Source organism: Clostridium sp. LS, from assembly GCF_002760435.1.
GTDB lineage: Bacteria > Bacillota > Clostridia > Clostridiales > Clostridiaceae > Clostridium.
On sequence record NZ_AUUU01000195.1, the window covers coordinates 1 to 49,853 of the forward strand.

46 protein-coding genes are annotated in these 49,853 nt (G+C 28.9%); 4 read left to right on the forward strand and 42 right to left on the reverse strand.

The window, feature by feature from the left end; genetic code table 11:
- Positions 1-193: 193 nt before the first annotated feature.
- The 17 genes from lonB to hisZ form a co-directional block, all read right to left on the reverse strand.
- Positions 194-1,864: an ATP-dependent protease LonB gene (lonB, locus tag COL3_RS25940; protein WP_008425582.1), complete on the reverse strand. Its 1,671-nt coding sequence runs from the start codon at positions 1,862-1,864 to the stop codon at positions 194-196.
- Between the two features lie 312 nt (positions 1,865-2,176).
- The gene (gene clpX / locus COL3_RS25945; RefSeq protein WP_008425580.1) at positions 2,177-3,466 is read right to left on the reverse strand and encodes an ATP-dependent Clp protease ATP-binding subunit ClpX; all 1,290 of its coding nucleotides are present in this window, start codon (positions 3,464-3,466) and stop codon (positions 2,177-2,179) included.
- 39 nt (positions 3,467-3,505) lie between these two features.
- Complete coding sequence (gene clpP / locus COL3_RS25950) at positions 3,506-4,105, reverse strand: ATP-dependent Clp endopeptidase proteolytic subunit ClpP (protein ID WP_008425578.1); 600 nt, start codon at positions 4,103-4,105, stop codon at positions 3,506-3,508.
- A gap of 153 nt (positions 4,106-4,258) precedes the next feature.
- Positions 4,259-5,542 carry a trigger factor gene (gene tig, locus COL3_RS25955; protein WP_008425576.1) on the reverse strand — a complete coding sequence of 428 codons (1,284 nt, stop codon included), beginning with the start codon at positions 5,540-5,542 and terminating at the stop codon, positions 4,259-4,261.
- Positions 5,543-5,637: 95 nt separating this feature from the next.
- A complete protein-coding gene (locus tag COL3_RS25960) occupies positions 5,638-6,459 on the reverse strand; it encodes a hypothetical protein (protein WP_008425574.1) in 822 nt (273 codons plus the stop codon).
- Between the two features lie 128 nt (positions 6,460-6,587).
- Complete coding sequence (locus tag COL3_RS25965) at positions 6,588-6,782, reverse strand: hypothetical protein (RefSeq protein WP_008425571.1); 195 nt, start codon at positions 6,780-6,782, stop codon at positions 6,588-6,590.
- 440 nt (positions 6,783-7,222) lie between these two features.
- Complete coding sequence (locus COL3_RS25970) at positions 7,223-10,426, reverse strand: tetratricopeptide repeat-containing diguanylate cyclase (protein WP_008425568.1); 3,204 nt, start codon at positions 10,424-10,426, stop codon at positions 7,223-7,225.
- 314 nt (positions 10,427-10,740) lie between these two features.
- Positions 10,741-11,067, reverse strand: a complete 327-nt coding sequence (gene hisE, locus COL3_RS25975; protein ID WP_008425565.1) for a phosphoribosyl-ATP diphosphatase — start codon at positions 11,065-11,067, stop codon at positions 10,741-10,743.
- A gap of 56 nt (positions 11,068-11,123) precedes the next feature.
- Positions 11,124-11,453, reverse strand: coding sequence for a phosphoribosyl-AMP cyclohydrolase (gene hisI, locus COL3_RS25980; protein ID WP_008425563.1), 330 nt, complete (start codon positions 11,451-11,453; stop codon positions 11,124-11,126).
- 139 nt (positions 11,454-11,592) lie between these two features.
- The gene (hisF, locus tag COL3_RS25985; protein WP_008425560.1) at positions 11,593-12,354 is read right to left on the reverse strand and encodes an imidazole glycerol phosphate synthase subunit HisF; all 762 of its coding nucleotides are present in this window, start codon (positions 12,352-12,354) and stop codon (positions 11,593-11,595) included.
- Between the two features lie 4 nt (positions 12,355-12,358).
- Positions 12,359-13,081, reverse strand: a complete 723-nt coding sequence (gene hisA, locus COL3_RS25990) for a 1-(5-phosphoribosyl)-5-[(5-phosphoribosylamino)methylideneamino]imidazole-4-carboxamide isomerase (RefSeq protein WP_008425558.1) — start codon at positions 13,079-13,081, stop codon at positions 12,359-12,361.
- Positions 13,078-13,698 (reverse strand): imidazole glycerol phosphate synthase subunit HisH, encoded by a 621-nt coding sequence (gene hisH / locus COL3_RS25995; RefSeq protein ID WP_008425555.1) that lies wholly within the window; start codon positions 13,696-13,698, stop codon positions 13,078-13,080. The genes hisA and hisH overlap by 4 nt, the downstream gene beginning before the upstream one ends.
- A 238-nt stretch (positions 13,699-13,936) precedes the next feature.
- Complete coding sequence (gene hisB, locus COL3_RS26000; protein ID WP_008425552.1) at positions 13,937-14,524, reverse strand: imidazoleglycerol-phosphate dehydratase HisB; 588 nt, start codon at positions 14,522-14,524, stop codon at positions 13,937-13,939.
- A gap of 76 nt (positions 14,525-14,600) precedes the next feature.
- Entirely contained in the window at positions 14,601-15,638 is a 1,038-nt protein-coding gene (locus COL3_RS26005) for an aminotransferase class I/II-fold pyridoxal phosphate-dependent enzyme (RefSeq protein ID WP_008425550.1), read from the reverse strand.
- Entirely contained in the window at positions 15,625-16,923 is a 1,299-nt protein-coding gene (gene hisD / locus COL3_RS26010; protein WP_008425548.1) for a histidinol dehydrogenase, read from the reverse strand. Before hisD ends, COL3_RS26005 begins: the two co-directional genes overlap by 14 nt.
- A 121-nt stretch (positions 16,924-17,044) precedes the next feature.
- A complete protein-coding gene (gene hisG, locus COL3_RS26015; RefSeq protein ID WP_008425546.1) occupies positions 17,045-17,674 on the reverse strand; it encodes an ATP phosphoribosyltransferase in 630 nt (209 codons plus the stop codon).
- A 1-nt stretch (position 17,675) separates the two neighbouring features.
- Positions 17,676-18,815 (reverse strand): ATP phosphoribosyltransferase regulatory subunit, encoded by a 1,140-nt coding sequence (gene hisZ / locus COL3_RS26020; RefSeq protein ID WP_008425543.1) that lies wholly within the window; start codon positions 18,813-18,815, stop codon positions 17,676-17,678.
- A gap of 428 nt (positions 18,816-19,243) precedes the next feature.
- On the opposite strand from hisZ, the gene COL3_RS26025 reads away from it, so the two are divergent.
- A complete protein-coding gene (locus tag COL3_RS26025) occupies positions 19,244-19,936 on the forward strand; it encodes a YoaK family protein (protein WP_099716767.1) in 693 nt (230 codons plus the stop codon).
- A gap of 156 nt (positions 19,937-20,092) precedes the next feature.
- On the opposite strand, the gene COL3_RS26030 is transcribed toward COL3_RS26025, so the two are convergent.
- The 11 genes from COL3_RS26030 to COL3_RS29030 all read right to left on the reverse strand — a co-directional run bounded on the left by COL3_RS26030 (position 20,093) and on the right by COL3_RS29030 (position 31,555).
- The gene (locus COL3_RS26030) at positions 20,093-20,317 is read right to left on the reverse strand and encodes a hypothetical protein (protein ID WP_008425539.1); all 225 of its coding nucleotides are present in this window, start codon (positions 20,315-20,317) and stop codon (positions 20,093-20,095) included.
- 243 nt (positions 20,318-20,560) lie between these two features.
- Positions 20,561-21,718: a tRNA uracil 4-sulfurtransferase ThiI gene (thiI, locus tag COL3_RS26035; protein WP_008425537.1), complete on the reverse strand. Its 1,158-nt coding sequence runs from the start codon at positions 21,716-21,718 to the stop codon at positions 20,561-20,563.
- Complete coding sequence (locus COL3_RS26040; RefSeq protein WP_008425534.1) at positions 21,718-22,866, reverse strand: cysteine desulfurase family protein; 1,149 nt, start codon at positions 22,864-22,866, stop codon at positions 21,718-21,720. The genes thiI and COL3_RS26040 overlap by 1 nt, the downstream gene beginning before the upstream one ends.
- Positions 22,867-23,263: 397 nt before the next feature.
- Positions 23,264-24,355: an HD-GYP domain-containing protein gene (locus COL3_RS26045; RefSeq protein ID WP_008425531.1), complete on the reverse strand. Its 1,092-nt coding sequence runs from the start codon at positions 24,353-24,355 to the stop codon at positions 23,264-23,266.
- An 83-nt stretch (positions 24,356-24,438) separates the two neighbouring features.
- A complete protein-coding gene (locus COL3_RS26050; protein WP_008425529.1) occupies positions 24,439-25,239 on the reverse strand; it encodes a RelA/SpoT domain-containing protein in 801 nt (266 codons plus the stop codon).
- 121 nt (positions 25,240-25,360) lie between these two features.
- Positions 25,361-25,834, reverse strand: a complete 474-nt coding sequence (gene msrA, locus COL3_RS26055) for a peptide-methionine (S)-S-oxide reductase MsrA (RefSeq protein WP_008425527.1) — start codon at positions 25,832-25,834, stop codon at positions 25,361-25,363.
- Positions 25,835-26,126: 292 nt separating this feature from the next.
- On the reverse strand, positions 26,127-27,152 hold the full coding sequence (locus tag COL3_RS26060; RefSeq protein ID WP_008425524.1) for a hypothetical protein: 1,026 nt from the start codon (positions 27,150-27,152) through the stop codon (positions 26,127-26,129).
- Positions 27,153-27,877: 725 nt separating this feature from the next.
- Complete coding sequence (locus COL3_RS26065; RefSeq protein ID WP_008425522.1) at positions 27,878-29,092, reverse strand: hypothetical protein; 1,215 nt, start codon at positions 29,090-29,092, stop codon at positions 27,878-27,880.
- Positions 29,093-29,647 carry a sigma-70 family RNA polymerase sigma factor gene (locus tag COL3_RS26070; protein ID WP_008425520.1) on the reverse strand — a complete coding sequence of 185 codons (555 nt, stop codon included), beginning with the start codon at positions 29,645-29,647 and terminating at the stop codon, positions 29,093-29,095.
- A gap of 376 nt (positions 29,648-30,023) precedes the next feature.
- Positions 30,024-31,142, reverse strand: coding sequence for a hypothetical protein (locus COL3_RS26075; RefSeq protein WP_008425517.1), 1,119 nt, complete (start codon positions 31,140-31,142; stop codon positions 30,024-30,026).
- Positions 31,143-31,414: 272 nt separating this feature from the next.
- Entirely contained in the window at positions 31,415-31,555 is a 141-nt protein-coding gene (locus tag COL3_RS29030; RefSeq protein ID WP_008425516.1) for a hypothetical protein, read from the reverse strand.
- Between the two features lie 284 nt (positions 31,556-31,839).
- Between COL3_RS29030 and COL3_RS26085 the strand changes: the two genes are divergently transcribed.
- Positions 31,840-32,451 carry a zinc dependent phospholipase C family protein gene (locus COL3_RS26085; protein ID WP_008425515.1) on the forward strand — a complete coding sequence of 204 codons (612 nt, stop codon included), beginning with the start codon at positions 31,840-31,842 and terminating at the stop codon, positions 32,449-32,451.
- A gap of 44 nt (positions 32,452-32,495) precedes the next feature.
- On the forward strand, positions 32,496-33,707 hold the full coding sequence (locus tag COL3_RS26090) for a glycosyltransferase family 4 protein (RefSeq protein ID WP_008425512.1): 1,212 nt from the start codon (positions 32,496-32,498) through the stop codon (positions 33,705-33,707).
- Between the two features lie 190 nt (positions 33,708-33,897).
- Here the strand turns inward: COL3_RS26090 and COL3_RS26095 are convergent, their stop codons facing one another.
- The 11 genes from COL3_RS26095 to COL3_RS26145 form a co-directional block, all read right to left on the reverse strand.
- On the reverse strand, positions 33,898-34,596 hold the full coding sequence (locus COL3_RS26095; RefSeq protein WP_008425510.1) for a response regulator transcription factor: 699 nt from the start codon (positions 34,594-34,596) through the stop codon (positions 33,898-33,900).
- Between the two features lie 42 nt (positions 34,597-34,638).
- Positions 34,639-36,099, reverse strand: coding sequence for a HAMP domain-containing sensor histidine kinase (locus COL3_RS26100; RefSeq protein ID WP_008425508.1), 1,461 nt, complete (start codon positions 36,097-36,099; stop codon positions 34,639-34,641).
- A gap of 131 nt (positions 36,100-36,230) precedes the next feature.
- A complete protein-coding gene (locus COL3_RS26105) occupies positions 36,231-36,968 on the reverse strand; it encodes an ABC transporter permease (RefSeq protein ID WP_008425507.1) in 738 nt (245 codons plus the stop codon).
- A complete protein-coding gene (locus COL3_RS26110) occupies positions 36,965-37,681 on the reverse strand; it encodes an ATP-binding cassette domain-containing protein (protein ID WP_008425505.1) in 717 nt (238 codons plus the stop codon). The genes COL3_RS26105 and COL3_RS26110 overlap by 4 nt, the downstream gene beginning before the upstream one ends.
- A 138-nt stretch (positions 37,682-37,819) precedes the next feature.
- Complete coding sequence (locus COL3_RS26115) at positions 37,820-38,689, reverse strand: hypothetical protein (RefSeq protein ID WP_008425503.1); 870 nt, start codon at positions 38,687-38,689, stop codon at positions 37,820-37,822.
- Between the two features lie 666 nt (positions 38,690-39,355).
- On the reverse strand, positions 39,356-39,649 hold the full coding sequence (locus COL3_RS26120) for a hypothetical protein (RefSeq protein WP_008425501.1): 294 nt from the start codon (positions 39,647-39,649) through the stop codon (positions 39,356-39,358).
- 1,011 nt (positions 39,650-40,660) lie between these two features.
- Entirely contained in the window at positions 40,661-41,488 is an 828-nt protein-coding gene (locus COL3_RS28470; RefSeq protein WP_008425500.1) for a hypothetical protein, read from the reverse strand.
- Between the two features lie 289 nt (positions 41,489-41,777).
- Complete coding sequence (locus COL3_RS26130; protein WP_008425498.1) at positions 41,778-42,215, reverse strand: ACT domain-containing protein; 438 nt, start codon at positions 42,213-42,215, stop codon at positions 41,778-41,780.
- Positions 42,215-43,111 (reverse strand): homoserine kinase, encoded by an 897-nt coding sequence (gene thrB / locus COL3_RS26135; RefSeq protein ID WP_008425496.1) that lies wholly within the window; start codon positions 43,109-43,111, stop codon positions 42,215-42,217. Before thrB ends, COL3_RS26130 begins: the two co-directional genes overlap by 1 nt.
- 11 nt (positions 43,112-43,122) lie before the next feature.
- On the reverse strand, positions 43,123-44,580 hold the full coding sequence (gene thrC, locus COL3_RS26140) for a threonine synthase (RefSeq protein WP_008425494.1): 1,458 nt from the start codon (positions 44,578-44,580) through the stop codon (positions 43,123-43,125).
- Between the two features lie 163 nt (positions 44,581-44,743).
- Entirely contained in the window at positions 44,744-45,682 is a 939-nt protein-coding gene (locus tag COL3_RS26145; RefSeq protein ID WP_008425493.1) for a hypothetical protein, read from the reverse strand.
- Between the two features lie 355 nt (positions 45,683-46,037).
- Here COL3_RS26145 and COL3_RS26150 point away from each other — a divergent pair, with 355 nt between their 5' ends.
- The gene (locus COL3_RS26150) at positions 46,038-47,012 is read left to right on the forward strand and encodes an alpha/beta hydrolase (RefSeq protein ID WP_008425491.1); all 975 of its coding nucleotides are present in this window, start codon (positions 46,038-46,040) and stop codon (positions 47,010-47,012) included.
- A 71-nt stretch (positions 47,013-47,083) separates the two neighbouring features.
- Here the strand turns inward: COL3_RS26150 and COL3_RS26155 are convergent, their stop codons facing one another.
- The 3 genes from COL3_RS26155 to hemL form a co-directional block, all read right to left on the reverse strand.
- The gene (locus tag COL3_RS26155; protein ID WP_008425489.1) at positions 47,084-47,641 is read right to left on the reverse strand and encodes a DUF3867 domain-containing protein; all 558 of its coding nucleotides are present in this window, start codon (positions 47,639-47,641) and stop codon (positions 47,084-47,086) included.
- Between the two features lie 104 nt (positions 47,642-47,745).
- The gene (locus tag COL3_RS26160) at positions 47,746-48,393 is read right to left on the reverse strand and encodes an epoxyqueuosine reductase QueH (protein ID WP_008425487.1); all 648 of its coding nucleotides are present in this window, start codon (positions 48,391-48,393) and stop codon (positions 47,746-47,748) included.
- 87 nt (positions 48,394-48,480) lie between these two features.
- Entirely contained in the window at positions 48,481-49,776 is a 1,296-nt protein-coding gene (hemL, locus tag COL3_RS26165; protein WP_008425486.1) for a glutamate-1-semialdehyde 2,1-aminomutase, read from the reverse strand.
- Positions 49,777-49,853 lie beyond the last annotated feature (77 nt).

Below are 49,853 nucleotides of genomic sequence, written 5' to 3' on the forward strand. Positions count from 1 at the left end.
ATGAGCAGAGAACCCAAATCTATGATTTGGTGTGAATCGCTTACTCAGCGAGCGTAGCGAGTCGAGCTTCCCATGATGGAAAATAGGCTGGCAAATGGACTTGTTACTTATTTGATTGTGCCTTAATATATAATATACGCTATAGTATATTATATATTAATTTTAGAATACCTTTAAATTACGTGAATGAACTTTATAATTTTATATTACCTTCGGCTGATAATATTTCTCTATCATTTTCGCAAGTAATTTCCTTGTCCTCGAGAGCAATTTTTATTACCTCTCTAAAATTTGATACTGGAATTATGTTTATTTCACATAATTCATTTAAGCTTTCATCATAATTATCTTGCGGAATAATTACTTTTTGTGCACCTGCTTTAAAAGCTGCAGTTATCTTTGCTTTTACGCCTCCTATAGCTTTAACAGCTCCTAATATGCTTATCTCACCAGTCATTGCAACAAATTTATTCACTTTCTGCTTTGTTATTGCACTGTATATTGCAGTTGCAATACTTATCCCTGCTGATGGGCCATCAACTGGCATACCTCCAGGTATATTAACATGTATATCATATTTATCACTGCATAAATCAAATAGATTATCTAAAACGGTAAGTACATTTTGTACTGATGCATAAGCTGTACTTTTCATCTTTATCTTCTTATTATTAGTAGTAATTTCTTCTTCCTCAACTATTCCTGTTACCTTAAGCTCTCCTCTTCTTTCCGTAACTCTCTTACAACTAACTTCAAGTGGCATTAACATACCAATATTGGCACCATATACCGCTAATCCATTTACAACTCCCACCTTTGATTTAACTGGGATTTTATTATCAACGATCTTATTATACTGGCCATTTTCTAATACCCATTTAATATCTTCTAATATTATTTCTTTTCTTTTTTCATTTATTGCAATACCAGAAGCCAATTGAATTAAATTTAATACTTCTCTACCGTTAGTACAATATTTACTCACTTCTTTAATTCCATCATCTGTAATTTCAAGCCCGACCTTATTAACACAATTTTCTGCAATTTTCTCTATTTCCTCAGGCGACAATGCCCTAAAAAATATTTCTACACACCTAGATCTTATTGCTGGTATTATCTCTTCAGGTGACCTTGTTGTTGCTCCAATTAATCTAAAATCTGCAGGAAGGCCATTCTCAAATACTTCCTTTATGTACTTAGGCATATTTGCATCCTCAGAACTATAATACGAACTATCTAAAAATACTTTTCTATCTTCTAATACTTTTAAGAGTTTATTTAATTCAATTGGATGAAGTTCTCCAATTTCATCTAAAAATAGTATTCCACCATGAGCCTTAGTTACTGCACCAGGTTTTGGTTGAGGAATTCCAGCAATACCCAACGAACCAGCTCCTTGATATATTGGATCATGAACTGATCCGATAAGTGGATCAGCTATTCCTCTTTCATCAAATCTCAAAGTAGTTGCATCTATTTCAACAAACTTTGATTTTTCTGTAAATGGTGATAGAGTTGATTTGCACGCTTCTTCTAATACTAATCGTGCAGCTGCAGTTTTGCCCACTCCTGGAGGACCATAAATTATGACATGTTGAGGATTAGGTCCACATAGAGCTGCCTTCAAAGCTTTTATCCCCTTTTCTTGACCTATTATTTCATCAAATGTTGAAGGTCTGCTCTTTTCTGTTAAAGGCTTAGATAAGCTTATCTGTCTTAGTTTATTCAAATTATTCAACTCTTTAGTACTCTCTCTATCAATTACAATCTCTCTATTTCTTTGGGGTTTGTTTATTGCATTACACATAACATAAACCATAAGTATAAGAACTATTATTTGAAAAATCATTAATATATTTGCCATATCTTTATAATATATTTACATTTAATAATAAACCAACTATATTTTATGATTTATTACACTAATCGTAAATATATTTTTCCTCCTTTTATTATTGCTAATAGTATTATTTGCTTAATATTGCAAATATATTCTTGATTTATAAATATATTTAAGAATAACCATATTATTTTGTAAATTCTAGAATTCAATTCTAGAATTTTATTCATTTGGGCTATCAAGTTGATAATATATTTGTTCTTGTAATTTTATTAGTAAACACATAAAATAAACCAGCATGAAATCATATGCTGGTTTATTTTGAATTTATAAAAATTATGCTGATTCAATATCTTTTTTAGTTCTAGCTTTAACTAAAGTAGGTCGAATTTTACCTTCTTCTACTCTTTCAATCTTAGGCGCTTTTTTATCTTTAATAGCATCTTCAGTTATAGTAACCTTTGTTATTCTATTATCAGAAGGTATTTCATACATAACTTCATTCATAATATCTTCTATAATGGCTCTTAGTCCTCTAGCACCTGTTTCTCTGCTTATAGCCTCTTCTGCAATTGCATTTAAAGAATTATCATCAAATTCTAATTTAACATCATCAAGCTCAAATAATTTCTTATATTGCTTTACAAGAGCGTTTTTAGGTTTAGTTAAAATTTGAATTAATGCATCTTTATCTAAAGATTCTAATGTAACAAGTATTGGAAGCCTCCCAACAAATTCTGGAATCAAACCAAATTTCAATAGATCTGCAGGCATAATTTCTTTAAGCAAGCTTCCAACATCTTTTTCGTTTTTAGCTTGGATTTTTGCGCCAAATCCCATTGAACTTTTTCTTGTTCTATTCTCAATTATTTTATCTACTCCATCAAAAGCTCCACCACAAATAAATAATATATTAGAAGTATTTATTTGTATGAATTCTTGATGAGGATGCTTTCTTCCGCCTTGAGGAGGAACTGAGGCAACTGTTCCTTCTAATATTTTTAATAGTGCTTGCTGAACACCTTCTCCTGATACATCACGAGTAATAGATGGATTTTCTGATTTTCTTGCAATCTTATCTATTTCATCAATATATATTATTCCTCTTTCAGCTTTCTCTACATCATAATCAGCATTTTGTATTAATTTAAGAAGAATATTTTCTACATCTTCTCCAACATACCCTGCTTCAGTTAATGTTGTAGCATCAGCTATTGCAAAAGGTACATTTAAAAATCTTGCTAAAGTTTGAGCAAGTAATGTTTTACCTGAACCTGTTGGACCTAGTAATAAAATATTGCTCTTAGATAATTCAACATCTATATCTTCTTTATTAGTATTAATTCTTTTATAATGATTATAAACTGCAACTGCTAAAGATTTTTTTGCTCTTTCTTGCCCAATAACATAAGAATCTAAATATTCTTTAATTTCATTTGGTTTTGGGACACTTTTAGGATCAAAATCAACAGTTTCTTGGAATTCATCTGCAATAATTTCAGAACATAAATCAATACATTCATCACAAATATATACTCCTGGCCCTGCAATCAATCTTTTTACTTGCTCTTGGGTCTTACCACAAAAAGAACACTTTAACTGTTTCTTTTCATCATACTTAGCCATATACTCACCTCACTTAATCAATAAATCAAAACTTTAATCTTATTTATCTTTTCCTATTTTATGATTAGTTATTACGTCATCTATTAATCCATAAGCTTTAGCTTCTTCAGCAGTCATGAAATTATCTCTTTCAACATCTGCTTTAATTGTTTCTAAAGGCTTACCTGTATTCTCACTTAAAATTCTATTTAAAGTATCTTTCATTTTTAATATTCTCTTTGCATGAATTTCAAAATCTGTTGCTTGACCTTGGAACCCGCCTAATGGTTGGTGTATCATAACTTCAGCATTTGGAAGTGCAAATCTCTTTCCTTTTGCTCCAGATGAAAGTAAAAACGCTCCCATAGAAGCTGCCATACCAATGCATATTGTTGAAACATCACATTTTATATATTGCATAGTATCATAAATTGCATTCCCAGCCGTTATTGATCCTCCTGGACTATTTATATATAAATAGATATCCTTATCAGGATCTTCACTTTCTAAAAAGATTAATTGTGCCACTATTAAATTAGCACTATCATCATTAACTTCACCACTTAACATAATTATTCTTTCTTTTAACAATCTAGAAAATATATCATAGGAGCGTTCTCCTCTACTTGTTTGCTCTACGACCATTGGAATTAATCCCATGTAAATCCTCCTTTAACTCTTATACTTTTCCCTAATTTTAATTATATCGTTATTTTATTAGTTTGTTAATTAGTATTTGAATAAATTGCCAGAAATTTTTATCCTGGCAATTATTAATTCATATACTTATTTTATATTATATCTCAAAATAAATTATTTGCAATTTTCTTTTATAAATTTAAGAGTATTCTCTAAAACTATATCTTTTTCAATCATATTCTTTTGAGATTTAGCTAAAATTTTAGCCATTTTTTCTGGATCTTTAGGTCCATATATTTTTCCAAGTTCTAAAGCTCTTGCGTTTATTTCTTCTTCAGTAGCCTTAATATCTTCTGCTTTAGCTATTGCTTCAAGAACTAAATCTGCTTTAACTTTTCTTTCAGCGTTTTCTTTCATGAATTCTCTCATTTTTTCAGTTGTATTACCAGTAAATTCCATGTATTGTTCTAAACTTAATCCTTGATATTTTAATCTTTGTTCAAGATCTTGCATCATAGAATCAATTTCTTTATCTACCATAACTTCAGGAATATCCATCTTAGAGTTTTCAATTGCAGCAGTAATAACAGCCTCTTCAAATTCTCTTTCAGCTTTTTCATCATTATTTTTTTCTAATGTCTTTTTAAGATTTTCTTTTAACTCTTCAAAAGAATCAACTGCAGAAACATCTTTAGCAAATTCATCATCTAATTCTGGTAATTCTTTAACTTTGATAGCCTTGATTTCAACTTCAAACATTGCAGGCTTTCCGTTTAATTCTTCTTTTCCATAAGCTTCTGGGAAAGTAACATTTACTTCTTTTTTATCCCCTACAGCTAAACCAATTAACTGATCTTCAAAGTTATCAATGAAAGTACCTGAACCGATTTCTAAAGAATAATCGCTTCCTTCTCCGCCTTCAAAAGCAACACCTTCTATGTATCCTTTAAAGTCAATAACAGCTATATCACCTTTTTCAATATTTCCTTCTTTTTTAGTTTCTATTCTAGCATTTTTTTCTTGCATATCTTTTATTTGCTTATCTATTTCACTAGCTTCAACTTCATAAACAGGTTTCTTTATATCTAAACCTTTATATTCACCTAATTCTATTTCAGGATAAGTAGTAACTGTTGCAGTATAAACTAATTCTTTACCTTCTCCTAATTCTACTACATCGATTTGTGGGTAGTCTACTGGTCTGATATTTTCAGTATTTAATGCTTCTGGATATGATTCTTCAATTGCAATGTTAACAGCATCATCATAGAAAACTTCTACTCCATAGAATTTTTTAACCATTGCCATCGGAACTTTTCCTTTTCTGAATCCTGGTATATTATATCTGCTCTTATTCTTATTATAAGCTTTTGATAATGCCGCATCAAATTTTTCAGCTTCAACCCTTATCTCTAATTTAATAACATTCGTTTCTATTTTTTCCACTTTAGCTTTCATTTTATTCTTTCCTCCTAAATAGTGTGCATCTAATTTAACTAAGTCATTATACCATAAACCTTTAAATCTTATCAAATAATTTATTATTATTATCTTTATTGAATATAATTTCCATTTACATCTATATAATATATCTTACCATCAACAGTAACTTTTATTCCTTTTTCTTCTTTGGTTCCGATTTGTATATTTGCGCCTGATAATTCCCAAAATATTTTATCTTCATTAGTTTTAACATTAGTCATCCACAAATATTGTTTTGTAGACGAACTTCCAAAATACGGCCTATTACTTACAAAAATCATATTGTCTTCATTTATAAATTTAGGATTTGCATTCCATAAATATTGTGGTTGAGTTTGCATAGTAGCTTCTTTTGTAAAAACACTCCCGCTAGTAGAAACGTATTGATCCTTTGATACTATTTTATTAGTACCATCATCTACATTATATAATGTAATTACTGAGTTTTTATCTGCTATAATCATTTGTTTTCCTGATGTACTAATATCAAAGCTTATGTCTTTATCAGAACTATCTAAAGTTTTAAATATCTTTCCACTATTAGTATCATTTATATAAATCGCTTTTGCAGCATTTCCACTTGCTAATGTAATATTTAGATATTCTTCTGCAGGCTTTTGCGGCTCTTCTTTTGCTTCTTCTTTATTTATAGTTCTGTCATTAACAGATTCCTTTTTTTCAACTTCACTTTTCTCTGAAACAGCAGTATTATCACTATCAATCCAGGCTTGTATATTCTTCTTAATATTCGAAAAATCGATAGGATAGTATACAACCTTAATTGCTAGTGCTGATATTACTAAAATTATAACAATTGAAGTCACTAAAATGTTTCTTCTTCTTCTCCTCATTTTCTTTTGATATTCTCTACTAAAAATACTTGGTTTTCCCAAAGATGGCCCCTCCAACTCTTTTTAATTTACTGCAAAATAATAAACATATTTATTATATATTATTCCTTTTCATAAATCTACAATATATTTCTTATATTTATATTAATAAAAACATAAATATAAAGCTATTACTTTTTGCAGCTATTTTTGTTCTTACATTTATCGCATTTACTTTTTTTTGTATCTCCTTTTAAGCAGCATCCTCCACACTGCAATAGTCCTTCTTTTCTTAATTCCTCTGGCGTAAGTTTATAAACATTTTCTGAGTATTCTTCATATTCTATTGTATTTTTTAATAAATCTTCTTTATAAATTTTAATCATATTTTTTCTCCTGTACATACTTCTTATTTTTTATGCTAATTATAATATATAATTCTTGTCTACTGTTAGAAGTTAATTTTAACATACCTATAAGATTCAGACTTTAAAGCCTATATTTAACTTTACCAATATATGATTTTATCATAACAAAATATATTATATAGTTTTTATTTTATGAATTTATTTTATAAAATAAAATTTTTGTTTGTTTTTACAAAATTTCTCAATCACCTTTTAGTTTTTAATGTCGTAATATAAAAAATCATTTGTTTTTTCATTAGTTTATTATATAATAAATTTAGTAATAAAATTTATGCCCATATACTTTACAGTATATTGCTGTAAAGTTTTATAAACCCACATTATTATATGTTCATTTACTCCCTTTCTCAAATGAACATACGAAAACCTGTACTATATCATACAGGTTTTCTTTTTACTTATCTAATATACTCATATCTGTTTTTGCCTAGCCTTTTAGCTTTATATAAACATTTATCTGCATTGTCTATAAATTCACTTATATTTAACTTTTCATTGAGATAACTATGTGAAATTCCAATAGAGCACGAAAGTAAATTTTTTGTAGGAATATCTATCTTACTTCCTAAAACTTTGTTAATTTTCTTTTTAAAACCATCTTCTGCCTCAAGTTTATCATAAATTTTTTTAACTACCTTTATTGCTTTTTTTTCATCGCATTCTTCAAGAAGTAATAAAAATTCGTCGCCACCATATCTAATGGCTGAACTTTTCTTAATTAATACGGTTTTTAAAATCTCCCCAAACCATATTAATACATAATCCCCTACTGTATGTCCAAAATTGTCATTGTAATATTTAAAATTATCTAAGTCTATATAGAATAAATACAGACTTGCATTATAGCTTTTAATATCATCTTTACTCGCCTCAATTAAATTAGACATTCTATTATAAAAATATTGTCTATTAAATAAGCCAGTAAGCATATCAGTTGATACACTTGCTATTAATTTTTCTTGAGTTTGTATTTTTTGAATTGTTTCGCTTAATTGTCTAATAACAATGTTAATTATTCTTAAATTTGAGGAATTTAAAATTATGTTATTATTTACCAAATCATTATCTATCTGAGTGGCGCATAAATACACTACTTTTAATTTATCATTCTTTATAATCGGAATATATATTAATGATTTTATCTTTTCACTAGTTATATCTTCTATATAGCTATTTAACTGCACATTTTCATTTGATACAAATGGTAATTTATAGTTACAAATAATTGATTCTAAATATTTAAGCCTATGGTTTAATATCTTCCTCTTATCGCTTGAATACATTATCTGTGGCGCATTATTATCATATAATATTAATAAAGAATAATGTAATGAAAATTTATTCTCCAATAAAGTTAAACAACTACTTATCATGTCCTCATTATTATCTGAAGATGCTAGTATTTCTTGAAAATTGTTAATAAAATTAATTTCTTCCACCTTATCATTTAATAGTCTAATAGAAGCTTCCTGCTTAGCGGCTTCACTTATCCATGTAAGCTCTGACAAATAACTTCCAAAATTATAGTTTTCACTTTCTTTACCCTGAAGTAAATTTAGATAATATTCCAAACAATTCTCTCTACAGTAATTGTACCCTCTACGTATAATGCTATCTGAATCAAGAAACTTTCCACATTTTATTAATAGCTGCTGATATTCCAAAGTAAATTTTGGATATAAACATTTTAACGACCCCTTAATTTTACAGAGGTGGAACCAAGCTTCTTGGAAAAATTCTTCTGCCTTATCTAACTTCCCTTCTTTTCTGAGCAGCAACCCTTGTGTAAAATTATTCAAAAAGTATTCATCATCATCCTCATAAAATTTATTTGGACTAATAACAGTCTGCATCTTAGATAAAAAAGAATAGCTTTTATATGAATTTCCTAAAAAAAAGTGGTTCAGTGCAATAATTCCGTATATTCTTGATAATGTTGTTAATCTTAGTCGTGATAATTTTAGTTCTTTGATTACTGATAATAAAATTTCTAATTGCTTTTCAGCCGAAATATAATCTGAGACCAATATTGCATTTATGCTTTTATTAACTAATGTAATACATATCTCATCAAAATTCCATTCAGTTTTTAAATGTTGAAGAGCTTTATCATAATATTTATTAGCATCTTTATATTTTCCAGCTGTTAAATAGTAATATCCAATGCCATTATAAGTTTGAGCCAATCTGAAATCATCCTTCATTTCTATTAATAGCTTCTCAACTTTTTCATAATATTGATTACTAACGTTATGAAAGCCATTAACAGCGTAGACAAGTGCAGTTTTTAAATGAGCAGATAAGATACAATTCTCATTTTTTAATTCTTCAGCCAAAGCATGGCCTTGATTATAATAATCTTCTCTCTGATCACTTGGCCCTCTAAAAGATAGTGAGTTAAAACTATGAGTCAGAAAATATGCCAATGAATTTTTCTTATTATACATCTTTGCCAAAGTAATGAATTCTTCTTCAAAACCCAAATTTTCTATGGTTGTCCTATATTTGCCCAACTCATTAATCCAAAAAAGTAATTCATATGCTTTAAGTTTTAAATAATTATTTTTAATTTTTATAGAAATTTTATAACTCTTTTTTGCAAATTCTTCTGCCGAACTGAATTCCCGTTTTAAAATATCTAACATTGATAATCTTTGATATGCTTTAATTTTCAAACGTTCATTATTTAATTCAACCGCTTTATTAAGTAGCAAATCATAATATATATATGCATTATGATAATCATCTTTCAATAAATATATATCACCCAATCTACTAAATATGGACTCCAATTCTTTATCTTCTATTAATCTTTCATTCTTTTTTATGACTTCATACCTTTTATTAAAACAGTAGAGTGCTTCATCTAGTGCTAAAAATTGATAATAATTTTCTCCGGCATTTAAAAAGTTAATCTCAGAGTCATTCTGACTACTTAGTACATTCTCTAATTCCTCATTCTTTTGATTGCTATCTACCTGTAATAATGAATATCCAGCTTCAACGGTCTCAATAAAGTTTTCAAACTCATCTTGCATTTCGCTCTTATAATATGTATAAGTACTAATAGTTAAAATAAATCGAAAATTATATGTTTTCTCATTCTCAACCAGCCATTTTAACCACTGCAACGAAGAGTATGGCATATAATTTATGTTCTCAAACAATACAAAAACTTTGCTCTCATCACTATATTTATTAAAGATATTGAAAAACGATTGGTACAGTTTATTTTTTTCATATTGATAATCGAAAGGAATCATTTCTTCCTCTCTAGATGCTAAGCCATTACTTATAAAACTGTAAAATACATTTCTTTGACTTGGATATATACTATTTGAATCTAGAAAATCCGATGCCGTTCCTCCTGATTTTATTAGTTCCTCTTTTATAAAGGATAAAAAGGGGTAAAAAGGTTCAAAAGAATAGTTTTTCTTTAAATTCATATAAAAGCACTTATCACTGAGATTTTTTTCTACTACATACTTATGAAATTCACTTAAAGATAAGTCGCTGCTCCCTTTTAATAGTATTATCTTATTATTTGATTCAACAATTGCATTCGATAAAAATGAAATCATATTTTCACTATTAATAAACATATGTTATCGTTTCCAAAAATATGTAATCTCTAGGACTTGCTAACATTTTTCAAGTTCTATTTAATCATAATTTCGGTAAACGCTCCCCCCTTTACTCATATACTGTATATCATTTGTGCAAAAAATAATATTAACCTGCTATTGTCTACCATTATAATGCTTAAAATATAATTTAACAATAATCAGTTGAATTTTACAGAAAATAAGTCTCAATATTATAAATATAAGAAAAAAGGATCGCTTTTAAAGCAATCCTTTATAATAATATTTTCAGTGAACATTTATAATCAAAAATCTACCGTTTTTAATACTAATTAAACCTCTGTAATAGGCTTTCTTTCACCTTTAAAATTATTAATTTTATTTCTTCTCTTTTCAAGCTCTGCAGATACTTCTTCAACAGAAATATTCATTTGAGCCATTAATACTAGTAAGTGATAGGTAAGATCACAAATTTCATTAATTTGTTCTTCTTTATTATCTTCCTTACAACTTATAATAACTTCTGTACATTCTTCCCCAACTTTTTTTAATATTTTATTGGTCCCTTTTTCAAAAAGATAATTTGTGTAAGACCCTTCTCCGCCTTCAATTTTCCTCTTAATAATTATATCATATAAAGCGCTTATATTCCCATCCATGTATTAATCCCTCCAACTTACTCAGTTAACAGTTAACTGTGAATATATATTTTATACTATAAATCTCTATAGAAGCAGCTAATGTTTCCTGTATGGCATGCTGCACCTACTTGTTCTACAAGCATTAAAATTGTATCATTATCGCAATCTATTTTTATTTCTTTCACATATTGAAAGTGTCCAGATGTTGCCCCTTTATTCCAAAGTTCATCTCTACTCCTACTATAAAACCATGTAGTTTTTTCTTCCAATGTCTTTTTCAGGCTTTCTTTTGACATATAAGCAAGCATTAATACTTCTTTAGTTTTATAATCTTGAACAATAGCAGGGATTAGTCCATTCCCCTTTTCAAAATCAACTTGCTCTACCCTTTTGCAATTTTCCATATTGAGCCCTCCTCATAGCCTTTAATTATTACATTACTGCTTTCTAAATCTTATATTTCATAAATAATTCATTTAATATAGTCTATCATAAATATTTATTCCAAACTATATTAATGAAGTATATTCTTAATATTAGCTATTAAAGACGTACTGCAATATTTCTATCTTTCAGATATTTTTTAACTTCATCGACAGTTAATTCCCCATAGTGGAAAAGCGAAGCCGCAAGAGCAGCATCTGCTATATTATTTTCAAAGACATCATAAAAGTCTTCTAGACATCCGCAGCCTCCCGATGCTATTACTGGAACGTTAGTTATATCACTTACTGCCTTCGTCAGCTCTAGATCAAACCCTTTTTTTGTCCCATCTGCATCCATTGATGTTAAAAGAATTTCCCCAGCTCCAAGTGATGTTGCCTCCTCAACCCATTTTAGCAAATCTATCCCAGTATCAATTCTTCCTCCATTTATTACAACATTCCAACCAGTATTGTCGGCTCTCCTTTTTGCATCAGCTGCTAGCACTATACATTGATTCCCGAAATAAAAAGCACCTTCTTTTATAAGGTTCTTATTTCTAACAGCAGCTGAATTTAAGCTTACCTTATCAGCACCAGCTCTAAGTATTGATTTTATATCCTCTAAGTTTTGAAGGCCCCCACCTACTGTAAAAGGAATAAATATTTTTTCAGCAACACTTTGAACGACCTTCTCCATTATACCTCTTTTTTCATGAGTAGCTGTAATATCTAAAAATACTAATTCATCTGCACCTTGCTTATTATAATACTCTGCAAGAGCAACAGGATCACCTACATCAACTAATCCTTCAAAGTTAATTCCCTTAACAACTCTACCTTCTTTCACATCTAGGCATGGAATAATTCTCTTTGTATGCATAATCCTATCTCCCTTCTTTAGAAACCTTTATTGCTTCTTCTAAAGATAATGTTTTAGCATATATTGCTTTGCCAGTAATTGCACCATATAAATCTATATCAATTAAATCTTTAATATTTTCAATATCTTTAATTCCACCTGAAGCTGTAATATCAATATTCACAGTTTCTTTTAATTTTTTAAGCATTTCCACATTAGGCCCTTCTAAAGTTCCATCCTTACTTATATCCGTAACAATTATATTCTTTACTCCCAAACTTTCCATTTTCTTAGCAAAATCTATATAATCCAAGTCACTTCCAGCAAGCCATCCTCTTCCATAAACTTTGCCATCTTTGCAATCTATACCAACTGCTATTTTATCACCGTATGTTTCTATAGCTTTCTTCAATAGCTCTTCATCTTCCATAGCTATAGTTCCTAGAATTACTCTTGCTACGCCATTATCCAATAAATATTTAATAGTCTCAAAGGATCTGATTCCTCCGCCAAGTTCTACTGGAATTTTAAGTTCTTTTGCAACTTTTATTACTAATTCATGATTTTGATTGCTGCCACTCTTTGCTCCATCTAAATCAACTAAATGTACGTATTCTGCACCCATATCTTCAAAGGATTTAGCTGTTTCAAATACATCTTCTGCTACTACTTCTTTTTTATTGTAATCACCCTGATATAATCTTACTGGCTTCCCATCAATTATATCAATTGCTGGTAAAATTATCATTTAATCAACTCCCCAAAATTTTTTAAGATGGTTAACCCTACAGATCCACTTTTTTCAGGATGAAATTGAGCTCCCATTACATTATTTTTTCTAACCACACCTGGAATCTTATTTTCCCCATATTCACTATAAGCAACTAAATCTTCATCATTATAATCTTGTGCAAAATATGAATGTACATAATAAACAAACTTGCCTTCTTCTATAGAATTAAACAGTTCATCTTTTTTGTTGTATATTAAGTTATTCCAGCCGATGTGAGGAATTTTTATATTTTTTTCCTTATCATCTTTCATTTTAACAATGTTACCTTTTAGCAAACTGAGCCCTTTTCTCTCCACGCCTTCATATCCGTTTTCAAATAATAATTGCATTCCAAGACATATTCCAAGAAGAGGTTTGTTTTTACCAACCTCTTCTTTAATTATCTTATCTAAAGATAATTTTTCAATAGTCTCCATAGCATCCGGAAAAGCTCCAACACCTGGTAATATTAGCGCTTTTGAGTTTCTTATATCTTCTATATCTGATGATATCTTATTTTCAAGACCGAGAAAATCAAGAGCATTCTTAACGCTCTTTAAATTTCCCATTCCATAATCTATTATAACTATCATTTAAACACCCCTTTATTCAGTTAACAGTTATAAATTAACAGTTAACAGTTGATGATGAAATGCTAAAGCATTTCTTTAATTTATTTTACGACTACTCCTACCCCAATTTACATTTATATAACATTTCTTATTTACAGCTGACAGTTAACATTCATTAAAATATTGAAATACATTTCTCAAATCCCCCAAGAGATTTGTTCCCCAACAGTTAACTGTGCACTGTTAACTGTAAACTGCATTAAAGGCTTCCTTTTGTAGATGGCACCCCATTTTCAGAACTTCTAAATTTAGCCTCTTTAATAGCTCTTCCAAAAGCTTTAAATAAAGCTTCTATTTTATGATGATCATTTTCACCATATAATACTTTTAAATGAAGTGTTATTCCCGCATTAAAAGCAAAGGCTCTAAAAAACTCAACTACCATTTCAGTAGCCATTTCTCCAACTTTTTCTCTTTTAAGGTCACAATCAAAAACTAAGAAAGGTCTATTACTAATATCTAATGATGCTAATGCTAAGGTTTCGTCCATTGGCACATAGAAAGTTCCATATCTATTTATTCCTGACTTATCTCCTATAGCTTCTTTAAAAGCTTCACCAAGAGTTATTCCAATATCTTCAATTGTATGATGATCACATATTTCTAAGTCACCTTTTGCAAATACCTTTAGATCAACTTTGCTGTTAAATGCAAATAAGTCGAGCATGTGATCAAAAAATCCAACTCCTGTATTTATTTCACTATTTCCGCTTCCATCTAAATTAATTTCTAACTTAATGCTTGTTTCTTTTGTTATTCTCTCTTTTTTTGAGCATCTATTTATCATATTAATCCCCCTTAAAGCTATAATTGCAACCTAATTATGTATAAATTTACTTTGTAAAATAATCAAAATCCTTACATTAATATACGAAAATTTTTCTTATTCCATCTACAACTTTTTTGTTTTGCATTGGTGAACCTACAGTAATTCTAAATGTGTCATCACTTAAATTCCTAATTACAATACCAATGTTTTCAAGTCCTCTTATAAGAGCTTCTTTATGTGGTGTCCTTCCATAAATATAATTCCCATTTGAAGGATAAAATTGTATCTTCATTGCTGCATTTTTTTCAACCTCTTTAAGATTTTTATATAACTCTTCTCTTTGCTCTATTATTTGTTTTGCATTTTTCACAACATTTTCTGGATACCTCAATGCAATAGACGCTAAATTTTGTGAAAAAGAACTAATGGAATATGGCACCTTATAATTTAATAATTCTGGTATATTTTCTTCATGAGTTATTAAAAATCCTACCCTTAGGGATGCAAGTCCCCATGCCTTCGAAAGAGTTCTTGTAACAATTAAGTTTTTGTACTTATTAATATATGGAATCATTGATTTACCATAAAACTCATAATAAGCTTCATCTACCAGAACCGTTTTATCCTTAAATGCTTCTAATATGCTAATTATACTTTCAGTATCTATAGCAATTCCAGTGGGATTATTAGGATTTGAAAAAAGAATTAAATCAACATTTTCCTTTTTACCAAGTTCTATAAATTCTTTCACATTAAAATTCATAGTCTTATCTATATTATAAGTTATAAGTTCTCCGCTAGATCTTGAAACAAAAAAGTCAAACATTACAAAATCCGGCCCTAAACTTAATACTTTTTTCCCATGACTAATTTCTTTACTTACCACAAGCTCCAGCATTTCATCTGACCCATTTCCTACAATGATATTTTTACTTTCAGTACATGAATATTTTGCATATAGTTCTTTGATTGTCTTCATTTCATTAGTAGGATATCTATGAAGCTCTACGCCATTTAAGCAAGATTTCATCTTCATTAATATATTTTCATCCATTTCTAGATATATTTCATTGCTATCTAGGTGTATTATATATTCATCATACGCATTGATATATTCATTAAAGATTCCCATTGTTCAACCTCACCTTTACTGAATTCGCATGCGCAGTCAAACCTTCTTTATTAGCTAATGTTATAATTTTTTCTCCATTTTCCAAAATAGCCTCTTGAGAATAATATATAAAGGATGATTTTTTTATAAAACTATCAACTGACAATGGTGAGAAGAATCTTGCAGTTCCACTTGTAGGAAGAACGTGGTTTGTTCCACCAAAATAATCTCCTATTGGTTCTGGACAATATCTGCCTAAGAATACAGAACCTGCATTTCGAACCATACCTAAATATTTCATCGGATCATCTACCATTATCTCTAAATGCTCTGGCGCAATGACATTAGAAATATCAATACATTCTTCAATACTCTCACAGATTATCGCACTTCCAAAATCTTTAAGAGAAGTTCTTATTATTTCTTCTCTTTCAAGAGTTTTAACTTGTCTTTCTAATTCAACCTCAACCTTTTCATACAATTCTTTAGACGTTGTAACTAATATAGATGAAGCTAATTTATCATGTTCTGCTTGAGACATCAAATCGGCTGCCACAAAACTCGGATCAGATTTTTCATCAGCTATCACCAGTATTTCACTAGGACCAGCAATCATATCTATATCAACTTCTCCAAAAACCAGCTTTTTAGCTGTTGCCACGAAAATATTTCCTGGCCCTACAATTTTATCAACCTTCTTTATACTTTCAGTCCCATAAGCTAAAGCTGCAACTGCTTGCGCTCCTCCAACTTTATATATTTTATCTATTCCAGCAATTCTTGCCGCCACCCCTATATATGGATTAATTCCACCATTTTTATCCGGAGGAGTTACCATTACAATTTCGTCTACTCCTGCAACTTTAGCTGGAATTACATTCATAAGCACTGATGATGGGTATGCTGCTGTTCCTCCTGGAACATATACTCCTACTCTTTCTAAAGGAAGAACTCTTTGTCCTAGATAAACTCCTTGATCTTTTGTCATCAAAAATCCATTTGATCTTTGCTTTTTATGATAATCTTCTATGTTAATCTTGGCTTCTTCTAATGCTTTAATAAAATCTCCCTCTACTTTATTAAAACATTCATCAATTTCTTCAGTTGACACTTCTAAAGTTTTAAGCTCTACCTTATCAAATGATTTAGTAAATTCAAATAAAGCTCTATCTCCATCTTTTTTAACTTTTGATAAGATTTTATTAACACTTAATAGTACTTCTTGTTCTGTTTCAGTAACTCTACTTTTAAGCTCATCAATTAAGACTTTCTTATTGCTTTCAGTGATTTCCATCAAATTTAACATATAACAATGGCCCCCCTTTAATTTGATATCGAAACAATAATATTTTTTTAATTTTCTTATTTATATATTATCATTTTTTCAATATATATTACTTATAATTATCAACATTTCACGATTTTTGTCAATTATTGATCACTTTTTTAATTCTATCTATGAATTCCCATATTTCATTTTGCTTCATTTTAAAACTTGCTTTATTTACTATTAATCTTGCACTAATTTCGCAAATTCTATCCAATACTACTAAACCATTTTCCTTTAATGTTGTCCCAGTTTCCATAATATCCACAATACCATCACATAGCCCGAGTATTGGTGCCAATTCTACTGATCCTTCTATTTTTATAACTTCAACATCCATACCCTTGTTTTTAAAATATTCCTTGGCAACCTTTGGGTATTTGCTTCCAATTTTAATGTGACCAACTTTTTTAAAAATATCATTTTCAGGTAACGATGCGACTATAAAACCACATTTTCCAAAGCCTAAGTCTAGAACTTCGTAACAATTATTATCACTTTCTAAAATTGTATCTTTACCAACAACTCCAAGATCGGCTACTCCATGTTCCACATAAGTTATAGAATCAGCGGCTTTTACTAAAAAATATTTTATATCTTGTGTTTTATCTTGAAACACAAGTTTTCTTCCTTTATTTTTCAATTCTGATGGGTCAAAATTGGCTTTATCCAAAATTTTTATTGTTTCTTGTTCTAATCTTCCTTTTGTTAATGCTATACTAATGCTCATTTTACAATTCCCCACCCTTAATAATTTTAATTTCTAAAATATCATCTTTTGGTAATAAATCAACAATAAATCCTTGATTTCTAAGCTCTTCACTTTGCTTTATAGCTTCAATTCTATTTTTTTCATTATAATATATTTTATATACATCATCATTTAAATTCTTATTTAGTTTCACATTTGGTATTACTGAATTAATATCTATTGAGAAACCTATAGCCGGAACATACGTATCCGAAAGATAAATTAATTTATCATATCGGCCTCCTCTTAAAAGGGTATTACCTACTCCCTCACCATATCCTCTAAAAATTATTCCTGTGTAATAGTTAAGACTTGGAACCATTCCTAAATCGAAAGTTACATTTTCTCCATAACCCAATTCCTCTAGTTGAGAATATAATTGTTCTAAGTATTCAAGATTTTCCCTTAGATCTTCATTAAAGGCTAACCTTTTTGCATCTTCTAAAATCTTTTTATCACCGAAGAGCCAAGGTAATTTATTGAAAAACTCCTTATATTCCTCTTTAATATCTATGCCAGTCAAGTAATCTTCAAGGTTCTTTAAGTTTTTATCTTCAATAAATTGTGCAATAACTTCTTTATATTCTTGATCTATTTCTAAATTTTTAAATGCTCCATTAAAAAAGCCAATATTACCTATTTCAAGCTTAAAATCATTTAATCCTAATTTTTTTAAAGCTTCTAAGGCCAATACTAAAACTTCCAAATCAGATTTTTTGTCTTTAAGACCTATAAATTCAACACCACAATCCGTATATTCATTTCTTTTTCCGCCAAGACTTTCATGAACCCTAAATACATTAGATGTATACCTAAGTTTAATAGGTAATTCTACATCCTTTAATTTAGTTTCAACTACTCTTGCAATGGGAATTGTCATATCTGGTCTTAAAGTTAAGATACGCCCTCTATTATCAAAGAACTTGTACATATCTTCTTCTCTCAAAGTTTGAGAGTTGTTATTAAATGTTTCATAAAATTCTAGTGTTGGTGTTATTACTTCTTTATATCCCCACTTTTCAAAAAGTTTATCTATATCTCTTTCTAAATTTCTCTTAATTATACATTCATCTAGTATTAAATCCCTTGTTCCTTCCGGAAGCATATTTTTCTTACTCATACTACACCTTCCAATCATTTATCGCTATACCATTGTGTTGTTTTATCATTTTATCAATTTAGCACAGTAAATCGTTGTTAAATTTATAATATATTATTTCCCCCCTTGTGTCAACGATTCTAAAAAACTTTTCCAAATATCTTTTGGTTTTGGAAAAATAATCTTAAAATTATATAATATTAATTATACTCTAAATATATAAACAACTTACAATACATTAATATATATCCGTAGTTATCTTTCTCAATTATATTGATTTTTATTATTTATTTAACTATTATGATATAAGGATTGAAAAATAATATCTTAAGTCAATTTATCAAATAATATATCTTATGAATATATATTTATTGAAAGGAGATACATGAATCTTGATTACAAAAGATATACTTAACAAAGATATTCAAAGTGAGACTTCAAACCTTAAGATGAAGATCTATGCTAAAACATCTGAATCTGTAAAACTCGGATTTCTTCTTGCAATAGTTGGGGGATTTTTAGACGCTTATACATTTATTTGCAGAGGAGAAGTATTTGCCAACGCTCAGACAGGTAATATTGTTTTACTTGGAATAGAACTTACCAAAGGAGATTTTGTACAAGCATTAATGGCTTTTTTACCTATTTTAGCTTTTATAGTTGGCGTATTTGTAGCTGAAATAATAAGAGATTTTAAATCTCCATCTATTACTTTTGTTTCAGGGGCTGAACGAATAATTTTAATTATAGAAACCATAGTACTCATCATTATAGGATTTATACCAACTACGGTACCTCATATATTTGTAACAGTACCAATATCATTTGTGTCCTCTGTACAAATAGCTTCGTTTAGAACCTTAATTGATTCTCCTTATTGCACAACTATGTGCACTGGTAATCTAAGATCAGCGTGCCATTCAGCTTACATTGCTTTAACATGTAAGGATAAAAAATCAGCTACAAATACTACTAGGTATGCAATAATAATACTTTCTTTTTTACTCGGAGCTTGTATTGGTGGAATTCTCACTTTGCGCATAGGCGTTAAATCTATATGGTTTGCTGCATTAGTGCTAATATGTTCCTTATGTTTGTATAGTATAGATGAATATAGATTTACAAAAAGTAATTTAAAATAGATAATAGATATGTAGAGCCAATAATCCTATTTGAATTAATGAATTCATCAATTTATTAAAAATATAAATAAAATTAGATACATATTTGTAATGAGTAACTACAAATATGTATCTAATTTTTTTAGAGTTAAAATATAGTTTAAGTACTAAGGATTCTTATTGAGCTGTAACATTAAAGAATAGTGCTTTTCCAATAGGAGTATCTTTTATTGCTTGTTTAACTATAGGAGCTGCTTTTTGATCATCATCATAGCTAGAATCAAAAATAATCTTAAGACCTTCTTTTTTCACATATTTAAAAACCTTTTGATTTTCAATTTCAATGTTTTCAACAATTTGAATTATGTCGTCTTGTCTTAATGCACAATTAACTATTATCATTTTCTTTACCTCATTTCTACTATTCTTTTACTAAAATAACATAAGTTATATAGTAATTAACTTCTCTTTATTTTGTTATATTAATATTATAAATTTAATATAACATATAGTTGTTGTTTTTTCAATTTTTTCAGTTAATAAAATATATAAATTAATAAATAAATGCATGTTTTTTACTCATTATTCAACAAAAAGAGGCTATTACAAAACAATTCAAAGTTATGTAATAGCCTCTTTTCTTTATTAAAATGTTACAACTTCTATATTTTCCATTGATTTTTCAACCAATTCATCTATATTTAATTTTTCTTCTTCTTTTCTTATAGCATCAAGCTTGGGATTAGTTTTTGGATGCTTTGGAACAAAAATTGTACAACAATCTTCATAAGGAAGAATTGAAGTTTCATATGTTCCTATTTGTCTAGCAATTTCCATTATATCTGTTTTATCCATAGCTATTAATGGTCTGAATGCTGGTCTATCAGCACAATCATCACTAACAACAAGTCCATCCATGGTTTGGCTTGCAACTTGCCCTATGCTCTCTCCAGTACTTACTGAATTTATTCCATATTTTTCTGCAAGAACACAAGCTATTCTCATCATAAATCTTCTCATTATAATAGTAAGCTCATCCTCTCTACAATTTTTTATAATTTCCATTTGAATGTCCGTAAATGGAACTATGTATAAATTTATTTTTTCTGTGTATTGAGCTAATATTTTCGCTAGTTCTTTAACCTTATCTTTAGCTCTTTCTGAGGTGTAAGGATGACTATGATAATATACACAGCTAACTTCAACACCTCTTTTAGCCATTAGGTATCCTGCTACAGGAGAATCTATACCTCCAGAAAGCATAAGCATTGTGCTCCCATTCATTCCATAAGGAAGACCAGCTGCGCCCTTAGTTACATCTGAATTTGACCAAACATAAGCATAGTTATTTCTTATTTCAATATTTATTAGAATTTCTGGATTTTTAACATCAACACTTATTTCTCCATCATAATTAGTAAGAACATATGCGCCAACTTTTCTTGATACTTCCATAGAGTTTAACTCAAATTTTTTATTAGCTCTATTAGTTGTAATTTTGAAAGTACTTCCCTTAGCCCCGTTAACCTTCTCTAAAGCAACTTTTTGTATGCTGTCAAAATCTATTTCTACCTCTCTAACTAAACATACTTCTAATATTCCAAATACTTTACTAATCCTCTTAATGCTTTCCTCTATTTCATCTGTTTTAATAAAATATCTTCCACTATCATGTATAAACTCTACTTTTATTCCCTCAAGTTTTTTACCTATATTGTCTCTTAATTTTCTTTCGAATTTACCTCTATTCAATCCCTTTAAAAATATCTCTGGGGCATACTTTACCAAAATAAGTTCTTTCATTACTTTTTTATCCTCCTTAAAAATTTAAGTCCTTCATTTAAAGTTTCTATTACATAATCTACTTCTTCTATATTATTATCATCAGAAAAAGAAAATCTAATTCCTCCTGATATCTCATCTGAACTTAATCCTAAAGCTTTGAGCACATAACTTCCACCAATTTTTTCTCTTTCTTTTGAAGAACATGCTGAACCTGTTGAAACATATATTTCAGATTCCTCTAAAAAATGAAGAAGTACTTCACCTTTTACGCCTTTAAATGAGACATTCAATATGTATGGTGAAAAATCTTCACTTAAATTACTGTTTATTCTTATACTATCTATACATTTAAGTCTTTCGATAAATTTCTTCTTTATTTCAAAAACTTTTTCATAATTTGCTTTTAAATTATTATTAGCAATTTTAGCTGCCAAGCTCATTCCCATAATGCCTGGTATATTTTGCGTTCCAGCTCTTACTCCAAATTCTTGAGATCCACCTTCTATTAATGGCGCTATAGTATTGGGTTTCTTTATGTATATAAATCCTACACCCTTTGGACCATGAAATTTATGTGCACTTACAGTTAAAAAATCTATATTTGTTTTTTTCACATCAATAATAAATTTTCCATAACTTTGAACAGCATCAACATGAAATTTTGCTCTATTACTACTTTCCTTTATTATGTTACTTATTTCATTTAAATCCTGAATTACTCCAACTTCATTATTTACATGCATTATCGAAACAAGTACAGTCTCTTTAGTTATAGATTCTCTTAGATGATTTAAATCAACTTTCCCGTCCTCATTTATTTTTAAAAATGTAATTTTAACATTTTTATCTTCCAGCTTTTTTATGGTATTTAAAATAGAAGCGTGTTCAAAAGGGGTTGTAATTAAATGAGAACCACTTTTCAAAATCCCCTTAAGCACCAAATTATTTCCTTCACTTCCACCTGAATTAAAATATATTTCACTTTCATCAGCATTTATAGTTTTTGCTAACACTTCTCTACATTCCTTCAGTTTTCTTTCGCTTTTAAGTCCTAAATTATGTAGAGAAGACGGATTTCCATAAAATTCTTTCATACCAAAAGCCACTTCATCTATTACTTCTTCAAAAGGCTTTGTTGTTGAACTATTATCAAAATAAACCTCCATTATAACACCTCTTCCTTTCGAGTTTATATCTTAAAGTAATATTACTCTTTATTTTATCACTTTTCTTATAAACTTACTCCACAAATACATGTCTTATTATAACAAAAAAATGACATCTGCATAGTCTTTTTTAATATACATATAAATAAAGCAGTAAACAAGTGTTTCTTATTTACTGCTTCAGAGAGAGAGAGAAAATTGTTAAGGGGTAATTATTTAGTATTTATTTAGTATTTATTAGGGTTAATTGTATTATATCATATTTTGACAAAATAAAACATATTTTATATAAAATTTATTTACTTTTATTTTACTTTTCTTGTTTTTCTCTATTATTAAAATAGGATAATATTTAAAATAAAATTTATTATTTAAAACATTATCCTAATGTGTTTAGTTAATTGGAATTTGTTACTCCCATATTTTTTATTAAATAACTATAATCTATACCCAATATTACTATGTTTTTTAAATCAAAATTATTGTTAAGATCTAAAACTTCTCCACCAGTAACTTTAATTACAGGCCTTAATGGATTATCTGTATTTCTTTTAATAATATTTCCAGCTCTTCCGTCACTTAACCTTACTCGTGAACCAATAGGATATGGTTCAATCTTTCTCAAAAAAGCTTTCACTACATTATAATCGAAACTTGTCCCTGCACCACCCATTATATACTCTATGGCCTCAAAGGGTTTTATTGGTCTCCTATAAGGTCTATTAGCCGTTAATGCATCGTAAACATCTGCAACTGCAATTATTCTTCCAAAAAGAGGAATGCTGTCCTTTTTTAAACCATTTGGGTATCCTGTTCCATCAAATTTTTCATGGTGGCTAATTATTCCAAAATATATATCATCTTTTACTTCTTTATTTCCACTAATGAAATTTCCTCCTAAACTAGCATGTGTTTTAACAATCTCAAATTCATCTTCTGTAAGTCGTGCTGGCTTTGATATTAATTCAATTGGTATTTCTACCTTTCCTATATCGTGTAACATTGCACATACCCCTAGGTCGCATAATTGTTTTCTATCCAAGCCTAGTTCTGCTCCGATAGCAATAGATATTACTGTTACACTTAATGAATGTAAATATGTATTTTCATCATATGATTGCAAATCAGAAATTCCTATTGTAATGCCCTTATTTTTGTTTATATTTCTAACAAGTTTGTCTGATATCTTTTCTACTTCTTTTATAGTATCATCACTTAGGATTTGGTGAGAATTCTCACAAACCTCAAAGATTTTTTTAATTGCTGATACAGATTCCTTTCTAAGCCTATAATCAAGGATTTCATTTGTTCTGCCATCTTCAATATATACTCCTGATATATCAAAAGTAACCAATTTATCAATTTTTTCCCGTGTTAATATTGTTCCATTTTTAAACAAAAACGCCTCCGACCTTCTATTATGAGCAATTTCTACATCAGAGGCCAATATCATACCACTTTTTAATTTATACTGAGGCACAAAAATCATTTAAATACCTCCTAAAATTTTATTATTTGTATAAATTATATAAAAAATGGTTAATTATAGTCAAGTAAATATGATAATTCAATTTATTGTATTTTATCTTTTAGTCTACTTATCTCAGCCTCTTGTTCCTGAATTATTCTTTTGTAGCTTACTTCTTTTTCTCCCCATTCCTTGCTTAAATTGTTTATTAATGATGCCATTTCATCTGCACTTCCTACAATTCTATTAAACAATAACAAATTAGATTGAAGAATCTCAGGAATTTCACTATGTGAATATCTTAGCCTATGATCTATTTCTCCATAACCTTCTTCAAAAATTGTTCTGACTTGTATTTCTGCAATAACCTTTTCATTCGTTGGGTAAAATTCTACTAGGTAGTGAACCGAACGATAACCAGATGCCTTTGACCTCACCTCTATATTGGGATCATCAAAAACATCAATATTATCTCCATCTCTAACATTTGCAGTTATTTCAATCACCTTCCAGGTCTTTACAATGAAATCATGTATTTCCTGCCATTGATCTTTAAATATATGGATAACTCTTATTCCTATTAAATCATTTATCTCATTTTTATAATTACTTACTGTAAACTCAAAATCATTTCCATACTTATTTTTTCTATCTTCAGTTTTTCTTATAATTTTTTCTATCAATCGATTTGGTTCCTTAATTCTTGATTTAACGGAGTGCACCATTTTTTGTGACCTTAATATATTGGCTATAAATTCTGCTTGGGTTTCATATGTAATTTTATAATCTATATAGTCTTCATAAATCTCCTTAAGACAATCAATATTAATATTATTTCTTAAAATTGTTTCTTTTGCATGTGGATATCTTTGCAAAAATTCATCTTTGTTAAAACTTCTTTTCATAGGATATACTCCTTAAACTTAATTATAATAATTTTTAAAAGAAAAAACTTATCATACTAATTCTAAGCTAACTTAACTAAAAACTTCAACCAATTCACAGGTTGAAGTTTAATATTAATTTTTAATTAAATTTAATATGACAATATCCATTTGGATTTTTCTCCAAATAATCCTGATGATATTCTTCTGCTCTATAATATTTTTCCAACGGTTTAATTTCTGTAACAATTGGATTTTTATATTGCTCTTGTACCTTCATTTTGCTATTATTAATTACATTAACATCACTTTCATCAATATAATAAATCCCACTCCTATATTGCGTGCCAACATCTGCAGCTTGTTTATTAAGTGTTGTCGGATCAATAATACTCCAAAATTTATCTAATAATACCTCTAATGAAACTAGTTTTTCATCGTATGTTATGTAACATACTTCAACAAAACCTGTATCATTTCTGCATACTTGTTCATAAATTGGATTTTCTGTTTTTCCATTTGCATATCCTACTTCAGTTACTAACACTCCTGGTATCATAGAAAAAAACTTTTCCACTCCCCAAAAGCATCCACCACCTAAAACTATCTTTTTCATTTCAAGAGCCTCCTTAATACTAGTAATTTAAGTTATGCTTTTAATATAATTTCTCCCACGATACTTTTTAAAGATTAAAATTAATTATATAATATCTTTCCCAACTTTCCAACTTTTAAAAATTTAATTCCATAATTAAATATAAATTTGTAAAAGAATTTAATTCTATTATTTATTCAAAATAAAATGCCTCAAAAGTTATTAATTTGAACTTTTGAGACATTTCGTTCTATCCTTATCTTTAATTTCTTTTGAACAATGTTTCTAGCTTAGAATTCCTTATAAATTTCAATTAATTTTTAGCAGCAGTAACTATTTTACTCACACCTTTAATACTAACATCTATATCCGAAAAAATTCTTGATAAGATATTCTTATCCTTTCCATGAACTAAAACTTCCTCTAATTGCTGATTTAACATTTGTATTTCATTATTTAAATTATTGATTTCTTTTTCTTTTTCATTAATTCTACTATCTTTGAGCATTAACTGTTCCCTTAGTATCGTTAGCTCTTTATTAATCGTTTCTATATTATTATAATAAATCGTTTGCAATTGATCACTCGTAATTCCTAACTCCGTATCCCTATATGTTTTTTGCTTTATACAATCAAGTAACTTATTTACATTATCATATTCCATACGACATATATATTTCCTTTCAACATCATTGCAACTGCTTGAAACTCTATAAATAATATCATTTATTATGTTGGACAATTCAATACATGATCCATATGTTTTACTTTTTTTCTCACATACCATAAATGTATTAATCTTTTCTTTAATATCTCCTAAGATGCTTAAATTCACATTTCTTTCATTATATATATTAAAGAAATTCTGTTGCATTACATAGCTGTCTCGATTATTTCTGGCTTCCAAAATTATCCCACCAGCTTCTCCATTATTGCTTATAATAAATGAATAGAATTTTTTTAACAACTTCTTAGCTGCAATGGAATATGAATCATTTGATTTAGTAGTATCTTGTTTTATTGTACTTGCTATTATTGTAAATTTTAAGCTGTTAATTAGTGATGGTAATCCATCAATAAATTTCTTTATTTCCACCATATTAATACTTTTGTAAACTTTTTCATCGAGAAGGATATCATCAAACGGTACATGGAAACTGCTATGACTAAAGATTTTTTCTTTGTATTCACTTAACTTTGTCCTCAATACACAATTTTCACTTTTAGAATCGATGCAATAATCATATTCAAATATTATTCCAATCAGTGTATTATTCCCATTATCATATGAATTCAAAAAACCTCTCTCATCAACAAACATTACATACCTTTTTTTCATATTATTCTCCCCTTTAACAATTATTACGTAACCTTACATATCTAAATATTTTTCAATTTAGTATATTAGTACTTATGAGAATACAAATATACTTATCTATTTAGCTCTTTTCTGTTATTAATGTTAACGTCATTATGCAAAGGAAATTTGTTTGAAGCTCTTAATACCTTTGAATTATTACTTGACTAAACCATTGTTTTCATCCCCTATCCATATGCTTCTATAATTATTATTATTCTACATCAAATCAAATTTTCCTTTATTTTCTTAACATTAACTCCAACAAATAAATACAATTGTAAAATAAAAACATTTTACCTTACAATTGCATTTAACAATTACAAATTAATATATGCAGCATAATAATGATATTATAACCTATTTTAGAAATATTTTCTATATATTTCCATAAATAAAATTTGCTCATGGTTATCCATATATAGAACATTTACCAGGCCTAATCATATATCCAAACAAAGAAATTATATAAATGTTTGCGAAGTGGACATTTGAAAATAAGCTGTAAAAGTACTTAATATAGGGTTGTTCCGCTTTAGCTTGCCCAATGAATAATTGGAGCAAGCTAAAGTGGACGCAACCCTGTATTTAGTACTTTCAGCGAAATTTTCATAGTTCCACGGAGTAAACATTTATATAATTTTGGTTTGCATATATATTAAGTCTAGTTACATGTTGTATATATGTTCACTTTCGTGTTTGGTGGATTATTTATTTTTGCCTTTACCTTGGTTATTACCTTTTGAATTTCCATTATTACTTTTTTCTGACTTTGAAGAATTACCATTATCTGCTCCATTATTTTTCTCTTTTTCATCTGAATCAGAAATTCTCTCTTCTTTTCTTTCAGCATTTTCTTCTTTTTTTATTCTTCCATTATTAACTTTATCCTTATCTGAATTATCATCTTTTTCTGAATCACTTGAAAGCTGTAATACTTTTTCATCCTTTTGGATGTCATCTCCACTTGCTCCTGTATTAGTTACAGTAGTTGTGTTAGAACCAGCCGAAGTATTAGTATCATTGCTAGTATTGGTATCTGTATTAGTATTAGTTGTTGTATTTTCACCAGTATTTGTATCGCTATCATTCTTCATTTTTCTCAATTCCTTAGCTTTCTTTTGAATATCCTTTACAGAACTAGACTTATAATCTTCTACTTTTATAGTTGGATCCAATGCTTGAAGCTTTTGAATAAGATTTAATTTTCCTGGAGTTATTCCAAGTTGCCTTGCTTCATCTCTTCTTGCAAGAGCTACCTTATCAGTTTCAACTGCCGCCTCTAACTCATTATTCTCTAGAGTCTTATCGGCAACTTCTTTTAAAGATTCTTCTAATTTAATTGCTACCTTTTCTTTATCTGTAGATACTGTAATTTCAACTGCTGCAGACGTAGTTGCAGTTGTACTTGCGGTATTGTCTGCCAATGTATCATCTTCTTTTACGTATCCATCAGAAACCGCATTGGATATTACAATTTTTACAGCTTCGTTAACATTACTGTTTACTAAATTAGTTCCTTCTAAAACCTTTTGACCATCTTCATTATACGCTTCAACTGATATTACCTGGTCAAATGTGTTTACACCTAACTCAACGCTTGGATTAATATCTAAACTGACATATGCAACAGGAGTGGTTTTAGCATACGCATATCCTCCTCCCCCTAAACCTAAAGCAACAACTGTCGACAATGCTAATGCTATTTTTCTCTTCATAAGTATTCCTCCTAAAATATTATTTATTTTATCTGATAGTGTAATTGTATTGGCTGACTTATAATATCCTGTTTTTTTCATTACAGATTCCTCTATTCGTTTTCTTGTAGAAGAATTCAGTAATAAATTTATTTCTTCATTTAATAAAAAATCAGTACTGCTAATATCTAAATCCTCTAATTTTTCAAATAACTCATCCTTCAATTATAATATCCCTCCCAACACATTTTTTAATTTCTGCATACATCTAGATACTTTTTTATCAATAGTGTTAACTTTAATACCTAAATCACTAGAAATATCTTTTGAACTCTGATATAAGAAGTATTTTCTTATGATTATTTCACTATCAGGTTCTCCCAATGACTTTATGGCATTAATTAGAACCGAATTGTCTTCTTTTAATAAGAGCGAATGCGCTGCATCATCTGCTATACTGCATAAATCTTGAGCTACATCGTCTATTGGTATATGATTATTATTCTTATTTTTTCTATACATATCTATTGCTTTTCTTTTTGCTATAACTGCTAAAAATGCTTTAATAGATCCCTTTTCTAAATCAATTCTATCTTTATAATTAAACACCTCAAAAATTACATCACTTACACATTCTTCTATGTCTTCTCTTGAATATATTCCAGAAAGTTTGTTATGTATTATTGTATAAATAAGAGCCATATAGTTATCCATCATCATTTTCAGGCCTGCTTCAGGTTTATTATGCAAAAGCTTAAGTAATTCAATATCCGAAATCAAAGCGCACCTTCTTCCCCTAAAATTCACTTTCACTATATAATTCGTAATATAATTAAATAATCTGACAAATAATTTATAAAAAATAATAATATATCTTATTAAGATAATTATTGCTAAAAAATTATACTTTTTCTCACATTATTTAACAGAAATATATAACACATTGAAGTTTATGATTTATTATTGTTATAACCTTTAAAATTACTATAAAAAATTTTGCTTGTATAGTAAACTAGCAATTAATATCAAATTTGACATTAGCTTCTGATTTAATCTTACTAATTTTTATACAAGCACTGACTTTCATACCAGTACACATAAGAAATAAAATAAGTAGCTAATATTGAATTCAACACTAGCTACTCACTTAATTTAATTAATTGTTCTTATTTTTCCCAGCACTATTGCCCTTATTTTGCGAATTTGAGTTGCTGTTATTATTTTGTTTTTCAGATTTATCTGCAGTGTCCTTTTCTTTATCGCCTGCAGTAACATTATCTTCTTTTTTACTATTTGAATTACTATGTTCTTCTTTTTTAACAGTTCCGTTGCCATTAGAAGAATTATTAGTACTTTCTTTAGCAATTACATCTGTATTAACGTTAGTGTCTGTATTTGCGCTGCTATTTGTGTCTGTATTTGTGTCTGTATTTACAGCATCATTACTCTTATTTTCTTTTTTTAATTCCTGAAATTTCTTTTGAATATCTTTTACAGAACTATCTTTATAATCTTCTACATTTATACTTGTATCTAATGCTTGAAGTTTTTGTATAAGATTTAACTTTCCTGGTGTAATTCCAAGTTGTCTTGCTTCATCTCTTCTTGCAAGAGCCACATTGTCAGTTTCTACTGTTGCTTCAATGCTATTATCTTCTAATGCCTTATCAGCAGCTTCTTTTAAAGATTCATTTAACTTATCCGCTAAACCGTCCTTATCTGTGGCTGTTGTAATCTCAACTGCTGCAGATGTGGTTGCAGTTGGATCAGCTACCCCCTTTGAAATTGTATCATCATCTTTTAAATATCCATCAGAAACTGCATTTGAAATTACAATATCAACTGCATCCTTAACCTTAATATTTACTAAGTTAGTTCCTTCTAAAACTTTTTTACCATCTTCATTGTACGCCTCAGCAGAAACTACTTCATTAAAGGTATTCACACCTAATTCAATACTCGGATTAATATCCATACTAACATATGCAACCGGTGTTGTTTTGGCATGGGCATATACTCCTCCACCTAAACTTGAAACTGCAACAACTGCTAATGCTATAGCTATTTTTCTCTTCATAATAATTCCTCCTAAAATATTATTTATCGTTTCTGCAAACAAGTTGTTTGAATTATAATAACCTGCTTTTTTCATAACGGATTTTTCAAGCCGCTTTATGGTAAGGTGATCTAATTCTAGATTTATATCTTTCTCTAACAAAAAATTAGTGTCGCTAATATTTAAGTCATCTAATTTTTCATATAATTTGTTGTCCAAATTATCAAATCCCTCCAAATAATTATTTAATTTTTCTTATATCTAGATACTATCTATCGATTTTATTAATTTTTAATCCATGGTGTTAAGAAAGACTTTTTCAAAATCTATAAGGACTTTGTGACTTACATAATACAGTTCGCAGTTCAAATTTAAAATCTGACATCAGAACAGATAATTTATATATTTTTTTAGTTTCATATTATTATTCCGAGAAAATTTCTGTGGGTTTTAAGTTTATTATTGTTCTAAAATAAAGAAAGAAAAGAGCCTTATTTAGACTCTTTTCTTACGGGTTTATATTTAGAATTTGTTTTATCATCTGGATTTATATAATCATAATCGCCATTTTCAGTTTTTTTCAATCCCAACGAGGCCATTTGTTTTTTAGTAACTTTTCGTTTATTACTCATAAATATTTCCTCCTGTAATCTAGGATTTATTAATTTTCTAATATGTATTTAGATAAATTTATTATATACCTTCTCTATAAGTTTATACCTAATATAATTTTTCATAAATTTGATTCTAATCAACTTTATTTTATTAACAAATTTTATTAAAAAATTTATCTTTTATTTATATTTGATTTAGGGCAAATTTATATAATTGTTCTATTCTTTAATCAAACCTTAATATTCATATATTATAATTTACTTGTATGAAGAATTTATTAATCAATAAGGAATGATTATCCATGAAAATAAAAACTCATCTCAAATTAGCAGAACTGTCACTTATTAAAAATGTACCAATAATCCCAGAAGGATTTTCTATGTTTATGTTCAATTTTGGTTTGGTAATGGTAGATCAAAGCTGGCTGGTTAAAACTCATCCACATTATATGCAAAAATCTCTTGAATATATTAATAAAAAGATAGAAGATCTTTTCTCAATAAAAAAATTTAATTCCTATTCCTCTATGCAGCTTGGAGTAATTGTTCATTACCTTTGTGATTTCTGCTGTCATTCTCATACTTCCGGCTCAGTTGGTAATATTTCATTTCATTTAAAATATGAACGTGAATTGCAAAAATATCTCATTAGAAACTTTGATGTTCTTAAAAATGAGCTTAGCTTTAATTCTGATTTTCACTTACCTACAAACAATATTACCACGCTAAAAAGCGCAGTAAACGACAGATTAGTTAGATATTTCAAAGGAGATGCATCTTATTTTTGGGATATTATACATTGCATAGAAATCAGTTCCTTAGTTTGTTCCTCAATTTTTAATTTCAATTTGAACTTCTCTAATAAAACTGAATATATCAAAAGGCAATTGCAATTATCCAATGCAAAAATATAATTTTTTATAAATATCTACAAATTAAAAATGGAGATGATATAGATATGAAAATTCTAATTACAACAGACGTATTTACTCCTACTGTTAATGGTGTAGTGACATCCGTGATAAATTTATACACTCAGCTTAATGCCAAAGGACATGATGTTAAAATCTTAACTTTATCAAATAGTAAACATTCATTTAAAAAAGAGAATGTTTATTATATAAAATCCTTCGGAATTAAAGTATATGATAATGCCAGAGCAACCCTGCACTTTAATGATGAACTTATAGAAGAAATCCTTGATTGGTCTCCAGATATTATACATTCTCAATGTGAGTTTTTTACTTTTGTGTTTGCAAAAAGAATTTCTAAAGAGCTTAATATTCCTATAGTTCACACTTATCATACTCTATATGAGCATTATACCCACTACTTTACAAGATATAGAAAATTAGGCATAAAGCTAGTATCTACAGCTTCAAAAATACTTTTAAGTAATGTAAGTACAGTTATTGCACCTACTGAAAAAGTCAATGATGTGCTAAAAAATTATGGCATGAAAAATAAGATAGCTATTATTCCAACAGGTATAGATTTAAATAAATTTAAAATCGAATATTCAACTGCTGAAATACAAGAGTTAAGGAAAACTCTTAGAATAAATAGGCATGATAAAGTTTTGATTATAGTAGGAAGACTTGCAAAAGAAAAAAACATTGATGAGTTGTTAAACAATATGCCTAAACTAATATTAACAGATTCAAGAATCAAATTATTAATCGTTGGCGATGGTCCTTATAAAGCACATTTAGAAAACAAGGTGAATGAAATGCATCTCAATAACAATGTTATTTTTACCGGAATGATAAATCCAAAGCATATATATAAATATTATAAATTAGGCCATTTATTCGTAAGCGCTTCAAAAAGTGAAACCCAAGGGCTAACATACTTAGAAGCCTTGGCAAGCAACTTACCACTAGTCTGTAAAAAAGATTCATGTTTAAATAATGTACTAATTAATAATTACAATGGCTTTTCTTATGAAACTTCAAAAGAGTATATTGAAAAAATAGAAATAATATTAAATGACGATAAATTATACTCTGAAATGTCTAAAAATGCATATACTACAGCCGAAAAATATTCAACTGAAAACTTTGGTAAGCAGGTTGAAAATGTTTATTTTAATGAACTATTACAAAGTAATTTATATTCATCAACTACCTCTGACTATTATGTAAAAGAGAATCTAATGGTTAAAAATTAATCCTTATATATTTTTAAAGAACTTATTATTAATTTTTTTAGTTCAAAATATTATAGATATTCAATAAATAAATTTAGTTTATATCTTAAAGAGAAATAAGTCACATACTTCTGTGTAATGTTTCACTAAGAATTTTGTTTGTTCTGATTCTTAGAAACTTGAACAAAAGTGTGTGACTTATTTGGGTAATTTATATTTTAAATCTATAGCCCGCTCCCCATACAGTTTCAATAAATTTAGGATTACTGCTGTCTTCTTCAATCTTTTCTCTTACTCTATTAATATGTACTGTCACAGTTGCAACATCAGCGTAAGAATCCAGTCCCCAAATTCTATCCAAAAGAGTAGTTTTTGAAAATACTATATTAGGATTAGTTGCTAAGAATAATAACAATTCAAATTCCTTATTTGCAAGTTTAACTTCTTTACCATCAACATAAACTCTCCAGGCCTTTGTCAATATCTGTAGCCTACCATAATTGATAGCTCCAAGTTCTAATTCATTATTTTTTTCTATTGATGATAATCTCTCATAACGGGAAAGGTGTGCCTTTACTCTAGCAACAAGCTCACTAGGATCAAAAGGCTTAACAATATAATCATCTGCTCCAAGTCCGAGGCCTCTAATTTTATCTATAGATTCTTTTTTTGCTGTCACCATTAAGATAGGTATTTCCTTATTGCTTCTTATCTCTCTACAAAGCTGAAATCCATCTTTACTTGGAAGCATTAAATCTAACAGAATTAAATCAAAATCCTTGTTTAAGGCTAGCTCTAATCCCATATCCCCATTCCTTGCAATTTCAGTTTCAAAACCATTAATTTCAAGATAATCTTTTTCTAATTCTGCAATAAGTTCATCATCTTCAATAATTAGAATTTTTTTCATTTTCTTCTCTCCTATTATACCTATTTTAGTTATAACAAAACGCTACCAATTTTCAACTTGCTTATCAAATGGTATAGTCATAATAATTGCAAGTCCATCCATATTTTCAGCCTTAATTGTACCGCCATGAGCTTTTACTATATATTCAGAAATAGAAAGACCAAGGCCACTGCCTTCACTAGGGTTAGTCCTCGCTGCATCTTCTCTATAAAAACTAACAAATAGACGCTCAAGGTTCTCTTCACAAACTCCGGGGCCGTCATCTTTTATTATTAAAACAATATTCTCTTCATTTTCATTCACTGTTATGTTTACATTACCATATTCTTTAATTTTATATTTTGCACTATTCTCAAGAATATTAATTAAAACTCTGTTCATTTCTTCTATATCTATATTAATGAAAATATTTTCACCGCAATTATTTTCATAAGACAAATTAAGACCTTTACCTTTGAATTCCTCTGCAGCACTCCTAAAAAAGCTCTCAAAAAAATCATTACTATTAACTCTTTCGAAATGAAATGGAAATTTCCCAGTATCTAATTTAGAAAATAAGAACAACTTATCAACCAGCATATCCATATCACAGGCTTTACCATATATAATATCATGATATTTCTCACGTTTTTCAGGCGTATTAGCGACACCATCCTTTAATCCCTTTACATAACCTTTAATTGTTGTTAAAGGAGTACGTAAATCATGTGATATTCCCGCAACTAATTCCTTTCTATTTTCTTCATACTTTAACTGCATTTCAACAGATTCCTTTAACCTAGTTCTCATTTTATCAAAATCAGCACAAACTTTTGCGAATTCATCATTTCCATTATAATTCATTTTAAAATCAAGATTACCTTCTTCAATTTGACCTGCACCATAACTTAATAACTCCAAAGGTTCTATTAAACTTTTTGCTACCTTAGATGATAATATACCATTAGTGAGTATTATAATAAGCAGAGCTACTATTAGTACAATTCCCATATAGCTGACAAAAAAGGTTCTTACCTCAGTTCTCAAATGATCCTTATTTGTTACATTGTCTGACTTTATGGCAATTATGCTAATGTTCTTATTGTTCTTTATAAAAGTACTTTTAACTAAGCTAACAGAATTAACTTCAAGTGCTATTGAATCTGATGAGGAAAGAATATCACTTTGAAGCTTAGAAATAGCATCTTTATCTTCATCAGTTAAATTTGAAAAGATAGTATCTGAATCCCTTGTTATTAATAAATTATATCCTGTATCTTTAAGGGGCTCTTCAATATGTTTATATTCTTCCTCTTTTATATCATAATTCTTTAGGTTTTTACTATAGGAATTTATTATTTTTTGTACAAAATAAGTCCCATTATCTTCATCAATAACTTTAACCTTTTTTCCATATACCTCTGTAAAACCTTCAAGTACCCCCCCAGCTATAACTACAATTAGTATAGCTGGAACAACCAACATTAAGATATTAGAAATGGCAAGACGTTTTTTTATCATCATATTAAGATACCCCCTAATCTATCTTATAACCGTTCACTTCATATTTTCCCCTATAGAAAATCTATTGGTAAAATCAACTTACCGAAATTAAGAATCTGTGTATCTATATCAAAAACTATTTTCCAGAAAAATTAATATTCCCTTTTTTCAAATAATGCATATGCTCCTGAAAAGAAAAGCAAAGAATATCCTGCAAATAGTCCTATAATTGTTAAAATTGATTTTAATGGCATTTTTGCACCAATAAAAAGTTTATACCAATTCATATATGAGACAAATATTACTGACGATAGCGATGGAAAAATCACTCCAATTAACATAATTATAATATAAATTAGCACTGAAAGCATTAATGAAGAGGTACTGCTTTTTGATAATTGGGATATTAGTATAGATAAAAAAATTGTTGGTATTATTGGCAGTATTGAGGCAGCATATGCTGTAAAAATCTCTGGAATGTCTATTATTTGCGTGCGCCCAAACACTATTCCCATAATGGAACCTATTATAAATGTTATTACCAAAATGCTAACCATGTAGATTAATATAGATATCATTTTTGAAATTAGAATTTCATTTCTGCTTATAGGCCTTGTTATTATAGCTTTAATCGTTCCATTTTCCTGCTCTGCTGCAAACAAATCTGCAACTGCCATAAAAACAATTAACGGAATTAAAACCATAGTTAATATTGATAATATATTTAACGGAAGATTTGATAAGGAAATATTAATGTACCCTTGTGTGTAATTACTTATTAGACCCAAGGCAATAGTCAATACTGCAATAAAAACCAAGAAGCCTCTATACTTACTTCTTTTAAATAATTTTGTACTTTCATTAATTACTCCAACTTTAATTGTATTCATACTTCCTCCCTCCTTACACCAACCTGCTTTAGAAAATATTTTTCTAAGGTTTCACATTCCTGTAGTGCATTTTCCATAGATGATATATTTAATAATTTACCTTCTTTCATTATTCCAACTTTATTACACATTAATTCTATTTCATGGGCAATATGGCTCGAAACAAGAAATGTTACACCAAGCTTTGCCTGCTTAATTATGATTTCCCTAATCTCCACAGTTCCTTCAATATCTAATCCATTAGTGGGTTCATCTAAAATTACTAATTTAGGATTAGATACTAATGCTAGTGCAAGACCTAAGCGTTGTTTCATTCCGAGTGAAAAGTTTTTAACCTTCTCATTTGCATATTTTATTAATCCAGTTTGTGTAAGAATATCATCTATTCTTGGCCATTTTATTTCCGGATAATAATTTACAGCTAATTTTAAATTTTCCCTAGCTGTTAAGTACTCATATATTGCTGGAGCTTCAATAAGACATCCAATTTCTTTCGGGATCTTTTCTAATATATCATTTCCTAATATTTTAACACTGCCTTTATCTGCATAAGATAATCCAGTGATTATTTTCATTGTAGTAGTTTTTCCAGAACCATTTGGACCAAGTAAACCAAAAATATCTCCCTCTTCAATTTCAAAGGATATATTTTCAATTCCACGTCCATTTTTATATTTTTTTGTAAGTTCATTAACTTTAAGTATAGACTCCATGCTAATCCCCCTCTATTTTTAAATTAACTGCCTCAAAAACAAATGAAAGATATGATATAATCATCCGATTTTATATCTTTCTTTTGATTTGCTTTTGAGACAGTTTTAGGCTAGCTACTCTTGTTATGCTTTGTAACTCTATTTATTACGTTGTACCTTATTATCCATAGTTTGTACTTGCTTACCTGTTGTGTCAATAGTATCTGCTTTTGTTGTATTTATATTACTAATTGCTGTATTTACAGATACTTCGAATTCATGTGAAGTACCATTTTCATCTTCTCCAGTAATTACAACTTTTAAATCATTCTCAGATAGTACATTTCCATCAACTTTTGCATTCAAGCTTAGTGATTTAATATCTACATTCTTTAATGTTGGCATACTGGTTAATGCTTGTTTTAATTCATCATTTCCAGCTCCACCTTTGTTACTATTATCCTTTTTACTATTTTGTTCTTCTACAGCAGCTGAAATTGCTAATTTTGCAAGTTCAGGAATTTGTGCGCCTTCAAGATTTACACTAATTGTATCTCCATCTACAACAAATTGTTTTTTAACATCTCCAACTAAAGTATCTACAACCATTTCTCCTAATTTTGCTTTACTTGATGAAGTATCAAATTTTCTATTGTCCTTTGCAAAATTACCTTTACCATTAGTGTCTCTAGAATAATAATTATCCCCATCTTTAATTATAGTCTTACCATCTATTCTGCTTGTTTCGTTATCTTTTGTAACATCGCCAATTTTAACCTCAGTGCTTGAAGAAACATTGCTGCCTTCAAGTTTTTCTACATTAGTTCCAGAAATATCAGTATTTCCATTATCTTTTACTACAAAAGAAGTTGAAATTGTAGCATTTCCAGTAGTAGCCAATTCTTTTACTGCACTTTTGTATGTTTCATATCCTGTTGCACCACTTGCAGATGCTGATACAGTAACTGCAAGTAACATACAACCAGTTAAAGCAGTTATCATTATCGTTTTAATTTTCTTACTTTTCATAGTTTACATCTCCTTTTATTTCTTGCTATCAACTAGTAGAATGTCATTATAATTAATAGCTTACTTGAATTATAAAAGGCATGTGTAATTATTTTATAAATGATATATAAACAATATATAAACACTGGTATATATTGTTTTTCAAATCAATAACTATGTTTAAGTGGTAACTCACTGAAATCATAAATATTTTTGTTCCGAATGGCTATGAAAATATCGCTGAATGTTCTAAGTCGCAGGCTGCATCCACTTTAGCATGCTCCCGCTTTCAGCGTGACAAGCTAAAATGGAACAGCCTACAACTAAGAGCCATTAACAGCTCATTTTCAAATGCATTCTTCACAAAAATATTTATAATTCCTAGTTAAGGTGCCCACTTAAAATTTTATAAATATGCAAATAAATTAATAAAATTATGTTTTTTTGATATATACATTAAATTTATAACCCGACTTATAGATATAATAAACTAAAAGAAAAGCTGGATATGCTGACTAATTATTATTAGATAACAGGGTTTAGAAAGATATGTGTCTATAAATAACAAAAAGTACTAGAGTTTAATTATAAAATTTCTTTTTAAATCTAGTACTTTTTTCTTTATATATTTTAGTGCTATTTAAGCATGTGTTCATAATTATGTTATCCTTTGCTTTCGTTTATATTTTAACAACAACCTCTGCGGCGACGTCTTCTGCAACAGATTCCGAATAGGATTTGTTGTTTTGCTAAGCGAAGTCCAGCCCTTACTCCTAATTGATATCCCTCAGTAGCCCCCAACTGCCTGCCATCTCTACATCCATCATTATAGCCATCATTGTAGCCTTGATTATAACTATCTGCTAATGTATCTTCATAAGCGCTATTTCTTCTGCAACTACGGTTAGGCCTAACATTGGCACCTGCCGTACCTCTATGCCTATCTCTACAAGCTCTTCTTATATCATCTCTATTTGGCATTTGTTTCTCTCCTTTAAATTAATCATAATATATTCCTGATACTATATTATGATAATTTTCTCCATTTGCTATCAATTAAATAAAACATAGTTCGAACTTAAGCGTATACTAACCGAAATCAGATACATATTTGGTTCCGCAGGGCTAGTGAAAATACTCTGGAAGTTTCTAAATGGAGGGTTGTACCCATTTCTGCATGTTCCTAATTTCATTATGACAAGCAAAAATGGAACAACCTTTCATTAAGTGCTTTCAACAGCTCATTTTCACATGCCTGCTCCATATTATCACCCTTGTGGTTACAAATATGTATCTCATTTCTGGTGTAGATGTACGCTTAAGTTCAGTGGATATTTTATAGATTAATATGATCCTTTAATTATTTCCTTACATATTAATTTATTAAGTAAAAGAAAAAGATGCAGTCAACCGCAGACTACATCTTTTTTCTATTTACAAAGGATACTTATGAAGAAAAACTTTTTTACAAGATTTATTATAATTGACCATCCTTAATAGTAGCTGAATAAATATAAAAAAATAAATATAGAATATATTTAAACAAGTCTATTCTAAAATAATACAAATGCAAATTAGCTTTAGTAACCGTTGTTGTTATATATGTTAATTTTGAAATATACTAAAAACTCAACTATAAATCATTTTAGCTTATCATAAGTTTCACCTCAGGAATATGCTAAAATGGTGCAACTTTTAATGTTAGAAGTCCATAACCATTTTCTCTAGTAACCGAAACAACAGAGTAGCCTTTTTGTCGGTAGGTTATATTCAAACCATAGTATTCATGTTATTTTTATATATACAGAAATAGCGAGGGTTTCCTTCGCTATTTCATTCCAATTAAAAAATAAAAGCAAGGGTTAATTAATGGCATTTGTCCTTGCTTTTATTATACACATTATATTGTATTTTTTATGATTTCAAAAAATTTAAGCACGTTTCTAGTACATTTTACTTCAAACTACTTGGTCTTTTATCTCTAATATATAATTATTTTTGAATTTGAACTTCTGAAATTTTTAAATATTGGCCATTTTCAACTGTTAAGTAACCATCTGCTTGAACATTTTCATTTGAAACAATACTATCTAGTTGATGTCTGCTATTTTGAGATACCTCTGTATATCCAATACTACCAGTTAATTTTACTTTGTATTCTCCTGCTGGTATATCTTGCCCAACCTTGTACATTCCATCTTTATATATTCCATCCTTAGGTACTATTGAAGGAGCTTCTGCTACTGGATACATTTCAGCACCAGTCATTTTGAAGTATTCCCCTTCATTTACAGTTACATAGCTGTTACTGCCTGATTTTAAATTATCATTAAATACAATACTGTCTAGTTGTCCTTTGCTATCTTTTGCACATTCAATATAACCCATACTCTTTGCAATAACTAAATATTCACCTGCTGGTATATCTGAACCAACTTTATATGTTCCTGATTTTATTTTCTTGGCGTCCTTTTCTGCTGCTGCCTTAGCTTCTGCATCAGCTTTTGCCTTTGCTTCTTCATCTGCTTTTTGTTTAGCAGCTTCTGCATTTTTTTCTTCTTCTGTTTTTTCTTTTGGTTGTTCTTTTACTGTATTATCTGCCTGAGCTGTTGTCGACTTATCGGTTGTGTTTGATGTTTTAGGCGCAAATATGCCGACTAAAATAAATGCAACAATTAGTCCAATTCCATAATATTTCAATACGCTTTTTCTATTTCTTTTTTCTACTATCCCCCATCTAACAACAATACTTGGTTTTATTAGTCCTATTATTAGACAAACAAAACATACTAAAAATAAAATTATCATTACGTTTTCCATTATTATTCCCCCCTAGTATTTATAATATTATTGTATATTATTTTACATTTTTGTCAAATCAGATAATTACATGATAATATTATAAATAATGTATAAAAATAGCCATTTATAAGTAAATATGATTACTATCTTAATGATGTTAAGTTTTCGTTAATTGCATATTTTCATTATTAAACTGTCTATAATTCCACTAATGACATGATAACCAAATAGAAAAGAGATAGTATATTTAAGTCACCCAACCTAAATACTATCTCTTTTTTATCAATAATTTATATAATCATTAGTGTTATTCCATGCCTATAAATTCAACCTTCTCTACGTTTTTAAGATGCAGTAAGCCCCCTGTTAATGTTTTTATATCCCCATCTACTGTAGAAAGATCTATTGTTATACTTAAGTTTGCATAGCCGTTTAGTGGAATTCCTTGATTTATTGTTAGGATATCTCCACCTTTTTCGGCTATATAATTGCTTATATTTGATAAAACGCCCTTTTCATTTTTTAATATTATATTATAAGTGACTTTGCGTCCTTCTGACGTTTCAGAAAACTCAAATACAAAATCCTTATATTTATAATACACGCTTCTGCTTATTCCTGCTATTTTCACAGCTTCAGTTATTTCTTTTACTTTTCCATCTTTTAATAATTTTTTTGCAAAAAGAACTTTTTCATAAACATCGGGTAAAACCCGCTTATCTATAACCAAGTAATCTCCACTCATTATTTTGTACCTTCTATAATGGTTGCCCCCGCATTATCTAAAGATAACTCTAATATGTCCCATTCCAATCCTTTTATTCTCAAGAATTCTTTAAGCTTATTGCTAAAGCGCTCATCATTTTCGTCGATAATCGCCATAATAGTTGGACCTGCTCCACTTAGGTAACAAGCCAATGCACCTAATTCATAGCTCTTATTATACACCTCTTCAAAACCAGGAATTAATGCACTCCTGTAATTTTGGTGAAAGGCATCTTTACATGCATATTTTATTAATTCATATTTTCCACTACTAAAACAAGCTACCATTAAAGCTGCCCTTGAAACGTTATAAACTCCGTCTTTTAGGCTTATTTCTTTTGGTAAAACACTTCTTGCTTTTTCAGTAGATAATCTAAAATTAGGAATTATGGAAACAAACTTGATTCCACCTTTTACATTTACTTTATCATAGTAAGTCTTGTTTTCATCAACTATTGCAACAACCATGCCCCCAAGTAAGGCTGGTGCAACATTATCTGGATGGCCTTCAATTTCCACAGCCATTTCCAATAACTCATCGTCTGAAAACTTCTTCCCCAAGATTTCGTTAGCTCCTACTAGTCCCCCAACTATACATGTAGAGCTACTTCCAAGACCTCTAGATACTGGTACATCTTGTTTGATTTCACTTATTTCTAATCCTTTTATAGTATAGCCCGCTTTATCAAAACAATGCTTCATTGCCTGATAAATTATATTATTTTCATTACAAAACTCTTCTGGCATTCCATTAAATTTCAAACCATCTTCTATTTCCCTGAATTCAAAATCATTATATAAATTTAATGCTATTCCTAACGAATCAAATCCAGGCCCCATATTTGCCGAGGTAGCCGGTACTCTAACCTTAACCATATTCATTTCCCCTATGAATTTAAGTAAGATAATAGAGCATCTCTCATCTCGCTCTTATCCCAAACTTCATCATGTAGTACTTTAGCAGTTTCCAAAGTACTTAAGCTTGCTGGTATTTTATTATTTGTATTAGTTGATAACTTTTCTAATACTTTAAAATCATCTATTCCTGCCACATCAATATCAAGTGCATTACAAATACTTCTTGGGAATTTGAATGGACTTGCTGTTGAAAGAATTAAAGCTGGTTTGTTATCTTTGGTTTCTGCCACATATTTCTTTTTAACTACATATGCTACAGCTGTATGTGTATCCATTAAATAGTTATCTTTTTCATATATTTCTTTAATAGCATCATATACTTCTTCTGTAGTTGCAAAGTTTCCATAAAATTCTTTTATAAAGTTTTTGATTTTTTCATTAACTTCATAAACACCTTTAGTATTTAGATCTTTCATTAATTCGCTAACTACTGCAGCATCTCTTCCACTTGCTTCAAATAATAATCTTTCAAGATTAGATGAAACAAGTATATCCATTGATGGTGATTCTGTTAAAACAAGTTCTCTCTTCTTATCATATACCCCAGTTTCAAAGAAATCAGTTAAAACTTTATTTTCATTTGATGCACAAATAAATTTATCTATTGGTAATCCCATTTGTTTTGCATAATATCCTGCTAGAATATTACCAAAATTACCTGTTGGAACTACTACATTTATAGCGTCATCTATTTTTATTACTCCTTGATTTACCAAATTGAAATATCCATAAAAATAATACACTATTTGAGGTACAAGTCTTCCAATGTTAATTGAGTTAGCTGATGATAAAATAAAACCTTTTTCAGTTAAATCTGCTCTGAAGTTATCATCCCCAAAGATTTCTTTTACTCCTGTTTGAGCATCATCGAAATTCCCCTTAATTCCAATTACCTTAACATTGTTGCCTTCTTGACTTGACATTTGTCTTTCTTGAATTGCACTAACTCCATTTTTAGGATAATAAACTACAACTTTAAAGCCTTCAACATTTTTAAATCCTTCAAGTGCAGCTTTTCCTGTATCTCCCGACGTTGCTGTAAGAATTGTTATATCTTCTTTAACATCACAGATTTTCTTAGCTCTTTTCATAATTTGTGGTAAAAATAATAGCGCTGCATCTTTAAATGCACATGTTGGCCCATGATATAATTCCAAGAAATTATTTTTAACTTCTACACTAAATCTATTATTGTATGCATCATTAATTGCCCCCATTAATTCTGCATCATCAATATCTGTGAAATACTCATTAATAATTTTGAATGCTAGATTTTCATAGCCGATATTTGTATCTTTCTTTAATTCATCATATACCTTAGGGAATTCATCTGGAACATATAGTCCACCATCTTTTGAAATTCCATTAATTATTGCTTTAGCAGATGCTATATCTTTTTCTAAGCCCCTAGTACTTCTAAATTTCATTTAATCTCACCTCAAAATTGTATTAAATATGAACAACATATTCTTTTGTTATTTACAAAAATAAATATAATTAAACATATTTCATCTGTTATCTATATTATCATGTATTCTCTAGATATACAAGTGTTTTTCTATTAAATACATTATAATTATAATAATTTTTTTACATGTAAATGTTTAAAGGCATAATTTGTATTGCACATTCATTTATCCTTAAATCTGGGCACTCTGGTACAAGAATATCATTACTTCTTAAACACTCTAAAAGAGGAATGCATTTTTCAAAAAACTTTTCAAAAAATTCTTCCTGGCCTGTTTTTCTAAGCAAACTTATTGTATCGCATTCTTCAGTACAAGTTTTAATTACCTTTCCAACTACTTTACAATGACAATTTATATTGTCAAACACACTGTATTGATTATTCATAAAATTATCCTTATTTACAGTTAAGACAACTGTTCCATTACCACTTTTCATTATTAGATCCACAGTATTGTTGTGGGATAAAATACTTTTTATATATGTTAACATTTTTAAAAGTATCGAAAAGTTGATTTTACCTATACAATCCTTAGCTAATGCATCTAAGTATTCAGCTCCAAATATAGTAATTAAGTTTATTAATGTATCAATATATGATATTATCCCTTTGTTAGTTATTGTACCCTCAATTTCAATTAAATCACCTGGGTATATATTATTATTTTCTATATCATCTTCATTTTTACGATGTAAATGGTTATTTTCATTAAAATAGTTCATTAAGTTTCCGTTGAGAACAAATGTAGTATAAGTAGTTTTAACCTGTCTTTCTTCTCTTATACATTGCCGAGCATCAATATCATTATCAACATGATGGTTGAAGAAGTTATTACTGGCATCTAATCTATTTTTATCCCTGAAGCCCTTTCTTTCAATTCTTGAAATGCTTCCTTGATTAGAACTTTCAATCTTATCTCCTTGGTGATATCCTGCTGATATTGTTCTATCAAAGGCTTGGGTCTTCGTTATTGTTTCGATAAAACCAGTTAATACAAGTGAAGATAAATTTCTTACTAAATTTTCATCTAAATAGACAAGTACATCAAAAGACTTATTCATAAATCCTCCTTTCAAAAGGATTAAAAGCAAATTAGCTTATTCTTATATATTATTCATATTCATTTGAATATAAAATATTATTTGAATTATATTTTTACTTTAGAAACCATCATAATATGCTAATATACTAGGATTTTCCCGCACAAATCTTTTTATGGTATAATTTATTGTATAAATTATTGCTAATAAACAAACTCTAGTAGAGTGTTTAGCATAAAGTTAAGATAAAATTTGTAATTATAGAATATTCAATGTATACCTTAGTTCATATATTGATTGTATAATATTCTATTGATTCTATAAGAAAGGAGATAAGCCTAATTAATACAATTTTTATCATTAGGCACATATTTTAATGAAGAAATTTTTTAAAATGTTTTTTCTGATTTTATTCATTGCAATTATTATTTTAACTGTAGTATTCCGTAAAAGGATTATGCTCTCCTATAGAATAGCTGAAAAATATATTTCTTTAAAAAGTCGCGCTTGGCCAACACAAGAATTGGATGTAGAAAAATCGTCAAGTTCTATGAATTATAAAGATGTAATTTATAAAAATACTAATGGAGTTCCTCTAACATTAGATATTTATGGTCCTAAAAATAAGGTTTATAAGTCCTCACCCGTAATTCTATATGTCCACGGTGGCAGCTGGGTTTACGGTGATAAAAGCATTCCTGAGGCTTTAAGCCCTATACTAGATACATTTAGAGATCAAGGCTATACAATTATAAGCACTTCATATGAACTTATGAGGAGTAAAGAAAATTTCAATAAACAAATTTCAGATGTAAAGGATACAATCAGATGGATATATAAGAACGAATCTACTTATAATTTTGACACAAATGAGATAGGAGTTTTAGGTGTTTCTTCTGGAGCTCATCTTGCACTTATGGCAAGCTATAGCAATGAAAATGAATTTACGGATGATTTAGCTTTAAGCAAATATTCATCTAAAGTTAAATATTTAATTGATTTTGCTGGCCCAACAGACTTGAGCCTTTTGAATACTACAAATTTAAATTACGATTTAACTAAGGTTTTTGCATCAATTTCAAATAAGGAAGATGTAATAAAAAAATATAATCCCATAAACTATGTAAAAAAATCAGATCCTAATACATTAATAATTCATAGTTATTTAGATGATGTTGTTCCATATGAAAGTTCAAAAAAGCTTTATAATAAATGCATTGAAATAGGTGCTAAAGCTGATTTGATTACCTTAAACAGCACTGCTCATGATTTATCGAGTATTTCAAATATTGATGTGACATCTCTTTCTGAAGGATTATTAAAATTTGTGATTTTTAACTCTCCCTTATAATACATGATCAAAAAATGCAACACAAAATCTAAATTTTAGATTATTGTGTTGCATTAAATGGTTTATCTATATTAGTATTGGTAGCTCTTTATATTTTCACATAATACTATATTTATTTTTTTATCCTCAAGTACCTTTTTATAAGAGCATAAAAATTCATTTAACTCATTATCATTTAAATCTATATTCTTTTCACTAACTAAAAATACCTCTTCATTTTCTAAAAGTATTTTAAGATCATTTTTTTCATTTTTTATAAAATACTCAGACATAGATTTATTAGTTATTCTACTTTTATATTTTTCTTGAAAACTTATAGACTTTTTTATACTTCCATAGTCCATCTTTGAATTACTCATACCAAGTCCCGGAATATTAAATTGACCTTCTAGCATAGCTGGATCTATACCATATCTTTCTAAGAATTTCTTTTGAATACTTATAAGCTTATCTTGTGATATATTATTTTCTTCCATATAAGCAAATATATCCTTCGAAAAGTCTGTCATATTCATTTTTCCTTCAGCTAATTTGTAATACATAGAATAAATATAATCCTCAAATTTATCTATATCTTTATCTTTAACTTTATTTTTTAATTCATTAAAGTCTATAATTTTATCAGACATATTAATCCTCTCCTTTATACTATTATATAATAACAAGTATTTATCTGTTGTAAATTTTTTATTACATCGTAAAAAAGGTACTAATATATTCGAGAAATTCTAAATTATTTCTGCTGAATTATTTGATCTTCAGAATTCATTCGTTCATTTTTAGAAAATACACATCCACAATAATCCTGCCTATAAAGATTATATTTCTTTGAAAGCTCTATGGAACGTTTATATCCTTCCTTCTTCTTAAAGTCTGAGTATAAATATTTTACATTATATTCTTCACTTAACTTTTTGCCAATTTCATTTAGCTTTTGTGAATCTTTATGAGGACTTATAGATAAAGTTGTAGTGAAATACTCAAAGCCTTTAGACTTAGCTATGACAGCAGCTTCTTTAAGTCTTAGCTCATAACACTTAAAACATCTTTCACCGCCTTCTTTTTCTTTTTCTAATCCCTTTGATATTTCGTAAAAATCTTCTGTATCATATCTTCCCTCAATAAAGTTAATTTCATGTTTAACCTTAAGTTCTGAAATAAGTCCCTTTTGCTCTGCCACTCTCCTAGAGTATTCTTCAACTGGATATATGTTAGGATTATAAAAGAAAATTGTTATACTAAAATATTGAGATAAATATTCTAGTACATAACTGCTGCAAGGAGCACAACAGCTGTGAAGTAACAAAGATGGCACTTTCTCTTCATAAACTAATTTTTCTATTAAGGAATCCAATTCCTTTTGATAATTAATTTTGTTCATTCTTATAGTCATTCCTTTTATAGGTTTATTGTTTTATTATTATATAATTGTATTTTAAACTAAAAATCAGCTTTTTTCATCTATAACTTATAACTTGTTACCGCTTTCCTCAACAGCAAATTCTTCAAAGGCCTTAAGAAAAGTATGAATATGACTTTCTTCATGTTTTACACTTAAGAATAATGCTTCAAATTGTGATGGCGGTATGTTTATACCGTTCTTAAGCATATGTTCAAAATATCTATTAAACAGTTCTACATTACATGTTTTTACATCCTCATAGGTTCTGACTTCTTTTAAATCTGTAAAGAAAATTGTCATCATTCCTCCAACTCTGTTCATTACTACTGGAAGATTGTGTTTTTGTGATATTTTAAGTATTCCCTCTTGAAGCATAGTTCCTATCTTTTCAATATGTTCATAATAATCTAGATTATTTTTGAGTTTAGTTAAGGTTGCTAGTCCTGCTGCCATAACTATAGGATTTCCTGACATAGTTCCAGCCTGATAAACTCCGCCTAGAGGTGCTAACTTTTCCATTATTTCTTTTCTTCCTCCATAAGCACCACATGGAAGTCCTCCACCCATGATCTTTGCATATGTAACTAAATCTGGTTTTACATTAAATAGAGATTGCGCTCCTTTAAATGCTACTCTAAAGCCATTCATTACTTCATCAAAAATTAAAAGTGCACCGTATTCATTACATAGCTCCCGCAGAGTTTCCACAAAATCATCTTCAGCTTTTATTACTCCCATATTTCCAGCTACAGGTTCAATAATAACGCCTGCAATTTCATTGCCATATTTCTTAAACAGCTCTGTAATTTGATTTTTATCGTTATAAATTCCTATTAAAGTATTTTCAATACTTTCATTTGGAACCCCAAGAGAACCTGGAATCCCTCCTGTAATCACACCCGAACCTGCTTCGATTAGAAATCCATCAAAATGTCCATGATAGCATCCTGCAAACTTTACTATCTTCTTTCTATTAGTATATCCTCTAGCAAGCTTTACAGCACTCATGGTAGCTTCAGTACCTGAATTAACCATTCTTATCATTTCAACATTGTCTAAATTTGTACACATAAACTTAGCTAAATCAAGTTCAAGTTTAGTTGGAGCTCCAAAAGCTAAAGCTTCAGAACTTGTTTTTTGAATAGCACTTACAACATCTTCATCACAATGTCCAAGGATTAGCGGTCCCCAAGCCAGCACAAAGTCTATATATTCATTATCTTCTTCATCTTTAATTATTACGCCTTTTCCAGACTTTATAATTGGAGGATTTAAATTTACTCCTCTAAAAGCCCTAACCGGACTATTAACTCCACCAGGCATATACTTTTCTGATTCTCTAAATATATCTATGTTATTCATCTTAATTCCTCCTTAGCCCGCAGAACAAAGTGGCTGCGCCACGTTTTATTAGTAATGAATAGCGAATGATGAATAAT

Bases quoted from the DNA above. Each gene is read 5' to 3' on its own strand.
- thrB (WP_008425496.1), bottom strand. From the start codon at position 43,111: ATGGTTAAGGTTAGAGTACCGGCTACCTCGGCAAATATGGGGCCTGGA.
- COL3_RS26095 (WP_008425510.1), bottom strand. From the start codon at position 34,596: ATGAAAAAAATTCTAATTATTGAAGATGATGAACTTATTGCAGAATTA.
- hisA (WP_008425558.1), bottom strand. From the start codon at position 13,081: ATGATAATTTTACCAGCAATTGATATAATTGATGGGAAGCCAGTAAGA.
- hisI (WP_008425563.1), bottom strand. From the start codon at position 11,453: ATGGAAAATTGCAAAAGGGTAGAGCAAGTTGATTTTGAAAAGGGGAAT.
- hisH (WP_008425555.1), bottom strand. From the start codon at position 13,698: ATGATAGTTATAATAGATTATGGAATGGGAAATTTAAAGAGCGTTAAG.
- COL3_RS26050 (WP_008425529.1), bottom strand. From the start codon at position 25,239: ATGAAAAGAAGTTTTAACAAAGATGAATTTTTGCAAAGATATCCACAT.
- COL3_RS26115 (WP_008425503.1), bottom strand. From the start codon at position 38,689: ATGAAAAGTAAGAAAATTAAAACGATAATGATAACTGCTTTAACTGGT.
- COL3_RS26030 (WP_008425539.1), bottom strand. From the start codon at position 20,317: ATGATAATAGTTAATTGTGCATTAAGACAAGACGACATAATTCAAATT.
- COL3_RS26105 (WP_008425507.1), bottom strand. From the start codon at position 36,968: ATGAATACAATTAAAGTTGGAGTAATTAATGAAAGTACAAAATTATTT.
- COL3_RS26155 (WP_008425489.1), bottom strand. From the start codon at position 47,641: ATGTCTGATAAAATTATAGACTTTAATGAATTAAAAAATAAAGTTAAA.
- hisG (WP_008425546.1), bottom strand. From the start codon at position 17,674: ATGAGCATTAGTATAGCATTAACAAAAGGAAGATTAGAACAAGAAACA.
- tig (WP_008425576.1), bottom strand. From the start codon at position 5,542: ATGAAAGCTAAAGTGGAAAAAATAGAAACGAATGTTATTAAATTAGAG.
- hemL (WP_008425486.1), bottom strand. From the start codon at position 49,776: ATGAATAACATAGATATATTTAGAGAATCAGAAAAGTATATGCCTGGT.
- COL3_RS26160 (WP_008425487.1), bottom strand. From the start codon at position 48,393: ATGAACAAAATTAATTATCAAAAGGAATTGGATTCCTTAATAGAAAAA.
- COL3_RS26040 (WP_008425534.1), bottom strand. From the start codon at position 22,866: ATGGAGGTTTATTTTGATAATAGTTCAACAACAAAGCCTTTTGAAGAA.
- clpP (WP_008425578.1), bottom strand. From the start codon at position 4,105: ATGGGATTAATTCCAATGGTCGTAGAGCAAACAAGTAGAGGAGAACGC.
- COL3_RS29030 (WP_008425516.1), bottom strand. From the start codon at position 31,555: ATGAGTAATAAACGAAAAGTTACTAAAAAACAAATGGCCTCGTTGGGA.
- thrC (WP_008425494.1), bottom strand. From the start codon at position 44,580: ATGAAATTTAGAAGTACTAGGGGCTTAGAAAAAGATATAGCATCTGCT.
- COL3_RS26045 (WP_008425531.1), bottom strand. From the start codon at position 24,355: ATGATTTTTGTGCCTCAGTATAAATTAAAAAGTGGTATGATATTGGCC.
- COL3_RS25970 (WP_008425568.1), bottom strand. From the start codon at position 10,426: ATGTTTATTAATAGTGAAAATATGATTTCATTTTTATCGAATGCAATT.
- hisE (WP_008425565.1), bottom strand. From the start codon at position 11,067: ATGGATGGGAATATAAGCGCTTTATATGATATAATTATTAAGAGGAAA.
- COL3_RS26145 (WP_008425493.1), bottom strand. From the start codon at position 45,682: ATGAATAAGTCTTTTGATGTACTTGTCTATTTAGATGAAAATTTAGTA.
- lonB (WP_008425582.1), bottom strand. From the start codon at position 1,864: ATGGCAAATATATTAATGATTTTTCAAATAATAGTTCTTATACTTATG.
- COL3_RS26090 (WP_008425512.1), top strand. From the start codon at position 32,496: ATGAAAATTCTAATTACAACAGACGTATTTACTCCTACTGTTAATGGT.
- hisZ (WP_008425543.1), bottom strand. From the start codon at position 18,815: ATGAGTAAGAAAAATATGCTTCCGGAAGGAACAAGGGATTTAATACTA.
- hisF (WP_008425560.1), bottom strand. From the start codon at position 12,354: ATGCATACAAAGAGAATTATTCCATGCCTAGATGTGAAAGAAGGTAGA.
- clpX (WP_008425580.1), bottom strand. From the start codon at position 3,466: ATGGCTAAGTATGATGAAAAGAAACAGTTAAAGTGTTCTTTTTGTGGT.
- COL3_RS26100 (WP_008425508.1), bottom strand. From the start codon at position 36,099: ATGATGATAAAAAAACGTCTTGCCATTTCTAATATCTTAATGTTGGTT.
- COL3_RS26150 (WP_008425491.1), top strand. From the start codon at position 46,038: ATGAAGAAATTTTTTAAAATGTTTTTTCTGATTTTATTCATTGCAATT.
- thiI (WP_008425537.1), bottom strand. From the start codon at position 21,718: ATGAAAGAACTTATTTTGGTAAAGTATGCCCCAGAGATATTTTTAAAG.
- COL3_RS26110 (WP_008425505.1), bottom strand. From the start codon at position 37,681: ATGGAGTCTATACTTAAAGTTAATGAACTTACAAAAAAATATAAAAAT.
- COL3_RS26085 (WP_008425515.1), top strand. From the start codon at position 31,840: ATGAAAATAAAAACTCATCTCAAATTAGCAGAACTGTCACTTATTAAA.
- COL3_RS28470 (WP_008425500.1), bottom strand. From the start codon at position 41,488: ATGGAAAACGTAATGATAATTTTATTTTTAGTATGTTTTGTTTGTCTA.
- COL3_RS26120 (WP_008425501.1), bottom strand. From the start codon at position 39,649: ATGCCAAATAGAGATGATATAAGAAGAGCTTGTAGAGATAGGCATAGA.
- COL3_RS26060 (WP_008425524.1), bottom strand. From the start codon at position 27,152: ATGAAAAAAAGGTATGTAATGTTTGTTGATGAGAGAGGTTTTTTGAAT.
- COL3_RS25965 (WP_008425571.1), bottom strand. From the start codon at position 6,782: ATGATTAAAATTTATAAAGAAGATTTATTAAAAAATACAATAGAATAT.
- COL3_RS26005 (WP_008425550.1), bottom strand. From the start codon at position 15,638: ATGGGAATCTTTAATGAATATATCAATGCGTATGATGAATATATAATA.
- COL3_RS26130 (WP_008425498.1), bottom strand. From the start codon at position 42,215: ATGAGTGGAGATTACTTGGTTATAGATAAGCGGGTTTTACCCGATGTT.
- hisD (WP_008425548.1), bottom strand. From the start codon at position 16,923: ATGTTAAATTTGATGGAAATCACTGAAAGCAATAAGAAAGTCTTAATT.
- msrA (WP_008425527.1), bottom strand. From the start codon at position 25,834: ATGAAAAAGATAGTTTTAGGTGGTGGATGCTTTTGGGGAGTGGAAAAG.
- COL3_RS26025 (WP_099716767.1), top strand. From the start codon at position 19,244: ATGAAGATCTATGCTAAAACATCTGAATCTGTAAAACTCGGATTTCTT.
- hisB (WP_008425552.1), bottom strand. From the start codon at position 14,524: ATGATAAATAGATGCTCAAAAAAAGAGAGAATAACAAAAGAAACAAGC.